The organism is Inhella proteolytica, assembly GCF_016093275.1.
Lineage (GTDB): Bacteria > Pseudomonadota > Gammaproteobacteria > Burkholderiales > Burkholderiaceae_C > Inhella > Inhella proteolytica.
Genome location: NZ_JAEDAK010000003.1, coordinates 114,467 through 171,193, shown reverse-complemented (window position 1 = coordinate 171,193; position 56,727 = coordinate 114,467). Strand labels below are relative to the sequence as shown.

Below are 56,727 nucleotides of genomic sequence, written 5' to 3'. Positions count from 1 at the left end.
AATCTGCGCACCCTGACCTGGGACCAGTTCATCGGTGATCTCGACGCCCACCGCGAGCGCTACGACCTCATCCTCAGCTACAGCAGCATCGAGCACAGCGGCCTGGGCCGCTACGGCGACCGCCTGACGCCGCTGGGCGATCTGTTCACCTTCCAGCTGATGGCCCAGTGCATGAAGCCCACCGGCCTGTGCACCGCCGCCGTGCCCACCGGCCAGGACCTGACGCACTTCAACGCCCACCGCATCTACGGCGTGCAGCGCATCCAGGCCATGGAACAGATCAGCGGCCTGAAGTACGCCGGCATCGTCTACCCCGACCCCGCCTACCTGGCCGAAGACCCCGAACCCGCGCTGCGCGCCGGCTGGACCCTGCAGGCCCTGGCCACCTTGCCGCTGGGTAAATACCGCCAGCCGATCCTGTGCTTTGCGCGGGAGGGATTCAGTCAGCAGCGCTACGTGCAGGGCTGAGGGTTCAAATGGTCAGCTCGAAAGTTTGCAGGGCCTGCGGAAAGGCAAGACCCGCTTCGCAAGAGTTCTGCCCGTACTGCACGGCACCACCGCCACCGGCGCCTCCTCCACGGAAGAGAGGCGCAGCGGCGGCGGTAGATACCTATCTGGAGACTCGTTGGGGCGGTGGTCCCACCAATCCGAGCCTCGAAGAAATGAAGGCCGCCCTTGTAGAGCTGTCGGTTCCCGATGAAGAGCATCCGGACACATGGCTCACGGATGAAAAGGACTGCACGGTCATCGTGGATGAAAAGGGCGTCGTAACGCTTTCACAGCCAGGACGGCCGAGGATTCAGCGCGTCGGCGTCAATCATGAACAAGCGCTTCGACTTTGGCTTCTGCTGCAGCAAGGCAAGGCGGATGAAGTCCATGCATGGCTGGCGGCTTGATCGGGCTCGCCCCGGAACTGCCGAAAAGAAGCGAGCTTGGTTCGCCCCGAACTTGGCCAAACTGTGAAGCTAGGCTAAAGCCATGCCCATGCACCCCGCGCTGCAATCTCAGCCTCTCGCACCGGTGTTGGACCTGCTGTTCGCGCCCGACCCCGAGCCCGCCCTGCAGGCCCTGGTGAGCGCCGGCCTGCTGCAGCCCGAGCAACTGCCCGCCTGGCGCACCGCCCGCCGGCCGGTGGGCCGGGCGGCCGACAACGGTGACTTGGCCACCCAGGCCAAGCTCTTGGTGGACGCGCAGGCCGGCCAGCGCGGCAAGCTGGCCCCCAGCGAACCCCTGGCCGTGCTCGGCCAGCTGCTGCCCCTGCTGCAGGCGGCCCACAGCCAGGGCCTGGCGCTCGATGCCGCCGCGCGCGCCCAGCAGCGCGTGCTGGACTTGGGCGCCGGCCTGTTCTACCCCCTCAGCACGGCCGCCCTGCTGCACGCCAATGGCGTGGGCGAGGCCTGGGCCTACGAGCCCTTTGCCGTGCAGCCCGAGTTCGCCGAGGCTGCGCTGCTGGAGCTGCAGCGCGCCGTGGCGCGGGAGCCCGAGCGCTTCCGCTGCTTCCCCGACAGCCCGCCCGCCCCCGAGCTGAAGGCCCGGCTGGCGCGCCTGGACCTGCACCGCCTGGCCGAGCGCATCGAGGAGTTGAACCAGGGCCGCTCCGAGCGGGTGGACCTGGGCGGCGTGAGCCTGTTCCAGCGCCCCGCGGCCCTGCCCGAACAGCAGCTGGACTGGGTGTTCAGCAATTCCGTGCTGGAGCACATCGACGACCTGGCCGGCGCCCTGGCCTGGCAGCGCCGCCTGCTCAAGCCCGGCGGCTGGGCTTTCCACACCGTGGACTTCGTCGACCACCGCCATTACTTCGACCGCAGCCTGCACCCGCTGCAATGCCTGTTCGACGGCGTGCTCGACGCCATCAACGGCCTGCGCCCTTCGCAGATGGAAGCCCTGTTCATGGGCGCCGGCTTTGCCTGCTACAAGCGCCAGAAGCTGCAGCTGCCCGCCGGCCTGCTGGACGCCGCGCCGCCCTTCGCGCCGCGCTTCGAAGCCCTGCGCGGCCGGCCCGAGCTCTACGAATGGGTCAACGGCTACCTTCTCCGATCACCAGGCTGACTGACCATGCAGATCCTCACCGAATCCAACGTCCTGGGCATCGACGAGCAGCACCCCGACGCCGCCCACTTCACCGTGCTGCGCTACCAGGATGGGCTGAGCAGCCACATCCCCAAGGGCCTGTTCCGCAACAACCACGACGAGGACATCAGCCAGGCGCCCTGGGGCCGCTTCCAGATCGGCCGCGACTCCATCCTCGGCCCCGGCTCCATCGCCAAGTACGACGGCAATCAGCAAAGCCTGTTGATCGGCCGCCATGTGCGCGGCGGCCTGCGCCTGCGCTTCCTGCTCAACGGCCAGCACGAAACCCGCTCGGCCGCGATGTCCATGTTTGGCGGCGGCGGCGTGCGCGTGCCGCGTCCGCCCCAGCATGGCGACACCGTGCTGCAGAACGACCTCTGGATCGGCGACGAGGCCATGCTGCTCGGTGGCGTCACGATCGCCAACGGCAGCGTCATCGGCGCCCGCAGCCTGGTGCCCGCCGGCCTGCAGACCGAGCCCTACGGCATCTACCAGGGCAACCCGGCGCGGCTTATGGGCTTTCGCTTCGGCGAGAAGCTGCGCGCGGCCCTGCTGGAACTGGCCTGGTGGGATCAGCCTTTTGAGTGGGTGCGCCAGCATGCGGAGTTCTTTGCGCTGGATCTGGCGGAGGACGAGGGGCGGGCGCTGGAAGGGGTGCAGGAGTTGCTGCGCGAGCGCGCCGCCGCGCCGGATGGTGTGGCGGCTGGCTGATCGGGCGGCAGGTTCATCCGCATGAGCGGCAGAGCACCGGCCAAGGGAGCGCTATCGAAGCCCGCTCTGAAGGCTCCGGAGCTCCTGCGGTCCGTGGTTGGCAACTGCAGAGCAGCGACGCCGCTGAGCGCAACGATCTCCAAACTGGCGGTCCATGACAAGGCGCCGTGAATGGATCAAACGCTGCGGCTGCGCGGCCAGATGGCACACAAAACTGCCGCACCCAAGGTGAAAAGCAGGGCCGGGACCCAGCCCCACTGCGCGGCCACCACCGGTGCCGGCGCGACGAAGGTGACCACGGCGATGCGCGAAAGCGCCGCCGCTGCGAGGGCGGAATTGAGTGCGCCTCCCGTGAAGCCTTCGCGGCCCGTTTGACCGAAGAACACGGCGGCCGAAAACCCGCTCATCAGGCTCACGCCCCATGCCGCGCCGGCCAGGCCCTGAACAGGCACCAGCGCCTCCAGCGCGGTGGCGTTCCAGGCTCCCGCGCTGCACGCTGCGGCCACCAGCATGCTGCCGGCCAACACCGGCAAGGCACCGAAGCGCTTGACGGCCAGGCTCGCCGGCATCAGCGCCAGATTGAAGCCGACCCAGAACACCGGCAACAGCAACGGCAGCATGGTTGAGGGCGCATGGCGAAGGTACAGCGGCGCGGCTACCAAATTGGTGTGCATCTGGGCGGCGGTCGCCGCCAGCAGGGCTGCCAGCAGGAAGCCCGGGAATGGCGCCACGCCAGCGCGTGCGGTGAGCAAGGCCGGTGGCGACGCCACGGTCTCCAACTCCGGCGCCCATACGGCGGCCTTCTGCTGGGACAGCATGCGCTCGGCCCACACCATGCCGGCCGTGATGGCGGCCAACGACAACCCGGCCAGAGCGAACGGCAGACGCGGGTCGATCCCTTTCAGCGTCAAGCCCAGGTAGGGGCCGATGGCCGACGCGATGCCCGTGCCCAGCAACACCAGGCTCACCAGCCAGGGGACGGCGGGCTTGGCGACATAACGGCCCAGCAGAGTCAAGGGCGGTACCCGCAGTGCCGCACTGGAGGCCGCCCAGAGCGCGGTGATTGCCACGAACAGGCCCGCTGATCCCCGCGGCGCGACCCAGGGCAGCATCAGGAAGGCGACGGTAGACAGCAGAGTGACGCCGATGATCCACCAGCCGATACGACCCAGCACGCCTGCCGCCCGGTCCGACCAGACGCCCACGGCCAGGTCGCAGACCACGAAAACCAGCTGGTCCATCAGCAGCAGCCAGGGCACGGCCGACTTGGGCAGTCCGGCCTGCTCAGCCAGCGCCGGCAGATAGATCACGTAGACGATCCAGCCGACCGCAAACAGGAACTGCACGCCAGCCAGGTACAGGCCAACGGCGGTGGGGGCCTTGGCGGATGGGCTCAACTCGTCGTTCTCCGCAACATGGGATGGCTCAGGGCTTGCGGCATTCTCATTGCTGGCCCGCACGGCCGCATGCATGCAACCGCGCCTGTTCTAGCGTCTGGATGGCGTCACGTGGTCCACCCGGCGTGCACGCCCACCTCAGCCAAACACCACCACCGTCGCCGCCGAGAAATCCTTGCCATGCGTGATCGCCACCAGGCTGCGCAGCGCGCGCGCCGCCGCCGGGCTGGCGTCGCCCAACCGCAGCAAGGGCCGGCCCGCGGGGTCGTGGCGGATCTCCAGCTCGAGCGGGTGCAGGTTCAGCAGCAGCGGGTGCGCCTTCTTGGCCGCTTCCTTGGCGCAGAACAGGCCGCAGAGGTGTCGGCGAGGCTCGGGCTTGAGCAGGGCGCCGGCAATCTCGGCGGCGGTGAACAGGCCCGCGTAGACCGGGTGGGCGCGCAGGTCGTCGGTCTCGGGCAGGCTGTCCAGGCTTTGCACGTCCATGCCCAGGCCCAGGGGCAGGGCGCCGCCTGACGGCGTTGGAGCACTTGGCTCCTCTGCCGGTGCAGCGGCAGCTGCGGGTGCAGCGCCCTCGGTGGCCAGCAGGGCGCGCAGCGCGGCCACGCTGAGATTGGGCTGCAGCACCGGCAGGCGCCGGCCCAGCTGTGCCTCCAGCTGCGCGCGCAGGGCGCCCAGGCCGAAGGAGCGGCTCAGGCCCAGGCTTGCAAGCGTGGCTTCTTCGGAAATGCTGCTGCGGCGCGTCATGCGCGCCAGCAAGTTGGTCAGGAAGTCGTTGCTCATGCAGTGCCGCTGGTGCAGCGGTGGCAGGCGGCGCCCAGGCTGCCGTCGGGGCGCACATAGGCGTGCAGGAAGGCGTAGCGGCCGAAGTCGCGGTAGTAGGCCTCGCGGGGGATGCCGCAGAGGTCACAGCCCTGCAGGCCGCGCAGCGCGGCGGCCAGGCTGGCGCCGGCGTCAGCAGCCGGAGCGGGGGCAGTTTCGGGCTCGGCGTAGGCGAGCAAGCGTTCGCGCAGGGCCTGCAGAAACAGGCCCACCTCGCGGCCGTTGCTGCAGCGGTGGTCGAAGGCCAGGGTCAGGCTCATGGGCCAGCCGGGGGCCTGACTGTCGCCGCCGATGCCCAGGATGGCCGACTGGCGGCCGTTGATCAGCGGGCGGAACTGCAGCACGTCGAGGCTGCTGAGGTCGGTGACGCTGAAGCTGCTGCCCTCCAGCTCCTCGGGGCGCAGGCGCTGGTCCAGGTAGCGTTGGGCGGCCTCCTGCACAAGGGCATGGATCTGCGCCGGCAGCTGGCGTTCCAGCCCGGGCAGTTGCACCACCTTCAGGCCCTGGCCGAGGTCCAGCGCCAGGCCGATGCGCAGCTCGGGGTGGGGGTAAACGCGCTCGCCATCACACCAGGCGTTGAGCTGCGGCCATTGGCCGAGCAGGCGCGCCAGCTCGTACAGGATCAGGGGCAGGGGCTGGCCGTCGAACAGGCCGTCGCGCTCCAGGCGGCGGCGGATGCCGCTGCTCGGGAACTGCACGGTGAGGTGGCTGACCACGCCGCCCTGGGCGCCCAGCTGCAGCGCCGCGGCTTCGGCGCGCTTGGCCAGGCTGAGCGGCTGGCCGCCGCTGGGCGCGGGGCCCGCCACGGGCTTTGCGGCCGCGGTGGGCGCCGGGCTGGCGAGCGCTTCGATGTCTCGCAGCGTCAGCAGGCCGCGCCCGGCCAGTTGCTCGGCGCCCAGGCCCAGCTCCTGCGCGCGGCGTTGGGCAGCGGGGGACAGGCGGCTGCTGCCCAGCTCGGTGGCCGGTGCCGTCGCCACAGCGGCTGGCACCTGGATCGACAGTGAAATGCCGCCCGCGGCGGGCGTGATGCTGAGTGCGGAGACCGGCGCTGGCGCCGGTTCCACTGAAGGCTCCACCGCCTCGGCCTCCGGCACGCTCCGCACCGCATCGGCGGTGTCGGCAATCCAGGCCAGGGGCGCGCCCACGGCCACGATCTCGCCCACCGCCACCAGCGGGCTCAGATAGCCGCTGCGCTCGGCCTCCACGGCCACCACGGCCTTGGTGGTTTCCACGTCGGCCATTTCTTCGCCGGCTTCCACGTAATCGCCCGGCGCCACGCGCCAGGCCACCAGCTGCACCTGGTCGTCGTTGGTGTTGATGCGCGGGGTGCGCTGCAGATAGGGCGCGCTCATGCACACAGCTCCCGCGCCGCGGCCAGCACGCCATCCACCGAAGGCAGCAGGGCCTTTTCCAGCGGCCCGCTGGCGGGGATGCAGGTGGGCGGCGCGTGCAGGCGGCGGCAGCGCCGGGGCAGGGCGCCGCCTTCCGCCAGCTGGCCGATCAGTTCGGCGCCAAAGCCGGCAAAGCCTTGGCCTTCTTCCACCACCAGCAGGGCCGGTGCGGCCGCCAGCGGCTCGTGCAACTGGGCGGGTGTGAAGGGGTAGAGCTGCATCGGCACCAGCACCTGGGCGATCAGATCGTGTTCGTTGAACAGGCGCTCGCAGGCCTGCAGCAGCAGCGGCGTCATGCCGCCGTAGCCCAGCAGGGTGATGTCCACGCGCGCGGCGCGCGGGCGCAGCCAGGCGCAGGGGAAGGCGCCGGCGCTGTGCAACAGCTCCCAACCCGCGGGCAGCGGGGCGCCCAGCAGCTCGCCGTAGAGCAGCTTGTTCTCGATGACGAGGCAGGCGTCGTCCTGCTGCAGCAGGGCGGGGTAGAGCTGATCCGGCCGCGTCAGCGGGTTCAGCGCCAGCACGCGCAGGCCCGGCATGCCCAGGAAGTGCTTCTCGATGCTCTGGCTGTGCGTGGGCCCGTAGCCGCGCCCGCCGCCCATGGGCGTGCGCACCACCAGCGGGCAGCGCACCTGCTCGTCGTACATGGCGCGGAACTTGGCGGCGTGGTTCAGCAGCTGGTCGAAGGCCAGGCCGAGGAAGTCGCCGAACATGATTTCCACCAGCGGGCGCCAGCCCTGCAGGGCCAGGCCGGAACCCAGGCCGACGATGCCGGCCTCGGAGATCGGCGTGTTGCGCACCCGGCCGGGGTGGCGGGCGCTCAGGTCCTTGGTGGCCTTGAAGGCGCCGCCGTAGGGCGATTCGATGTCCTCGCCGATTAGCAGCACGCGCGGGTCTTCGTCCAGCAGCGCACTCAAGGATTCGTTCAGCGCGGCCACCAGGCGGCGCGGAGCGCCCAGCTCGGCGGCCTGCCAGGCTTGGGCCGTGGGCGCTGCGGGCAGGCGCGGCGCGGTGGCGTGCGGGGCCTGGGCGGCGGCATCGGCCGCCTGCTGCACCTCGGCGCGCAGGCGCTCCACCAGGGCTTCCGCGCGGCCGCTGGCCAGCAGCTGGTTCAGCGGGTCGCGCTCTTCGAAGGGGCTGACGAGTTCGCGCGCCCGCGTGTCGTCGCCCTTGCTGTGCGCCTTCAGGCGGAAGGTGCGCAGGTGCAGAAAGCGCGGCCGGCGGTCTTGCCGCATGGCCTGGATGAAGGCCTCCAGCTGCGCATCCAGCTCCAGGGGGTGCCAGGTGTCGGCCTCGGCGGTTTCGATGCCGAAGGCCTGTGCGCGGGCCTGGATGCCACCGGCCAGGGTTTCCTGCTGGGCGGTGCTCTGGGCGTAGCCGTTGTCCTCCAGCACCACCAGCAGCGGCAGCTCCCACTTGCTGGCGAGGTTCAGCGCCTCGTACAGCGCGCCTTCGCCCAGGGTGCCGTCGCCGATGAAGACCACCGCCACCGCCTCGCCCCCGGCCAGCTTGTGCGCGCAGGCCTGGCCGCCGGCCACGGGCACGATGCCGCCCTGGATGCCGTTGGAATGAAAGCCCTCGCGGCAAAGGTGCTGGCTGCCGCCGATGCCGCCGCTCACCCCGGTGCTGCGCCCCATCAGTTCGGCAATCAAGGCCTCCACATCGCGGTGCACGCCCAGGAAGTGGCCGTGGCAGCGGTGGTTGGAAAACACCGTGTCGCCCGCGCGCAGATGCCGGCCCACCAGCGCCCCGCTGAGCTCCTGGCCGATGCAGGTGTGCACGGTGCCGAACAGTGCGCCTTGGCTGAACAGATCGAGCAGCTTCTCTTCGGTGAAGCGGGCCAGCAGCGCGCGTTCCAGCGCTTCCTGGGGCAGTTGCAGCAGGGCGTCGGTGGCGTTCATGGCGCGCAGTTCGGGGCGGGCGGACACGGCTTCAGGCGCCGTAGAAGCGGCGGATTTCGGCGCAGATGCGGTCCACCTGCGCATCCTCCAGCTGGATCATCGAAGGCAGCCACAGGCCCTCGCGGCCGATGGCCTCGCTGACCGGGAAACTGCCCGGCAAGTCGTAGGCCTTCTGCTGGTGGATGGGCGGGTACATGGTGCGCGTGCCGATCCCGGCCGCCTTCAGGTGCGCGGCCAGTTCCTCCCGGCGCTCGAAGCGGCCGTCGATGAACCAGGGCGTGCAGAGCTGCGTGTCGTGCGCGAACAGCTGCACGCCGGGCACGCCCTGCAGGCCGTCCCAGTAGCGCTGCCAGATCGCCTTCTTGCGCGGCAGGCGCTCGGGCAGCTGGCGCATCTGCGCCAGGCCCACGCAGGCCTGCAGCTCGGTGAACTTGAAGTTGAAGCCGATGCTGTCGTGGATGTCCGTGCCGCCGCGCGCGCGGCCGAAGTCCTTCAGGCGCTTGAGCTTGTCGGCCAAGGCGTCGTCGTCGGTGATCAGGGCGCCGCCCTGGCCTGTGCTGATGATCTTGGGCGCGCTGAAGCTGAAGGAGCCAATCGCCCCGGCGCGGCCGATGTGCCGGCCGTCCGGGTACCAGCTGCCCAGGCTCTGCGCGGCGTCCTCGATCAGCGCCACGCCGGTCTCGCGCGCCAGGGCCTCGAAGGCCTCGCTGCCGCCCGCCGCGGCAGACGGGGCGCGGCCATTGGCGCTCACCAGCATGATGGCTTTCGTGCGCGGCGTGAGGGCCTTGCGCACCGCCTCGGGGTGCAGGATCAGCGTGTCCGCCTCCACGTCCACGAACACCGGCTTCGCACCCAGCATGTGCACGCTATTGGGCGTGGCGATCATGGTGTAGTTCGGGCAGATCACCTCGTCCCCCGGGCCCACGCCCACCGCCAGCGCGGCCAAGCTCAGGCTCACGGTGCCGTTGTTGACGACGATGCAGTGCTTCGCGCCGGTGAACTCGGCAATCGCGCGCTCGAAGGCCGCGGTGCGCTCGAACTCGGTGAAGAAGCCGTCCTCGTCCAGGTAGCGCAGCAGCTCTTCTTTTTCGGGGGCGCCGAACAGCGGGCGCATCTGGGGGATGAAGGCTTGCTGGCTCATGCTTTGATCGCTTCAACATTCAAGGACACCAGGATGCCGGAGTCCTTCTGCATATGGGGAAAGTAGGCCTGGGAGTGGTCGTCCACCCCGGCGTGCTCGGTGGCCCGCCAGTCCCAGAGCCGCGGCTGGGTGAAGCCGTTGGCCTCCAGCAGCGTGCTAAGCGAGCGCTCGTCGTAGCAGGTCTTGTGATACAGGCACTCGGGGCCGCTGGCCGTCTGGATTTCCATGCGGCCGTACAGGGGCCCCAGCACCCGCTCGATCGCACCCGTCTGCCGGTAGACCTGGATCAGCGCCTCGAAATCCGGCACCGCCAAGCGCAACACGCCGCCGGGAGCCAGCACGCGCCGCCACTCGGCCAGCACGACTACGGCCTGCTGGCGGTCGAAATACTCGAAGGCGTGGCTGCAATAGATCAGTTCGGCGCTGTTGTCCGCAATGAAGGGCAGCTGGTCGATGCGGTGCTGGTGGGCTATATGCGGCATGTCGCACAGGTCCACATGCACGAAGCCGGGGATCTGGCGGTGCCAGCAGCCGAGGTGCAGCTTCATGCCAGACGCCTGCGGTCCACATCGGGTCCCAGATACGGCCCGTTCTTGATCTCCAGCACCTGGGTGCCGTCCTCCAGGATGTCGTAGCCATGGCCGCCGCGCAGCAGCACCAGCACATCGCCCTCGCCAGCCTCCAGCGTGGTCAGCAGCTGGTCGTCAGGCGTGTACACCCGGGCGCGCAGCCGGCCGCGGCGGATGTAGAGCACCTCCTGCGTCCAGGCCACGTCGCGGTGGGCCTCGTTGTGGCTGTGGGCCAGCAGCTCCTTGCCGGCGGCATAGCCCCAGCTGCCCACCTGGATGTAGTCGCTGTCAGGGCTGAAGAACTTCAGGCCTTCGCCCCAGGCCTCGCTGGCCGGGATGTGGCGGGCCAGCACCAGGCCCTCGTGGATCACTTCATGCATGGTGGTTCTTCAAATACCAAGAAATGGTGTCGCGCACGCCCTGGCGGAACTCGCGCTGCGGGCGCCAGCCCAGCAGGGCCTCGCCGCGGCTGCCGTCCACGGTCTTGTAGGGCGCGCCGTCGGGTTTTGTGGGGTCGGTGCGCAGCCGGCCGGGGTAGCCCAGCTCGTCGGCAATCAGCTGCGCCATGTCCAGGATGCTGATGCCCGACGCCACGCCGATGTTCACCGGCTCCACGCAGGGCGGGGCGTCCAGGCCGCGCACCAGGGCCTCGGCGCCGTCTTCCACGTGCAGCCACTCGCGCACCGGCGTGCCGCTGCCCCACACCACCACCTCGGGCGCGCCCTGGCGCTTGGCTTCATGGATGCGGTGAATCAGCGCCCCCAGCGCATGGCTGCGCTCGGGCTCGAAGTGGTCGCCCGGGCCGTACATGTTGGAAAGGATCAGGTTCAGCACGTCCAGCCCATGCTGCTGGTGGTAGGCGTAGGCGCCGACCCAGCTGGCCTTGCGGGCAAAGCCGTACACCAGCACGGAGTCGTGCAGCGGGCCGTCCCAGAACTCGTCTTCCTTGAATAGCGTGGCCGCGGCCGGGTAGGCGCAGTTGCTGATGGGGTTGACCATGCGCTGCACGCCGTGCGCCTTGCAGGCCTCCAGCAGGCTCAACGTCATGGCCAGGTTGTGGTGGAACAGCTCGGCCGCGTGCTTCAGCCCGAACTGGATGCCGCCCACAAAGGCCGCGCAGTGGATGACCTGGCGTTGCGCCTGGCCCGAGAACACCCGCTCAAACAGGGCCTGGGTGGCGGCGGCGTCGCGCAAATCCGTGCCCAGGCTGAGCGAGGCGCGCACAAACGGTCGGCCTTGTTGCTCCAGCAGGGCGCAGACCTGCTTGCCCAGAAAGCCAGTGGCTCCCGTCACCAGAATCATGGTTGTGGCCCCTGGCGCATCGCCCCAGCCGGCACCACGCCGTCGCCGCCGTAGTCGTCGAACTTCAGGTCGTAGGCCACCATCAGTTGCACCAGCTCGGCAAACGAGGTGCGCGGCTGCCAGCCCAGCAGTTCGCGCGCCTTGGTCGGGTTGCCCCACAGCAGCTCTACCTCGGCGGGGCGGAAGTACTTGGCGTCCACCATCACGCGGGTCTGGCCGCTGCGGCGGCAGATGCCGCGCTCGTGCACGCCCTCGCCCTGCCAATCCAGCTCGATGCCGGCGGCCTCGAAGGCCAGCGTGGCAAATTCGCGCACGGTATGCGTCTCGCCCGAGGCAATCACCAAATCGGTGGGCTGCTCCAGCTGCAGCATGCGCCACATGGCTTCCACGTAGTCCTTGGCATAGCCCCAGTCGCGCTTGGCGTCCAGGTTGCCCAGCGCCAGCACCTGCTGGCGCCCCTGCGCAATGCGCGCCGCCGCCTTGCTGATCTTCTTCGTCACGAAGGTCTCGCCGCGGCGCGGGCTCTCGTGGTTGAAGAGGATGCCGTTGCAGGCGTAGAGCCCGTAGGACTCGCGGTAGTTCACCGTGATCCAGTAGGCGTACAGCTTGGCCGCGCCATAGGGGCTCTTGGGGTAGAAGGGCGTGGTCTCGCTCTGCGGCGCCGTGCCCGGCAGGCCGCCGAACAGCTCCGAGGTGCTGGCCTGGTAGAAGCGCGGGCGCATCCCCAGGTCCTTCACCGCATTCAGCAGCCGGATGGTGCCCAGCGCGTCCACCTCGGCCGTGTACTCCGGCACCTCGAAGCTCACCGCCACATGGCTTTGCGCGCCCAGGTTGTAGATCTCGTCGGGCTCGATGCGGTTCAGCAGCGAATGCAGATTGCTCGAATCCGCCAGATCGCCGTGGTACGTGTGCAGGCGCTCGTGGTGAATGATGTGGTCGATGCGGGTGGACGTGAACACCGAGCTGCGGCGCAGGATGGCGTGCACCTCGTAGCCCTGTTCCAGCAGGAATTCGGCCAGGTAGGAGCCGTCCTGCCCGGTGATGCCGGTAAGAAAGGCGCGCTTGGGGCGGGGAGCGTTCATCCCGGCATGATGCCGCCGCTCGGCGGGGCTCAGAGGGCGGAGAAGGGTGGGTTTTCCGGGGGCTTGGGTTGGCTTGCTTGTCTTGGCTTTGCTTCTTTGCTGCTTGCGTGGGGCTGGCGCGGGATCAGGAGGGCGGGGCACCCTGCTCCGTCCATGTCCCCCTCCGCTGCGCCGCCGGCGCAGCGGATTCCGCCTTTTACTTCCCTGCGCAGGGTGCCCCGCCCTCCTGATCTGGGGCGACCGAGGACTGTTGCTGTTGTTGGGGTGGCTCGCTATCGCGTGGGCTGGTTGATCTCGTAGCTCGTGCTGCGGCCGCCGGCCGCCGTCTTGCGCAGCACGCCCCGGGCCAGCAGGTCCGAGATGTCGCGCAGCGCCGTGTCGGGCGAGCAGTGGGCGATGGCGGCCCAGCGACTGCTGGTCAGCTTGCCCTCGAAGCCGTCGAGCAGGCGGTTCAGCACCTTGGCCTGGCGCTCGTTCAATGCGGCTGCGCCGGGCGCGTTCCACCGTTGCCACAAGCGGGTCTTGGCCAGCACGGCATCCAGTCCCAGCTGCGCCTGTTCTACCGCGCGCTGCAGCGCGGCCAGGAACCAGGCCAGCCACTCGGTGACGTCGAGCGAGCCCTTCTGCGTGCGCTCCAGCATCTCGTAGTAGCCCTTGCGCTCGCGCTGGATCTGGGCCGACAGGCTGTAGAAGCGCTGCGGGCTGCCATCCGCGCGGGCCAGGAACAGATCACCCAGCGCGCGCGCGATGCGGCCGTTGCCATCGTCGAAGGGGTGCAGGGTGACGAACCAAAGATGCGCCAGCCCGGCCTTGATCAGCGCCGGCTCCGCCGTGTCGGCGTTGGCCCAGGCCAGGAAGCGGGCGGTCTCCGGCTCCAGCCGGGCGGCCGGCGGCGCCTCGTAATGCACCCGCTGGCGCTCCAGCGCTCCTGAAACCACCTGCATCGGGCCAGTGGCGTCGTCGCGCCAGCCGCCTACCGTGATGCGGGCCAGGCCGGAGTAGCCGGTTGGGAACAGCGCCGCGTGCCAGCCGAACAGGCGCTCGCGCGTCAGCAACGCGCTGCTGTTGGCGGTGGCGTCCAGCACCATCTCGACCACGCCCTCGACATGCCGGTCCACCGGCGCCAGGGCGCCGATGTCGACGCCCAGCCGGCGCGCGATCGACGAACGCACCGATTCAGCATTCAACCGCTCGCCCTCGATCTCGCTGGTCTTGAGTACGTCCTCGGTCAGCGCCGCCAGGCTGGCTTGGTCGCGCAGGGCCAGGCCCACATCGGCCAGCCGCCCGAGCATCAGGCCCTGGGCGCGGCTGACTTCGGTCAGGGGCTGGGCCAGGGCGGCCCAGTCGAACTGCCACTGCGGCCAGTCACTAGCCTGCCAGATGTAGGTGTAATCGCCGCGTTTCATGCGGAGATTGTGGGCTGCAATCTCCGCAGAGGCAAGTCAATCGCCGCAACTGGTGCGGCGAATGGGTGGTGGATTCGCTGCATTCATCCTTTGGTGGGGCAAAAAGGCAAAGCGCTGACCCCGGCACCCCCCTCACTCTTCCACTATCCGACTGAAAAAGTACTTAAGGAGATCCCAGCTTCCGTCGTACATCACCGAGTCCTTCAATGCGCTAGGGCACTCCGCTTTCGACTTAAGAAGGGATTTAAATCCTATGTATTCAGCAAGAATTTCTGATGTGGCCGCATTGGTCAATCGAATTCGACCTCGTGCAATCCAAAGGGAACGGTCCTCCATGGTTGAAATGTCCTCAACGGTGAAAATGTATGTGGATTTGTGCTGAGGTACGGGAATTGGAAATGCGAAATCCTCGTCAGGCCATTCTTCGTGGTGCCCGGAGGAGGATGGGTATTTTTTTGAGTGGGCAATGGCTAGGTCCTCAAGGCCTTCCTTTAGCCAGCGCTGTTTGGGTGCCAGTCGTTCAATGCGTCCATATTCTGCGGATTGGGGGATAAATCCCCAGTTTCTGTACTCGATAAAATCCGTCTTGGCTAGACTCGCAACAACTTTTGGTTGATTTGCGGTTTCAATCCAGGCTATTGGATCGTGATATTGATATGTTGAGCTTGGCGGAAACGAATAACCGAATCTTCTCCTTTGGTTCTTCATTTTCTCCGAATCGGGCGTCAGTGGAGTGCTATCTGCGGTGGGTGATTTTTGGCCCGGGGGAAGATCAAGGAATATTTTGGATCCGGCATCAATTTTCCGAACGAGAGTAAATTTTTCCTCATTGAGGCACCGAGTGTTGAGGGCTTCAAGGCTTCGCGTCAATGCCGCCTGTTTCTCAGCGTCCATTTCTTTCAAGTCTTCATGAAACTCGGCGCTCTGCCGCATCAGACTTTGAATAACGATTGCTGCGATGCCGACAAAGACGCCGAAACCAATGATGCCGCCCCTGATCCGCTTGTAGTCCAAAGCAGCACCAATTGCAGCAAAAATCAGTCCAATCACACCCGCCGCGATTAGAAATAGCCCGCCGATGCCAACATAGTCGGGTGCCATCGCAGCACATGTGCCGTGCAGGGAAAAAATGGCGAGTGTTGCTGATATTCGTATGATCGTGCTCTTGTGCATATGCTGATCGGTTGGTTTGGTGACGTATGTCTATTGTCCAAAGTGCCTGGCCTTGTCGCTGGCTTGCGAAGGTTTAGAATTTTGTGAAAATCGAGAATTAAGAATTCCTGATATTCGATTCAACTGTGCGCAACCGTGCAGCGCAAGTGGGCACTCAGCTCGGGAATGAAGGTCGTGAGCATGAGCGGGCAAGAGGCTTTCAAACTGCGGTCCAATTCAGCTGTCGCTTACCTCCGCTCCGAATTCCTCAAAACCCTCTCCCTCTCCCTCTGCCGCAACACATCAATCATCACGTTGAACGTCCGCCCGAGTAAGCCAATCTCATCACTGCGCGTCACCCGCACCTGCGCGGCGTCGTAATCGCCACGCTTCAGTGCTTCGGCGGCCTCAGTCAATCGGCGTATCGGGCGGACGATGCTGCGGGCGAAGGCCAGTGCCACGAGGACGGAGAGCAGGCCGACGGCGGCCAGGCCCAGCAGCACCTGGTGGAAGACGCGGCGCAGCGGGGCTTCGAAGCTGTCGTGGGTTTCGGTGACGCCGACCACCCAGTCGTGCCCCTCCACCGGGGCGAAGCCGGCCACTTCCTCGGTCTTGGACACCGTGGAGGTGTAGCTGGCGTGGCCCTCGCGGCGGGCGCCCACCAGGGCGCGAGCGAGGTCGGGCATGGCGAGGTCGGCCACGCGGTCGCGGCGGAAGCGCTGGTCGGCCTTGATGGCGGCCTGCTGTTCGGCTGAGAGCGGTGCCAGGCTGCGGAAGCGCAGGGCCAGGTCGCGGTGGTGGATGAGCACGCCGTCGCCGTCCACCAGGAAGGGTTCGCGGCTGGGGGTGCGGGCGGCGTCCACCAGGCTGCCGATGGTTTCGGCGCGCAATCTCAGCACCACCGCGCCGACCACCGGCCCGGCGCGGGAGCGCACCGGCTGGGCCAGGTAGGCGCCGGCGCGGCCGGCCACGGCGCCAATGATGATGCTGGTGGTCGCCGCCTGCCCGGCCATGGCCTGGCGGTAGTAGTCGCGGAAGCCGTAATTGCCGCCCACCACCTCGGGTGCGGTCGAGACCAGGGCCTCGCCCTTGCCGTCCATCAGGGTGATGAGGTGCAGGTCGGGGTTGGTGGCCACCAGGCTGGCCAGGCGGCGCAGCAGCAGCGCACGGGCGTCGGGTGGCTGCTCCAGCGGCGGCGCTTCGAGCAGGGCCTGGACCTCGGCGTCCTCGGCCAGGAAGGCGGCGACGCGGCGGCTGTCCTGCAGCAGCTGGGCCAGGCGGCCGGCGGTGGCGCTGGCCAGCTGCTCCAGGCTGCGCTGCTCGGCGGCGGCCAGCGCGGCCACGCTCTGGCGGTAGTTGTAGAGCCCGCTCAGACTCATGGGCAGCAGGGCGGCCAGCACCAGGGCGGCGCCCATCTTCCAGGCGAAGGGCCAGGCGGCGGGGCTCCAGCGCCGCGGGCCTTGCCAGCCGGCGCGTGCGGCCGGAGCGGCGGTGCCGGCGGCCAGGGCTTCCTGCAGGCCCAAGCTGCCGGAATGGGCGGCGAACAGGGCCTGGCGGAAGGCGGCCACGGATTGCGGGCGGTCTTCGGGCTTGAGCTGCAGGCCCCAGTCGATGGCGCGCAGGAACTCGCGGCTCCAGCGTTCGGCGCCGAGTTGCTCGGCGCTTTGGTGCGCATCCGGCTTGGCCTGGCGTAGCGGGGCTTCGAGCGGACGCTTCCCCGTCACCATCCAGTACAGGGTGGCGGCCAGGGCGTAGAGGTCGGTCCAGGGGCCCTGGCTGAGGCCGCTGTACTGCTCGATGGGGGCGTAGCCGGGGGTCAGCACCTGCGGGGCATCGGGCACTTCCATGCCGCGCGCCGGGCGGGCGGCGCCGAAGTCCAGCAGCACCAGGCTGCCGTCTTCCTCGCGCACGCAGAGGTTGTCGGGCTTGATGTCACGGTGCAGCACGCCGCTGCGATGCACCAGGTCCAGGCCGTCGAGCAGCGGGGCCAGCAGGAGCAGCAGCTCGGCCTCTTCGAGCGGGGCGCGTTCGCTATGGCCGCGGCCGGGCAGCAGGCGGCTACGCGGGGCCTTGCCAGCCTCGCGCCACCACTGGTGCAGGGTCTGGCCGCGTTCGTAGTCCAGCACCATGTAGGCGGTGCGGTTGGCCTCGAAGAAGCGCGCCACGCGCACGATGTTCGGGTGGCGGAAGGTGGCCAGGGTGCGCGCCTCCACCAGGAACTGCTCCAGGCCTTCCAGCAGCGTGGGCAGCCAGGCGGTGGCGCGCGGGCGCACGGTGCTGTCCTGCGCGCGCTGGGCGAACTGGGCCGGCAGGTATTCCTTGATCGCCACCTTGGCATTCAGGTTGACGTCGGTGGCGAGGTAGGTGATGCCGAAGCCGCCCTGGCCGAGCAGGGCGTCGATGCGGTACTCGTGCAGGCGGTAGCCGGGGGGCAGGGCCAGGGGCAGCTGCGGCTGCGCCGGCAGGGGCGGTAGTGGTTGGTTGGGCTTGGCCGGGCGAATGAGGGTGGCGTCGTCGTCGAACACCGGCCGGGAGAGCCGTTCGGTGGCCTGGGTGTCGGTCAACGGCGGGGGCGCGGCCGGGCGCAGCACGGTGGCGTCGGGGTCCAACGGGGGCGGCGCGGCGCGGGGGCTTTCAGGCATGGGGGGCTGGAAGTTGCGTCGCTACGATAGCTCGCACTCCCTGCGCAGCGCCTTGTCCAACGCCCCGCAAGAACCCTCGCCCTCGATGCCTTCCTGGCTCCGCCACGCCGCGGTGGCGGCGCTGGTGTGCGCGCTGGGCCTGGCGCTGTGCGGCTGGCTCAGCCTGTTGAAGCTGGAACGCGCGCTGGAAGCCGCGGCGCAGGCCCGCATGGGCGTGCCGGCGGCGGCGCTGCGCGAGGGCCTGCAGGCCACGCTGGCGCTGGGTCTGCCGCTGGAATCGGCCGCCGCGGTGCCGGACCTGCTGGTGCGCGAGCGCCGGGCCGATGCAGCCATCACCGCGCTGCATGTGCTGGACGCCGGCGGGCGCGTGCTGTTCAGCACCGAGGCCGCGCGGCTGGGCCAGGCCTGGCAGGCCGGCGCCGCGGCTGTGCGCGCCGAGACCCTGCGCACCGCCTTTGATCTGCCCGTGGGCCAGGTGCTGGTGGTGTACGGCCTGGCGGCGGAACGCCAGGCCCTGGCGGGCCTGCGCGCCCAGCTGCTGCAGGTGGGCCTGCTGGCCACGCTGGTGGGCACCTTGCTCAGCCTCGTCTTTAGCTGGCTGCCGCGCCTGCAAAGCTGGGCCGTGCCGGCCGGCCTGCTGGCCGCGCTGCTGCTGGCCTATGGCCTGAACCAGCGCGCCGTGCAGGCCACGCTGATGCCGGCGCTGGAGCGCAAGGCCGAGGTGGTGGGGGCTTCGGTGGCGCAGCTGGTGGGCAAGGCCTTGCAGCACGGCATGGCGCTGCCCGAGCTCGTGGGGGTGGAGGACTACCTGGCCGCGCAGCGCGAGCAGCACCCCGAGCTGGCCTGGCTGGGCCTGCGCGATGCCCAGGGCGTGCTGCGTTTCGAAAGCGGCAGCGCCGTGGCACAGCCGGCGCAGGTGGTGGGTATCGAAGCGGGCGGGCAGCGCCTGGGTCAGGTGGAAGTGCACGTGAGCCCCGAGCCGCTGCAGCGCACGCTGCGCGAGCTGTTGCTGGACCTGGCCGTGGTGGCCGTGGTGGCCGCCTTCGTGGTGCGCGAGCTGCAGCGTGCGGCGCTGGCACGCCAGGCGGTGGGCGATGGCCAGGTGCTGGCGCGCCTGCGCCTGCCGCTGCTGCTCTTCATGCTGGCCGAGGAGTTCACGCGCGCCTTTTTGCCCGGCTTTGCGCGCAGCCTGGGCGAGGGTGGCTCGCACTGGGTGGCGGGCCTGCCCATCGTCGTCTTCATGCTGATGGTGGCGCTGGGCCAGCCGGGTCTCGGCCGCTGGAGCGAGCGCCTGGGCCGGCGGCGCGCGCTGGCCAGCGGCGCGGCGCTGGGCGCGCTGGCCCTGCTGGGCGCGGCGCTGGCGCCCAGCACCGCGGCGCTGCTGCTGTGGCGCGCGCTGGGGGGCCTGGCCTTTGCGCTGGTGTTCGTGGCCGGGCAGGGCCTGGTGGTGGCGCACAGCAGCGCGCCAGAGCGAACGCGCGCCTTTGCCGGGTTTGTCAGCGCCATCATGGTGGCGGGCGTGTGCGGGCCGCCGCTGGGCGGCCTGGCGGCCGATTACCTGGGGCCGCGCGGCGCCTTTGCGCTGGCGGCGCTGTGGGCGCTGCTGGCCTGGGTGGCCTGCCTCGGCCTGCCGCGCGAACCGGGGCAGGCGCCGGCCGGCGCGCCGCTGTCGCTCGGTGATCTCGGCCGCCTGCTGCGCCAGCCGGGCTTTCGCGGCATCAGCCTGGCCGCGGCGCTGCCAGCCAAGCTGCTGCTGGCGGGCGGCTGCTTCTACCTGGTGCCGCTGCTGCTGGCGGCCCGGGGCGAAACGGCCGCCGCCGCCGGGCGGGCGCAGATGCTGTACGCGCTGTGCCTGCTGGCCACGCTGCCGCTGGGCACGCGCGCGGCCGAGCGCGGCTGGCCGCTGGGCCGGCTGGTGGGGCTGGGCCTGCTGTTGTCCACCGTGGGCGCGCTGGCCCTGCTGGCGGGCGGCGGCCTGTGGCCGGTGATGGCGGCGATGGCCGTGCTGGGCGCGGGGCAGGGGGTGTCGATCGCTGCGCAGAGCAGCTGGCTGGCGCAGCTGTGCGCGGCCGAGCTGCAGGCCCATGGGCCGGGCGCCGTGTACGGCTTCTACCGCCTGCTGGAGCGCCTGGGCAATGCGCTGGGCCCGCTGGCGGCCGCGGCCCTGGTGGGGCCCTGGGGCCTGGGTGGTGCCTATCTGGGGCTGGCGGCGCTGGTGCTGCTGGCGGGGGCCTGGGTGCTGGCGCGTGCCGGCCGTTGGGAGCGGGCATGAAGGCGCGCGCCCGTCTGCTCTGGCCCCTGCTGCCGGCGCTGGCCCAGGCGGCCAAGCCCTGGCGCATCTGGCTCGTTACCTACCGCGGCTGGACGGATGTGGAGCAGGGCTTCGTCGAGCACTTCAAATCCCGCGGCCTGGCGGCCGAGTTCACGCACCGCGACATCGCGCTCGACCCCGCGCGCCTGCCCGCGGTGGTGGCCGAGATCCGCGCCGCGCGGCCGGACCTGGTGCACTGCTGGGGCTCGCCCGTGACCCTGGGTGTGGCCGGGCCCTGGAAGGGGGCGGACCCGGCGCGCCATCTGGTGGAAGTGCCGATCGTCTTCAGCCTGGTGGCTTCGCCGGTGGGGGCGCGCATCGTGCCCAGCCTGGCCAGTTCGGGCCGCAAACTGACGGGCGTGAGCCATCTGCCACCGGTGACGGCGCAGCTCGGCCTGTTGAGCTCCTACCGGGCCGTGCGCCGCATCGGCGCGCTCTACAGCGCCAACGAACCCAATTCGCGCGCCGTGCTGGACGAGCTGGCCCTGCGGGCAGCCGCGCGCGGCATCGAGCTCATCAGCCGCCCGCTTTCCAGCGACGGCGCCGGCAAGCCCCTGGCCGCCAGCGCTCCCGGTCTGCTGGCCGAGCTGCAGCACGCCGGCGCCGAATGGCTCTACCTGCCGCCCGATTCCTTTCTGACCACCCAGCTCAAGGCCGTGGTGCTGCCGGCGGCCGAGGCCCTGCGCCTGCCCAGCCTGGCCAGCACCGAGCAGCAGGTGGCGGCCGGTGCGCTCTTGGGCCTGGTGAGCCGCTACCGCAGCGTGGGCCAGTTCGCCGCCTACAAGGCCGAGCAGATCCTGCGCGAGGGCCGCGCGCCGGCCAGCCTGCCCATCGAAACCCTGAGCCGCTTTGCGCTGCAGCTGCGCATGCCGCTGGCGCGGCGCCTGAAGCTGCTGCCGCCGCTGAGCCTGGTGCATCACGCCGAGCTGCTGGAGGAAGACCTTGACGCCTGAAGCCGCCCTGGAGCTGCCGCCCGGTTGCCAGCTGCGCGTGGCCCAGGCCGGCGATGTGCCGGCGCTACACGGGCTGCACGAGGCCGTGCTGGCCGCACTGCCCGACCCCAGCCTGTTCCGCCTGTTCGGCGGCGCCGAATCCTTCTTCCAGACCCATTGTGGGCAGCGGGGCGAGAGCTGGGTGGTGGCGCAGGGCGGCCAGCTGCTGGGCTATGCCGCGCTGACGCTGCCGCTGGCCGAGGACGCCGACAACTACGCGCTCAACCTGGGCTGGCCGGCCGAGCGCGCGCGCAGCGTGGGCCTGCTCTCGGCCGCCATGGTGCGGCCGAGTCAGCGCCAGCAGGGCCTGCACCGGGCCCTGATCCGGCAGCGGCTGCTGCGCGCGCAGGCCTTGGGCCTGCCCGAGCTGCTGGCGCGGGCGGCGCCGGGCAATGCACTGTCGCGCCAGGGCCTGATGAGCCAGGGCCTGGCCATCGTCTGGCTGGGTGAGCAGGCCGGTGGCCTGCAGCGCCATGTGTACTGGCGGCGCAGCCCGGCGCCGGTGGCGGGGCGGGTGGCGATCTGGCTGGCGGCCGACGACGCGGTGGGCCAGCAGGCCGCCCTGGCCCAGGGTTGGCTGGGGCTGCGCAGCGGCGCGGGCCGCATCGGTTACGGCCCCGCAGACATCTAACGACGCCTGACGACTCCTAACGCGCCCTCATGGCGCCATCGAGCGCCTGCGGCGGGTAAGCCAGGCTCAGGGCGCGCCAGACGGCGCCGCTGCGTTCGGCCTCCTGCAGCATCTGGCGCAGCAGGTCGCGGTCGGCCGGGCTGAGCGATTGCTTCGAAAGGTAAATGCCGGCCTCGCGCCAGGGCAGGTCGTCCAGCGGCTCCACGCGCAGGTGGGCGTCCAGGGACTTGCCACCGGGGGGCGCCACGCCGTAGATGTTGGTCGGGGCCAGAACGGCCAGGTCGGCATGGCCTTGCTGCAGTGCGCGCAGCAGGGTGCTTACATCCGCTTCCTGTTGCAAGCGACCCTGTTCACGCAGCTGCTCCACCAGGCGCTGGTAGGGCGCGCCGAAATCGAAGCCGCGCACCACCACCACGCGCAATTCCTTGCGCGCCAGCAGCTCGGCCGCGGAGCGCAGCGGCGGGCGCGGGAACTGCAGGGAGACCGCGGCTGCGCGGCTGAGGATCAGGGGCACGAACTCGCCGTAGGCGTCGCGCCGCTCGGAGTGGGTGGCGGGCACGATCAGGTCGGCCGCACCGGTCTCGAACAGCCGCTCCAGGCGGGCGCGCGGCACGGGCTGGAACACGAAGCGGCAGCCCTGGGCGGCGCCGAGCTGCTGCAGCAGCAGCGGATAGGCGCCGCTGATCTGGTCGCCCTCAACGACCACGCTCAGCCCCACCGGCCCCACCGGCACCTGGATGGGCCGCGAGCAGCCGGCCAGCACGGACTGCGGCAGTGCGGTCAGCAGGAACAGGGCGGGCCAGAGCTTCATGGAGTGAGCGGTTCGGGCAGCGGACGATAGCCGGCCTCCAGCAGGCTGCCGCGGTAGCGCTCGCGCAGGAGCTGCCACAGGCGCTGGCGGGCCGGCAGGGCGCCCAGGGCCTGTGCCAGCAGCTGCCGGTCGGCCTCGGGCAGCCGCTCCAGCGACAAGTAGAAGCCGCTGGGGTGCCAGTCCAGGTCCTGCAGGGGCTGGGCCTGCAGCTGGCTCTGCAAGCCGCGCAGCTCGGGCATCTGCATCAGCTGGCCCTGCACGATGACGGGGTTCATCAGCGCCGCATCCGCCAGGCCTTCGCGCAGCGCGCGCACCACGCCGCCGGTGTCGGCCTCCACCACCAGCCGGCCCTGGGCGCGCAGTTGCTCCAGCAGTTCCAGGTAGGCGGTGCCGTTGTCCACGCCGCGCAGCACCACCACGCGCAGATTGCTGTCCTTCAGCAGGCTGGCGCGGTTCTGCACGGCCGCGGGCAGCGGCCGCAGCGCCACCAGGGTGGGGCGCACCTGCAGCAGGGCCACATGCTGGCCGAAGGGGTCGCGGCGTTCGGTGCGCTGGGCCGGCAGCATCACGTCAGCGCGGCGCGCCAGGAACAGCATTTCCTGGCGGGCGCGCGGCACGGCCTCGAAGAGGAACTGGCAGCCCCGGGCACGGCCCACCTCCTGCAGCAGCTCGACGAAGGCACCGCCGATCTGGCCCTGATCCACCGTGACCATCAGGCCGATCGGGGCGACCGGCACCTCCAGCGGGCGCGAACAGCCGGCCTGGGCGCCGAGGCTGGCGCCAAGCATCAGGGTGGCAAGCGGGGCGAGTAAGTTCATGGGTGGATTCCGAGCCGCCCATTTGAACGTGGCGGCCGGCGGCCGGCACGTCGAAATGGCTAGGGTTTCCATCGGCATGCTGCCGCAGGCCCTGGGGCACAGTGGTGCCGGAGGGGGATGCAATGACCAGCGATGTGGTGCTCTGTGTGGATGACGACCACACCGTGCTGCGCAGCCTGCGCAGCCTGCTGGTGGCGCGGCTGGAGCCGGGCACGCGGGTCGAGATTGCCGAGAGCGGGGCCGAGGCGCTCGAAATCCTGGAGGAGCTCGACGCCGAGGGCCTGGCCTGCAGCGTACTGCTGTCGGACTTCATCATGCCCGGCATGCGCGGCGACGAGCTGCTGGTGCAGGTGCACCAGCGCTGGCCGCACACGCTGAACGTGATGCTGACCGGGCAAAGTGATCTGGAAGGCGTGAAGCGCTCGATCAACGAGGCGGCGCTGTACCGCTTCATCGAGAAGCCCTTCGACAACGAAGACCTGGTGCTGACGCTGCAGACCGCACGCCACGCCTACCGCCAGGGCCGCGAGCTGGCCCTGCGCAATGCCGAGCTCTTGCGCCTGAACCGCGAACTGGAAGCCAAGGTGGCCGAGCGCACGGCGCAGCTGGAGACGGCGAACCGGGAGCTGCAGAGGCTCTCCAGCACCGATGCGCTGACCGGCCTGGCCAACCGCCGCCGGCTGGACGAGGCGCTGGAGCAGGAATGGCGGCGCTCCGGCCGCGCCGAGCATGCGCTGGCGCTGATCCTGCTGGACATCGATCACTTCAAGCGCGTGAACGACGAGCACGGCCACCCGGTGGGCGATCAGGTGCTGACGGAGCTCGCGCACCTGCTGCGCCAGGGGGTGCGGGGCACCGATCTGGTGGGGCGCTGGGGCGGCGAGGAGTTCCTGATCCTCTGCCCTGACACCGGCCCGGCCGGCGCGCTGGCCCTGGCGGAGAAGCTGCGCGAGAGCATTGCGGCGCATGCCTTTCCGGTGGTAGGCCACAAGACCAGCAGCTTCGGCGTGGCCACCCTGCGGCCCAGCGATGAGGTGCCGGCCCTGCTGGCGCGTGCCGACGCGGCGCTGTACCGCAGCAAGCACGAGGGCCGCAACCGGGTCAGCCATGAGGCCTGAAGCGCTGACGCGCCGCACGCTGCTGGCGCTGGGCTTGGCCCCGCTGGGCGTGCAGGGCGCCGACTGCCCGCCCGCCGCCCGGCTCGGGCCCGGCCTGTGCGATGCCAACGGCGACCTGCAGGCCGACGCCCCGGCGGACCCGCGCCAATGGATCGACCCCGACCCGCTGGTGATGGCCGATGTGCCGACCTCGGACATGACCGCCCGCGCCGCCCGTGCCGAACCCTTTCGCCAGCACCTGGAGCGCCAGCTGCAGCGTCGCGTCAGCTATTTCATTGCGCGGGATTACGCCGACCTCATCACCGCCTTCCACGCCCAGCGCGTGCACCTGCTGAACGTGCACACCGGCTCGGTGGAGCAGGAGGTGGTGTGCGGCGGCTACGTGCCGATCGCGCAGCCGATTGAGCCCGATGGCGAGCTGGCCGGCTACCGCATGGAAATCGTCGTGCCGGCGGACTCGCCGCTGCGCCGCGTGGAAGACCTGAAGGCGCGCACCCTGACCCTGGTGGACGAGCGCTCGGCCAGCGGCTACAAGCTGCCGCGCGCCTTGCTGGAGCGTGAGTTCCGCATGCGCGCCGGGCGCGAGTACCAGGTCAACTTCAGCGGCCGGCATGACAACTCCATCATGGGCGTCGCCAATGGCCTGTACGAGGCCGCGGCCGTGGGCAGCGCCGTGCGCACCGACCTGCTGCGCCAGAAGCTGCTGGACCCCGACAGCCTGCGCGTGATCTACACCTCGCCCCTGCTGCCGCACTCGCCCTGGGGCGTGAGCCACCGCCTGCACCCGCAGCTGGTGGAGCAATTGCGCAAGGCCCTGGTGGCCTACGACGGCCCGGACCATGTGCTGCAGTCGGGTTCGCGCTTCCGCGCGGCGGACTACCGGCGCGACTGGGGCTTCATGCGCGAGCTCAACCGCAGCGTGGGCGAGCAGCCGAGCTGTCGCTGACCGACCCCGCCGTGCGCCCGCCCCGCTTCGATCTGCACCCCCTGGGCCTGCGCGCCCAGCTGCTCACCATCCTGCTGCTGATCGCCAGCCTGGCGGCCGTGATCGCCCTGGTGCTGCTGCATGCGCTGGGCCAGGTGGAGACGGCCCTGACGCGCATCACCGGCGTGGACCTGAACCGCTTCGAGCTTTCGCAGCGCATGGCCACGCAGGCGCAGAACGTCGTGGCCCAGGTGCCCACGCTGACCCGGGCCGGCTCGGAAGCCGCCATCGACAGCGCCGGCGTGCGGCTGGAGCAGGACCTGAACGACCTGACCAAGACCCTGCAGGCCCTGAGCGCGGCCGGCAACGCCGACCCCGAGCTGCGCACCCTGCAGGGCTTTCTGGGCAATCTGCGCAGCAACATCGCGCAGCTGCAGCAGATTGCGCGCCGCCGCCTGGTGCTGGAGCAGAGCCAGGCCGGCGCCACGCGGCGCCTGGAGAGCCTGCGCCAGCAGCTCAGCCAGGACGACGGGCCCGGGGCGCCACTGGCCGTGCTGCGCGTGCGCCAGCGCCTGTTCGAGCTGAGCGTGGCCACGGTGACGGGCGCGCAGCTCGGCGATCCCGTCGAATTGCAGGCACTGCTGACGCGGGTGAGCGCCGAAGTGCAGGCCCTGGACCGCAGCCTGCCGAACCAGGGGCTGCCGGCCGGCTTCCGGCAGCGTGCCCACGAGCTGCTGGCCCTGCTGGGCGCGGCCGAAAACCCGTTGCGTCTGCGCCTGGAGCAGGTGCGCCTCTCCTATCTGCAAGAGACCCGGCTGTCCGTCAACGGCTCGCTGTCGGACCGTTTCCTGGCCACAGCCGCCAGCTTCAACCAAAGCACCCAGGCCTCGGTGCGCGCGCTGGGGTCGGACCTCGGCAGCCTGATCCGCCGCCAGCGCGCCGTCTCGGTATTCGCGTTCGCGGCCATGGCGCTGGGCGTGGTGGGGGTGCTCATCTACGCCAACCTCTTCATCGTGCGGCGCCTGCGCCAGCTGCTCGATGCCATCGAAGCCAGCAAGGCGGCGCCGCACACGCGCCTGCCGGCGCTGGGCCGCAACGAGATCGGTGACCTGGCGCGTGCCCTGCAGGACAACCTGGACCTGCTGGCCGGCCGCGAGGCCGCCACCCTGGCCGCCAAGGAAACCGCCGAGCAGGCTTTGGAGGGCCTGCGCCGCACTCAGAGCCAGCTGCTGCAGTCCGAAAAGATGGCCCTGCTGGGCCAGCTGGTGGCCAGCGTGGCGCACGAGATCAACACCCCGATCGCCGCCGTCAAGAGCAGCGGCAATGCCATGGCCATGGCGCTGGACCAATGGCTGAGCGGCCTGCCCGACTTGCTGCGCCAGCTGGATGCGGCCACGCTGCAGGCGTACCTGGACCTGGTGGGCCAGGTGCGCCAGGCCCGGCCCCTGGAAAGCACGCGCGCCGAACGCCAGCGCGTGCGCGAGCTGGCCGCGGCGCTGCAGGCCGAGGGCGTGGCCAGCAGCCACTGGATGGCCGGGCGCCTGGTGCAGATCAACCCCGCGCTGGAGCTGGGGCCCGTGCTGCCGCTGTGCCGCCACCCGCTGGCCGCCCATGTGCTGGACAGCGCGGCCGCCCTGGCCACCCTGCTCAGTGGCGCGCAGAACATCAACACGGCGGTGGAGCAGGTGGCCAAGATCGTGTTCGCGCTGAAGAGCTATTCCCGCGTGAGCGGCGAGGCGCCGCGCGTGCTGGCCGATGTGCGCGAGGGCCTTGAGACCGTGCTGACCCTGTATCACAACCGCATCAAGCGCGGCGTGGAGCTGGTGCGCCACTTCGAGCCCGTGCCGCCGCTGCATTGCTGGCCCGATGAGCTCAACCAGGTCTGGACCAATCTGATCCACAACGCGCTGCAGGCCATGCAGGACCGCGGCCGGCTGGAGCTCGGGCTGGGCCTGCAGGGCGAGCACCTGCTGGTGCGCATCCGCGACAGCGGTCCGGGCATCCCGCCCGAGTTGCACCAGCGCATCTTCGAACCCTTCTTCACCACCAAGGCCAGTGGCGAGGGCAGCGGGCTCGGGCTGGACATCGTGCGCCGCATCGTCGACAAGCATGGCGGCCGCATCGAGGTGGACAGCCGGCCCGGCGAGGGCGCCGAGTTCCGCGTCTACCTGCCGCTGCGGCCCGCGGCCTGACACCGGCGCGCCGAAACATGTGCCTGGCCGCCTTCGCCCTGACCTGCCACCCCCGCTACCCCTGGGTGCTGGCCGCCAACCGCGACGAGTTCCATGCCCGCCCCAGCGCGCCGCTGGGCTGGTGGGTTGACACCCCGCTGCTGGGCGGGCGCGACCTGCAGGCCGGCGGCAGTTGGCTGGCCCTGCACCGCAGCGGCCGCCTGGCGCTGGTGACCAATGTGCGCGAACCCCAGGTGGCGCCGCCGCCCGCTGCACGCTCGCGTGGTGAGCTGGTGCTGGAGGCGCTGCAACGGCCCGCCCAGGCGCTGGACGAACTGCGCCAGGTGCCGCGGGCCGGCTTCAACCTGCTCTGGGCCGACCTGCCGGCCGGCCAGGCGCATTGGCTCAGCAACCGCGCCGAGGGCGGGGCGCTGGCGCCGGGGCTGCATGGGCTTTCCAACGCCGCGCTGAACACGCCCTGGCCCAAGCTGCAGCGCCTGCGCGGACAGCTGGAGCAGGCCTTGCAGACCGAGCCCGAACCGGCGCGCCTGCTGGAAGCCTTGCTCGCCGCCCTGGCCGACCGCCAGCCCGCGCCCGATGCCGAGCTGTCCGACACCGGCGTGGGCCGGCTGCGCGAGCGCCAGCTCTCCAGCGCCTTCGTGCACATCGCCGGGCCCGATGGCCAGGGGGTCTATGGCACGCGCTGCAGCACCGTGGTGCTGGCCGAACGCACGGCCGCGGGCCTGCGCCTGTGGGTGCACGAGCGCCGCTTTGGCGCCCACGCTCAGGTCGAAGGCGACACGGCGCTCGACTTTGTCCTCTGAAATTTGACGGGCCGCTCGGCCTGGATGCGCGCGCGCAGCTGGCCGCAGCCGCCCTCCACATCCTGGCCGGCGGAATCGCGCAGCTTGGTCAGGATGCCGCGCTGGTGCAGGCGGCGCAGCAGGGCGCGGCTCTTCTCGGGGTCGGGGCGGCGGAAGGGCAGGCCCTCGACCTGGTTGTAGGGGATCAGGTTCAGCACCCCGAAGCGGCCGGTCAGCAGCTCGACGATGGCGTCCTCTTCTTCGTCGTTCACGCCGTCCAGCAGCGTCCACTGGTACTGCACCGGGTAGCCGCTGGCGCGCGCGTAGGCCTCGGCCTGCTCCACCAGCCACTGCGGGCTCAGGCGCGGCGCGCGCGGCAGCAGCTGTTCGCGCAGCTCGGCCTTGGTGGTGTGCAGCGAAAGCGCCAGCGCCGGCTTCACCACGCCTTGCGCCAGGCGCTCGAAGGCGCGCTCGTCGCCCACCGTGCTGAACACCAGGTTCTTGTGGCCGATGCCGCCTTCCTGGCCCAGCACCTGGATGGCCTGCAGCACCACCTCGAGGTTGTGCGAGGGCTCGCCCATGCCCATGAAGACCACCTTGTTCACCGGCCGCAGCGTGCGCGCCAGCGCCACCTGAGCCAGGATCTCGGCGCTCCCGAGCTGGCGGATCAGGCCGCCGGTGCCCGTCATGCAAAAGCCGCAGCCCACCGCGCAGCCCACCTGGCTGGAGACACACAGGCCCCAGGCCTTGCTGCGCTCAGGCAGCAGCACGGCCTCGACCGACTGGCCGTCGCGCAGCGTCAGCAGCAGGCGCTCGGAGCCATCGCCGGCCGGCTCGCGCGTGTGCAGCTGCACCAGGCCCTGCCACTCGGCCATCAGGGCGGGCAGGGCCTCGAACAGGGGCTTGGGCAGGAATTGGTCCAGCGGCCGGCGGCCTTGCGTGAGCGGGATGGCCTGCAGCCAATGGCGCAGCACACGGGCGCGGTGGAGGGGGCGGGCGCCCAGGGCGTCGAGCGCCTGGGCGATGTCGTCGAACTGCATGGGGGGATTGTCGTAGGCCGCCATCCCCGGGCACAGGGGCCGGTTCGGCATGCCGAAAGGCTGGCGCTGCCGCCTCTGGCAAGCTGGCCGTCGCCTTCCCCAAGCTTCAGGAACCAGACCGATGCCACTCCCCTTCCGTGCCCCCCAGGTCAGCGTACTCGGCAGTGCCGAACCCGGTTCCCCGGCCTACGAGCGCGCCGCCGAGGCCGGTGCGCTGCTGGCCGCGCTGGGCATCACCGTCGTCAGCGGCTGCGGCAGCCCTGCCACCCGCGTGGCCGCCCAGCGGGCGGTGGAGGCCGGCGGCACCGTGCTCAGCATCGTGCCGCAGGGCACCATGCCCGAGCCCGACTGGCCCGCCACCGTGGTGGTGCCCTGCGGCATGGGCGATGCGCGCAACCTGCTGATGGCGCTTTCGGGCGATGCCTGCATCGTCATCGGCGGCCGGGCGGGCACGATCTCCGAGGTCTGCCTGGCCTGGCTGCACCGCCGCCCGCTGCTGCCCCTGGTGGGCTGCGGCGGCTGGTCCGAGCGCCTGCCCGACCAGCCGCCGGACGAGCGCGGCAATTCACCCATCCTGCCGTGGTCCAGCGCCGCGGAGCTGCGCGCGCAGTTGCAGACGCTGGGCCTGGTGCGGACTTAAGTGCTGACGGGCGCGGCCCCCACCTCGGTCCAGCCAAAACGCACCAGGTTCTTCGCCTTCGGCCACCCGATCGCCGCCTTGTACTGAATCAGCGCCTGGTTGCGCTTCGTGTCGCGGCTCATGCCCTGCGTCTGCAGCTCCATCTGCTCGAAGGCCATGTCGGTGAGCAGCACCTCGGGGCCGACCTGCTGGCGCCAGAGCTGGCGGAACAGCACGTCCTCGAAGCCGTAGTGGCCGGAGAAGTCTTCGTCGTAGCCGCCGGTGCGGAAGAAGCCCTGGCGGCGGATCAGGAAGCTGTTGATGTGCGGCTCCAGCTCCTGGCCCTGGAAGACGCGGCGGAACACGTACAGCGTGCGCGGGTTCAGGCGGCCCAGCACGCCCACCAGGCGAGCCAGGTCCGCCGGGGCCAGCACGTTGTCGACATCGAAGTACAGCAGCCAGGGCGAGTCGGACTGCAGGGCGGCCAGGTTGCGGCAGCCGGGCATGTTCCAGGGGATGTCGTCGTCGACCCGGAAGAGGCGCAGGTTGAGGTCGCCGCGGTCTACCGTCAGCGGCTGATCCGAAAAGTCGTCGACGACGATGAACTCCAGCTCGGCGCGCAGCTCGGCCGGCAATTGGCGCCAGCCGGCCACCTGGCGGTCCACGGCGGCCTGGGCGTTGTAGACATGGGTGATCAGGCTGAGCTGGGTCATGGCGGGGCGGTCCTCAGGCGGCTTCGAGGGCGGCGGCAAAGCGCATGTAGCCGCGCGCGCGGCAATTGGCCAGCACCTGGGGCTTGACCTCGGCGTTCTTCAGCTTGGCCAGCAGGGTGCTTTGGTACTTCAGGAGCACGGATTCGTCCAGGCGCAGCGGCATCACCCAGGGGCCGTGGAAGCCAAAGGTCTCGCGCTCGTCGCCGTATTCCAGCGCGAACTCACGTGCCACCTCAATGGGCGCAAAGCGCAGGCCGCGGCTTTCGAAATGGGCGCCGTAGAGCTTGCAGATCACCACGTCCTCGGCCCCGCCGCCGCCTTCAATTTCTGGGTGGCGGCGCACGCGCACATCGGCGCATTCCAGCAGCAGCTTCTTGCTGCGGATGCAAAAGCCGCCGTTGCCGACGCGGCGGTTTTCGTCGCCCCAGATCCACGGCGCGCCGATGTAGTCGTAGTCCAGGAAGCGGTCCTGCCAGAGCTCGGGCCGGGTGGCGAAGCCGTCCCAGTGGACGATCATGATGTAGTCGGTGCGGATGAAGGGCCACAGGCACTTGAGCACGAACTCGCTGTAGGCGTCGATCGAGGGGAAGCGCTCGATGCGCACGAAGCGCTCGCCGATGTGCAGGGGCTCGGCACCGAAGAACAGGATCTCTTGCACGTCCAGGCACTCGCGCGTGCGCTCCAGCGCGTAGCGGGTCAGGGTGCGGGAGACGGGATCGGTGTCGATGCCGATCAGGGTGATGGGCAGGGTCATGGCGCCGGGGCTTGGGTGAGGGCGGCCAGCTCGCGCAGGCCGTCCCGCAGCGGGATGCGGGCCTGCCAGCCGGGCAGGGGCGGGGCGGCGTTCAGGCTGGGTTGCATCACCTCGCGGAAGCGGTAGGGGCGCGCGCCGAGCCGGGCGTGGAGGGGGCGACCGGTGGCTGCTTGCACGACCTCGATCAGGTCGACCAGGCGAATGAGCTCGCCGCTGACGGTGAACTGCTCGCGCAGCGGCTCGCTGGCTTGCAGCTGGCGCTCGCCAGCGACTTGCAAGGCGGCAGCGACATCGCAGACATGGGTCAGGCTGAGAACCTGCTGGCCGGGCGAGAGCGCCAGTTCGCGGCCGCTGTGGGCGGCGTCGATGAGGGCGCTGACCAGCTTGCCGCGCGGGTCGGCCGGGCCGTAGCTGTCGCCGAGGATCAGCGTGGTGCTGCCGATGCCGAAGGCGTCACCGTAGTAAGCCAGCGCGTTTTCGAACATCTGCTTGCTCAGCGCATAGAAGTTCGAGGGCCGCGGCGCGGCGCCTTCAAAGTGCACCCAGTGGCTGGAGCAGTTGACGAGCCGGCGCACACCGGCCTGGCGCATGGCTTCGAGCAGCTGGCAGCCGAACAGCACATTGGCTTCCAGCACCGGCTGCAGGTCCTGCGCCTGGTGCTCGGCCACGAAGCGGGTGGCGGTGTGGAACACCAGATCGGGCTGCAGTGTGGTTAGCTGCTCGGCCAGGCGATCGGGCTCGAAGGGCAGCACCTGCTCGAAATGCTCGGGGTGGGCGAGCGGCCGGCTGCCGCTGCTCAGGCCGAAGCAGCGGTGCCCGGCGCGGCTGAGCTGCGCGGCCAGTTCGGTGGCCACGAAGCCGGAGGCGCCGGTGATCAGGGCCTTCATGCGAAGGGCGAATCGAAATCGGCCAGCGCGGGATGGCGCTGGTCGCGCTCCGAAAGCACCGGCTGCGCGATCGGCCAGTCAAAGCCGAAGCTGTCCCAGCGGATGCCGGCGTCGTGCGCCGGGCTGTGCGGGCTGGAGACCTGGTAGCTCATGCAGGCCTGTTCGGAGAGCGTGAGAAAGCCATGCGCGATGCCGGCGGGCAGGTAGAGCGCCAGGCCGGTGTCGCCACTCAATTCGATGGCCTGGTGCTGGCCGTAGTGCGGCGAGCCGCGGCGCAGGTCAATGAACACATCCAGCACCCGGCCAGCCTGGCAGTGCACCAGCTTGGCGTGCTGGGCCGGGGGTATCTGGAAGTGCATGCCGCGCAGCACGCCCTGGCGCGAGACGGTGTAGAAGCTCTCGCCCTCCAGCGGCTCCATGCCGGCGGCCTCAAAGGCGGCGCGCTGGTAGGTCTTGACGAAGCAGCCGCGCGCGTCCTCGAAGCGGTCCAGATGCACCAGCTGGCAGCCGGGCAGGGCGAGCGCCTCGGTGTGCATGCTCAGAAGCCCACCCCGAGGAACTCTTCCAGCCGCGCCGCCATGAACTCCAGTTGCTCTTCACCCAGGCCCGGGTAGACGCCCAGCCAGAAGGTCTGGTTCATCACCACATCGGTATTCGTGAGGCTGCCGCTGACGCGGAAGTTGCGGCCGATCATGTAGGGCTGGCGCGTCAGGTTGCCAGCGAATAGCAGGCGCGTGCCGATCTTGTGCTGCTCCAAGTAGTTCAGCAGATCCAGGCGCTTGATGCCGCTCTCGGGCTTCAGCACCAGCGGGAAGCCGAACCAGGAGGGCTCGCTTTGCGGCGTGGCCTCGGGCAGGTGCAGGAATTCGGCGCAGCTTTGCAGGCGTTCCTTCAGCCAGGCGAAGTTGCGGCGGCGGGTGGCGATGAACTCGGGCAGGCGCTCCAGCTGGGCCAGCGCGCAGGCGGCCTGCATGTCGGTGATCTTGAGGTTGTAGCCGAGGTGCGAGTAGGTGTACTTGTGGTCGTAGCCCTCGGGCAGCTGGCCGAGCTTCCAGCAGAAGCGCTTGTTGCAGGTGTTGTCCTTGCCGGGGGCGCAGTAGCAGTCGCGGCCCCAGTCGCGGAAGGATTCAGCGATCAGGCGCAGCTCAGGGTTGTTCGTGAACACCGCGCCGCCTTCGCCCATGGTGATGTGGTGGGCGGGGTAGAAGCTCAGCGTGCCGATGTCGCCAAAGGTGCCGACCAGCTGGCCGCGGTAGGTGGCGCCCAGGGCGTCGCAGCAGTCCTCGACCAGCCACAGGCCATGCTTCTTGCACAGGGCCGTCACCACATCCAGGTTGAAGGGGTTGCCCAGGCTGTGGGCCAGCATGATGGCCTTGGTCCGGGGTGTGATGGCCGCCTCGATCAGGCTGGCGTCGATGTTGTGCGTGGCCAGGTCCACGTCCACGAAGACCGGCACAGCGCCGAACTGCAGGATCGGGTTGACGGTGGTGGGGAAGCCCGCGGCCACGCCGATCACTTCATCGCCCGGCTGGATGGCGCGCGCGCCGAGCTTGGGCGAGGTCAGCGTGGAGAAGGCGACCAGATTGGCCGACGAGCCCGAGTTCACCGTGATCAGGTGCTGCACGCCCAAGAACTCGGCCAGCTTGCGCTCGAACAGGGCGTTGAAGCGGCCGGTGGTGAGCCAGCCGTCCAGCGAGGCCTCGACCATCAGCTCCAGCTCGCGTGCGCCGATGACCTTGCCAGAGACCGGCACCGGCGATTCCCCCGGCACAAAGGGTTTGGGGGCGTGGGCGATTTCGGCGTACTGGCGCACCAGGGTGGCGATCTGCGCGCGCAGGGCTTCAGGAGAGCTCGTCATGGGTGCGTTGGTGTTCGTCAATCTGCTGCAGGCACAGGGCGCGCACATCGGCGCCGCCCCGCCAGGCTTTATGCCATTCCACGGTGCGCTGCAAGGCCTGCTGCAAGCCCCAGCGGGGCCGCCAGTTCAGGCCTTCGCGGGCCTTGGAGATGTCGAGCTTGAGGGTATGGGCCTCATGCGGGTGGCCTTCGGTTTCCAGGGTCCAGCGGGCCTCCGGCCCCCAGAGCGCGGCCAGGTGTTCGACGATCCAGCCCACGGTGCGGGCGTCGCGGTCCTCGGGGCCGAAGTTCCAGCCCTCGGCCACGCCCTGACCATCCTGCAGCAGGCGTTCGGCCAGCCGCAGGTAGCCGCTCAGGGGTTCGATCACATGCTGCCAGGGCCGCACGGCGGCGGGGCGGCGGATCAGCGCGGGCTCGCCACGCTCGAAGGCGCGCAGCAGGTCCGGCACCAGGCGGTCGGCCGCCCAGTCGCCGCCGCCGATCACATTGCCGGCACGCGCGGTGGCCAGGGCCACGCCGTGCTCGGCCAGGAAGCTGTTCCGATAGGCCGCACTGAGCAGCTCGCTGCAGGCCTTGGAGCTGCTGTAGGGGTCATGGCCGCCCATGGCCTCGTTCTCGCGGTAGCCCCAGGGCCATTCGCGGTTCTCGTAGCACTTGTCGGTGGTGACGTTGAGCACCGCGCGCACGCTGGGCGTGTGGCGCACCGCTTCGAGCAGGTGCAAAGTGCCCATCACATTGGTGGCGTAGGTGCCCACTGGGTCGGCGTAGGAGGCGCGCACCAGCGGCTGGGCGGCTAGGTGCAGCACCAGCTCCGGTTGGCAGGCCCGCACCGTGCGCAGCACGGCAGCGGCGTCGCGCAGGTCCACGCGGTTGTCGCTGGCCAGACCCTGGGCCACCTGGGCGGCCTCGAACAGGCAGGGCTCGGTGGGCGGGTCCAGCGCCAGGCCATGCACCTCGGCGCCGAGCTGCTGCAGCCACAGCGCCAGCCAGCCGCCCTTGAAGCCGGTGTGGCCAGTCAGCAGCACGCGCCGGCCGGCCCAGAAGTTGGCGTTCATGCCCAGACCTTCCAGGGCGCGCGGCCGCTGGCCCAGAGCTCTTCGAGTTGCTGCTTGTCGCGCAGGGTGTCCATCGGCAGCCAGAAGCCCTTGTGTTCATGCGCCATCAACTCGCCTTGGGCGGCCAGGCGCTGCAGCGGTTCCTGCTCCCAGATCGTGTGGTCGGCTTCGATCAGGTCGATCACCTTGGGCGAGAGAACGAAGAAGCCGCCGTTGATGACGGCGCCATCGCCCTGCGGCTTTTCGCGGAAGCTGGCCACGCGGCCCTCGCGCAGTTCCAGCGCGCCGAAGCGGCCTGGCGGGGTGGTGGCGGTCAGGGTGGCGAGCTTGCCGTGCTGGCGGTGGTAGTCGATCGTGGCGCTGATGTCCACATCACCCACGCCGTCGCCATAGGTGAAGCAGAAGGCCTCGTCGTTCTGCAGGTAGCGCGCCACGCGGCGCAGGCGGCCGCCGGTCATCGAGTCCTCGCCGGTGTCCACCAGGGTCACCGTCCAGGGCTCGGCGCGGTGCTGGTGCACGTCCATGCGGTTGCTGCGCATGTCGAAGGTGACGTCGCTCATGTGCAGGAAGTAGTTGGCGAAGTACTCCTTGATCACATAGCCCTTGTAGCCACAGCAGATGATGAAGTCGTTCACCCCGTGGTGGGAGTAGAGCTTCATGATGTGCCAGAGCATTGGCCGGCCGCCGATCTCCACCATCGGTTTGGGGCGCAGGGTGGTTTCCTCGCTCAGGCGCGAGCCCAGGCCTCCGGCCAGGATGACGGCTTTCATGGGGTGGCACTCCTTGGCGCCGAGGGCACGAAGGCATCGGCATGGAATTGGTCCGACGGCAGGCCGGCCGCCGTGAGTTGCGCGCGCGCACCGTCCACCATGGCCGGGTTGCCGCAGGCATAGACGGTGCAGTGCGCCCAGTCCGGGGCATCGGCCAGCAGCACTTGCTGTACATGGCCGCGTGGGCCGCCCCAATCCGAGCCCGCGCGCGACAGCACCGGTACGTAACGCCAGCGCGGGTGCGTGCAGGCAGGCTCCACGTACAGATCGGCCGGCTGGCGGCCGCCCCAGTAGAGCGTGACGGAGCGCGGCTGCTGCACGGCCGGCAAGGTGTCCAGCGCCTGCAACATGGCCTGCACCGGGGCGTAGCCGGTGCCGGTGGCCAGCAGGATCAGGTCCTGCCCCTCCAGCTCGCGCAGCACGAAGGTGCCGAGCGGGCCGTTCAGGCGCAGCAGGTCGTTGGGTTTGGCCTGCTCGAACCACCAGGCGCTGAACTGCCCCTCGGGCACGCGGCGGATGTGCAGCTCCAGCAGCGAACCGTTGGCGTTGGCCAGCGAGTAGCTGCGCTGCAGGCCCTGCGGGCCGATCAGGTCGACGAACTGGCCGGCCTCATGGCGCCAGGCGGCGCTGGGTGGCAGGCGCAGCTGCACGCGCAGCACGTCCTCGGCCAGGCGCTCCAGGCTGGCGATGCGGCAAGGCCAGAGCCGCGCCGGGGGCAGGGCAGGGCCGCGCAGCAGCGGCAGCTCCACCTGCACCTCGCCGCAGGCGGTGCGCACGCAGCTCAGCACCAGGCCCTCGGCGGCCTCGGCGGCGCTCAGGCCCAGCTCGGGCTGCAGGGCGCGCGTCTCGCCCGCCACCACGCGCGCGCGGCAGCTGCTGCAGCGTCCGGTGCGGCAGCTGTAGGCCACGTTCCAGCCCTGGCGCAGGGCGGCGGCGAGCAGGCTCTCGTCGGCACCGACCTCGATGCGGCGGCCGTCACGGGGGTCGATCAGCAGCGCGCTCATCCGTGCGAGGCCACGACGAATTGCGGGTTCAGGTAGAGCCGGCGCCCGGCGGCACGCAGCGCGGCGTGGAAGGGCACGTGCTCGCAGGTCTCGCGGCCCTCAGCCCAGCCGTTGTAGCGCGCGCCGTCCAGTGCGGCGGCCTTGTAGAGCCCCATGCCGCCGAAGGCGGAATCCACCGGCAGCCACCCTTGCAGCTGGCGCCAGTCCACCTGCAGATGGCTGGCCGCGAAGTGGCGCGCCAGCGGCAGACCCAGCGCGGCGTCCATCACCGCGCCCTGCTGCATGAAGTCGTAATCGCAGAGCACCGGGTGGCGCAGCGCCCAGATGTCGTAATAGGGGCCGGCATTGACCGGGAACACCGCGTCCCAGCAGGGTTCGAACTGGAAATTGCTTAGGAAGGATTCGGTGCTGGGCTGGCCCGGGCCGGCCAGGCCGTCCATGTCCAGCCAGCAGATGTAGTCGGGCTGGAGCGCACGGGCGCGGTCGAGCAGGCGGTTGCGTGCCAGCGCCAGGCGCAGGGTGCGCTGGGGCAGGGCGGCGGCCAGGCCGGGCTGCTGCAGGAGCTCGATCGGCAGGCTGGCGGCGCGCTGCGCCACGCGCTCGGGCGTGCCGTCGGTGGAGTCGTTCTCGAACACCAGCAGCTGCCAGCGTCCGAACAGCGCGCCCAGTTCGGCCACGCGGTCGATGCTGGGGTCGACCTGCGCCACGCATTGGCGCGCGCAGCCCAGGAAGACGATGTGCTTGCCCTGCAGCTGCGGCTTCAGCAGCTCCAGCGGCGTGGGCTGCAGGGTCTGCAGCAGGGCCTCGGGCTGCACCGGGCCCTGGTGGTGCAGTTCCACGCGGAACTGGTGGAAGTTCTCCGGTCGGCTCAGGCGCGCCACCCAGCCTTCCAGGCTGCGCTCCACCCGGCAGCGCAGCGGCTCCCAGGCCTGCGGGTGCAGGGCCCGGCTGGCCCAGACGGAGAGGTCCAGCACGGCATCCAGCTGCGCCGGGGGAAAGCGCAGGTGCATGGCCTCGACAAAGCCGAGGGATTCGTTTGGGAGGGTGAAGCTGAGCGAAGGCATCAGAACAGCGCCGCCAGTTCGGCCGTGACGCGGCCCCAGTTGTAGCGCTCGGCCAGGGCCTGGCGCGCGGCCTCCTGCTCGGGGCCGCGCGGCACCCGCCCTTCGGCCACGGTGCGCAGGGCCTGCACCAGGTCCTCGACCTCCGGCGCCATGAAGCGGCCCTGGCCGGCCGGGGCATTGGCCAGGCGGCCGGGGCGGCTGGCCAGGCGGTGGCCCAGGGCGGGCGGCACGAAGTCGTCGGTGGCGCCGCCGCCGGTCACGATCACCCAGGTGCCGCAGCCCATGGCTTCGAGCACCGGCAGGTTGAAGCCCTCGGCACGGTAGGGCGAGACATAGGCATCGGCCAGGCCGTAGAGGCTGCGCAGCTGGTGCAGGTTCAGGCTGCTGGAGATGACCAGGATGCCGGCCTGGATGTCGGCGCGCTGCAGCAGGGGCTCGCGCTGCATCAGCTCGCCCATCACCCGCTCCACGCCCAGGCCATACAGGCCCTTGTGGTCCTTCAGGATCAGGCGCACCGGGAAACCCTCGCTGCGCAGTTGCACATAGCCCAGCACCGCCAGTTCGACACCTTTGTTCCAGGTGCTGACGCCGACGTTGCAGAGCACGATCTCGTGCGCGGCGATGCCGACGCGCTGTCGCGCCTCGAGCCGCTCGGCCGGGCTGAGCGGCTGGAACACATCGGTCTTGTAGCCATGCGGCACCACCCGGATGGCCTCGGCCTTGAAGCCGCGCTCCACCAGGCGTTCACGCGCCCAGTGGCTGGGGGTGACGACGAAATCGTCGCCCTGGGTCAGCAGGTCGGTGTCCAGCGGCTCGGGCTCGAAGGCGAGGTCGCCCACCTCGGTGACGACGAAGGTGCCCGTGCGGCGCGCGCTGCCGGGCCGGCCCAGGCGGATCGGTGAGGCGATGCGGTAGCAGCCATCCAGCAGCTGCCCTTCGGGCGGCGGCGGCACGGCGTCGATCAGGGCCTGCTCCTCGGCGCTGAAGCCGGCGCTCAAGCTGCTGCGGCTCCAGTGCGGCAGGAAGTAGGGCGCGTCGCGGTGGTAGAGCTGCCAGCCCGGCAGCTTCAGCCACTCCAGGATCTGGTTCTGGTTGACCATGCCGATCGAGTGGTTGATACCCCGCCACCCCTCGATGCACAAGGTCTTGCTTGCCGCGCTGCCGTTCATCGGGCGCATTGTGCAGACGCCCTGACGGCCTCAAGGCTCCGAAGCGCCCCGGGTTGACCCGGCTTTCCTGCGCGGGCGCGGAAAAAAAGAAACCCCGCCGAGGCGGGGGTTCGGGGCCGGGCCCAGGGTGTGGGCCCGGCGTCGCGCAAAGGGTGCGCTGGGGTGCGCTTAGAACAGCGGCGTGGGCGGTCGGTTCAGCTCGTCGTCGTCCAACTGCTTGTGCAGCGGCGGAACGATCGGCGGCAGGTCTTCCGCTGGCCTTGACGTGGCTGCGGCCGCGGCTCCGGTCGGATCCGGCGCAGCGCCTTCGCCCGCACCGGCCCCCGGCAGCGGGACCGCATCGGTCGCCGGTGCCAGCAGCTCGCCTGCCGGCGGCGCCTCGCGGTCCTTCGCGAACCAGACGTCGGCCATCGTGGACTGGCTGCCATCGGTCTTGGTGTAGCTTGACACCAGGCCGATCAGGTTGCCGTTGTCGACCTCCGTGCCCTTGGCGGCATTGAGATCGAAGCTGGCGATGCCCAGATCCGCCAGCGACTTCAACTCGCCCGCGTCGGTTTGGCCGTCATGGTCGGCGTCCACCCAGACCTTGAGCTGGCCGAATGCGGCGTCGTTGCCGTCGACGTCACCGTCGCGATCCGTGTCGAGCTCGCGCAGGGCGGCATAGCCATCCGCCGCCCGGCTGCCGTCTTCCAGGCGCGTGCCGGAGCCGAACAGTTCGCGGCCGTTGTTGATCAGGCCGTCCGCGTTGCGGTCCATCACCAGGAAGCCGTCACCGCCGGCCGCCCAACCCCACTGGGCCGTCTTGCCGTCACCGAACAGGTCGAAGTTCACCCCGCCCGCGGCGGCCGTGGTCTTGATCCCGTCGCCATCCAGGTCGAGCATGATCGGCGTGGCCAGGAACAGGGCGTTGGTCTGCTCCGTGGTCATCGCATCCTTCTGCTCCGTCGAGAAGGCCAGCACTTGCGACATGTTCATCGCCGCCAGGTCTGCCGTCTCGAAGCCCACGATCTGATCGGTGGTCATGCTGACGATCTGATCGGTCGTTATGCCGCGGATCTGCGCCGTCACGAAGGCCGCGATGTCTTCGCTGCCGAAGCCGGCGAAGTCCTCGGTCGTCATGCTGCTCAGCTGGCTGGTGGTGAAGGCCCGCACCTGGTCGGTCGTCAGCGCGGACACGTCACCGGAATCCAGGCCCACGATCTGTGCCGTCGTCATCACGCTGATCTGCGTGGTGCTGAAGGCCGCGAACTGGTCACTGGTCAGGCCTTCCATCTGGTCGGTCGTCAGGGCACGGAAGGCCGCGGTGCTGATGCCGACCAGGGCGTCGGTGCTGATGCCGCCGATGTCCTCGCTGCTGATGCCGATGATCTGGGCGCTGGTCAGCGTGTTCAGCTGGCTGCTGGTGAAGGCTGCCATCTGGTCGCTGTTGAAGGCGCCCCAGTCTTCGGAGCTCAGCGCACGCAGGCCGCTGGTGCTCAGGGCACGCAGGTCATCGGTGGCCAGGCCGCCGATCTGGTCGGAGCCCAGCGCGCCGATGAAGCTGCTGCTGATCGAGCGCCACTGGTCGGTGCTCAGGGCCTGCAGGGCATCGGTGCTGAAGCCCACCACCTGGGTGCTGGTCAGTGCGCCGAGCTGGCTGGTCGTGAAGCCGGCGACCTGATCGGTACCCAGCGCGCTGATCTGCTCGCTGCTCAAGCCGCGCAGGGCGGACGAGCCGATGGCACGCAGGTCATCGGTCGCGATTGCCGCCACCTGCTCGGTGCTCAGGCCCAGCATCTGCTTGCTGGTCAGCGACGCGAACTGCGTGGTGCTGAGCGCCACGATGTCCTCGGTGCTGAGCGCGCCGAGCTGCTCGGAGCTCATCGTGGTGAGCTGCGCCGTGCTCAGGCTGGCCACCTGGGCCGAGTCGAGCGCCGCCACCTGTTCGGTGCTGAGCGACTTGAAGGCCAAGGTCGAGAGGGCACGCAGGTCATCGGTCGCGATGGCAGCCACCTGCTCCGTGCTCAGTCCGGCCACTTGAGCCGAGGTGAGCGCGGCGGCCTGTTGGCTGCTCAGGGCGACGATGCCTTCGGTGCTCAGGGCTGCGATCTGCTCGCTGCTCAGCACGCGCACGCCGGCCGAACCCAGGGCACGCAGGTCGTCGGTCTCCAGACCGGCCACCTGTTCGGTGCTGAGTCCGCTGATCTGAGCGGTGCTCAGGGCGGCGAACTGCAGGGTGCTCAGGGCGTTGAGGTCTTCGGTGCTGAGGCTGGCGACTTGTTCCGTCGTCAGGTTGCGGACCTGTGCCGTGGTCAGGGCGCCGATCTGCGCGGTGTCCAGCGCCCCGATCTGCTCGGTGTCGAAATTGCGCAGGGCCGAGCTCGTCAGGGCCCGCAGGTCATCGGTGGCCAGAGCGGCGACCTGCTCGGTCGTCAGGCCTTCGATCTGGCTGGACGTGAGCGTGGCCGCCTGCATCGAGGTCAGCGCCACGATGCCCTCGGTGCTCAAGGCGCCGATCTGCTCGCTGCTGAGCACCTTCAGGCCGGCCGTGCCCAGGGCACGCAGGTCGTCGGTTTCGAGGTTGGCCACCTGCTCGGTGCTGAAGCCGCGCACCTGGGCACTGGTGAGCGCCGCGAACTGGGTGGTACTGAAGGCATTCAGGTCTTCGGTGCTCAGGCTGGCAACCTGTTCGGTCGACAGCGCCCGCACCTGCACCGTGGTCAGTGCGCCGATCTGGGCACTGTCCAGCGCCGCCACCTGCTCGGTGCTGAAGGCGCGCAGGGCCGAGCTGCTCAGGGCGCGCAGGTCATCGGTGGCCAGGGCCGCGATCTTGTCGGTGCCCAGGCCGGTGATCTGCGCGGAGGTCAGCGTGGCCGCCTGCATCGTGGTGATGGCCACGATGCTGTCGGTCGACAGGGCCGCGATCTGCTCGCTGCCGAACACCCGGATGCCGGCGGTGCCGATGGCCCGCAGGTCATCGGACTCGAGGGCGGAGACCTGATCGGTGCTCAGCGCCTTGACCTGCGTGGTGCTGAGCGCGGCGAACTGGGCCGAGGTCAGCGCATTCAGACGGTCGGTACTGAGGCTGGCCAGCTGCTCGGTGCTGAGCGCACGGACCTGCAGGGTGGTCAGGGAGCCGATCTGGGCCGTATCCAGGCCGCCCACCTGATCGGTGCTGAAGTTGCGCAGCGGCGTGGTGGTGATGGCACGCAGGTCATCCGTGGCGATTACCGACACCTGCTCGGTGCTCAGGCCGGTGGCCTGGGTCGAGCTCAGCGCGGCCGCCTGGCTGGTGCTGATGGCGACGATGTTCTCGGTCGAGAGCGCGGCGATCTGCTCGCTGCTCAGCACCCGGAAGCCGGCGGTGCCCAGGGCGCGCAGGTCTTCGGTCTGCAGGCCGGCCACCTGCTCGGTCGTCAGGCTCTTGATCTGCGCGGTGTTGAGTGCGCCGAACTGGGCCGAGTCGAGGGCATTGAGGTCTTCGGTGCTCAGGCTGGTGACCTGCTCGGTCGTCAGATTGCGCACCTGCACCGTGCTCAGGGCACCGATCTGTGCGGTGTCCAGGGCGCCGATCTGCTCGGTGTCGAAGTTGCGCAGGGCCGAGCTGTTCAGCGCGCGCAGGTCATCCGTGGCGATGGCCGCAATCTGTTCCGTGCTCAGGCCCGCCACCTGGCTGGAGGTCAGCGAAGCCGCCTGCATCGAGCTCAGGGCGACGATGCTGTCGGTGCTCAGCGCACCGATCTGCTCGCTGCTGAAGACGCGCAGACCGGCCGTGCCGAGGGCACGCAGGTCTTCGCTTTCCAGGTTGGCCACCTGCTCGGTGCTGAAGCCACGCACCTGCGTCGTCGTCATGGCGGCGAACTGCGAGGTGCTGAAGGCGTTCAGATCCTCGGTGCTCAGCGCCGCGATTTGTTCGGTACCCAGGCTGCGCACCTGGGCCGTGGTCAGCGAGCCGATCTGAGCGCTGTCCAGGGCGGCGATCTGCTCAGTGCTGAGCTCTTGAAGAGCCGCACTGCCCAGGGCACGCAGATCGTCGGTGGCGAACGCCGCCATCTGGTCGGTGCTCAGGCCGGTGACTTGCGCGGTTGTCAGGGCCGCAGCCTGCTGCGAGCTCAGGGCGACGATGCTGTCGGTGGACAGGGCGGCAATCTGATCGCTGGCAAACACGCGGATGCCCGCGGTGCCGATGGCCCGCAGGTCATCCGATTCCAGGCCGGCCACCTGCTCGGTGCTGAGCGCCTTAATCTGCGTGGTGCTGAGCGCAGCGAACTGGGCCGAGGTCAGCGCATTGAGCTCCTCGGTGCCCAGGCTGGCCAGCTGCGCCGTGGTCAGCGAGCGGACCTGCAGGGTCGTCAGGGAGCCGATCTGGGCGGTGTCCAGGCCGCCGATCTGCTCGGTGCTCAGGTTGCGCAGCGGCGTCGTGGTGATGGCCCGCAGGTCATCGGTCGCGATCACGGAGACCTGCTCGGTGCTCAGGCCGGTGGCCTGGCTCGAGCTCAGCGCGGCCGCCTGGCTGGTGCTGATGGCGACGATGTTCTCGGTCGAGAGCGCGGCAATCTGCTCACTGCTCAGCACGCGGAAGCCCGCGGTGCCCAGGGCGCGCAGGTCTTCAGTCTCCAGGCCGGCCACCTGTTCGGTGCTCAGCTTGCCGATCTGGGTGGTGCTCAGGGAGGCGAACTGGGCCGAGCTCAGGGCGTTCAGGTCCTCGGTGCTCAGGCTGACGAGCTGCTCGGTCGTCAGGTTGCGGACCTGTGTCGTGGCCAGCGCGCCGATCTGCGCGGTGTCCAGGGCGCCGATCTGCTCGGTGCTGAAGTTGCGCAGTGCCGAGCTGCTGAGGGCGCGCAGGTCATCGGTCGCGAAGGCAGCGATCTGGTCGGTGCTCAGGCCCACGACCTGGGCGGAGGTCAGCGAGCCCGCCTGCATCGAGGTCAGGGCGACGATGCTGTCGGTGCTGAGGGCGCCGATCTGTTCACTGGTGAAAACGCGCAGGCCGGCGGTGCCCAGGGCACGCAGGTCTTCGCTCTCCAGGTTGGCGACCTGCTCGGTGCTGAAGCCGCGCACCTGGCCGGTGCTCAGCGCCGCGAACTGCTGCGAGCTGAAGGCGTTCAGGTCTTCGGTGCTCAGGCTGGCAACCTGCTCGGTTGTCAGGGATCGCACCTGCGCCGTGGTGAGGGCGCCCACCTGGGCGCTGTCCAGCGCGGCCACCTGTTCGGTGCTGAGCTGGCGCAGCGCGCTGCTGTTCAGGGCCCGCAGGTCATCGGTGGCCATGGCGGCCATCTGCTCGGTGCTCAGGCCCGCCACCTGCGCCGAGGTGAGCGATGCGGCCTGCATCGAGGTCAGGGCGACGATGCTCTCGGTCGACAGAGCGCCGATCTGATCGCTGGTGAAGACGCGGATGCCGGCGGTGCCGATGGCGACCAGGTCGGCCGACTCCAGCGTGCTGAGCTGGTCGGTCGACAGGGCGCGCAACTGGGCCGAACTCAGGGCGGCGAACTGGGCCGTGCCAAAGGCGTTCAGGCTGTCGCTGGTCAGGGTGGCCAGCTGCTCGGTGGTCAGGCTGCGCACCTGGGCGCTGGTGAGCACGCTGAGCTGGGCGCTGTCGAAGCCGGTGAACTGCTCGCTCGTGAGGGAGCGCAGCGCGGCGCTGGACAGGGCGCGCAGGTCATCGGTGGCGATGACCGAGATCTGTTCGGTGCTCAGCCCCGCCGCCTGCGTCGAGGTCAGCGAAGCCGCCTGCTGGGTGCTGATGGACTGGATGCCTTCCGTGCTCAGGGCGGCGATCTGGTCGCTGGCCAGCGCCCGGATGCCAGTGGTGCCCAGCGCGGCCACATCGGCCGATTCCAGGTTGTTGATCTGCTCGGTGCTCAGCGCCTTGACCTGCACCGTGCTCAACACCGCGAATTGCTGGGTGTTGAGTGCGTTCAGCTCATCGGTGGCCAGGGTGGTCAGCTGCTCGGTGGTGAGCGTGCGCACCTGCGTGGTGGTCAGGGAGCCGACCTGGGCGCTGTCCAGCCCGCTGACCTGATCGGTGCTCAGCGTGCGGATGGTGGAGGTGGTCAGGGCGCGCAGGTCGTCCGTGGCGAGCGCGGCAACCTGGTCCGTGCGCAGGCCGGTGGCCTGCTGCGAGGTCAGCACACCGGCCTGCGAGGTGCTGATGGCGACGATGCTTTCGGTGGACAGGGCCGAGATCTGCTCGCTGCTCAGCACCCGGAAGCCCGAGGTGCCCAGCGCCCGCAGGTCATCGGTCTCGATGGCCGCGACCTGCTCGGTGCTGAAGGCGGAGACCTGGGTGGTGGACAGGGCGGCGAACTGCACCGAGGTCAGGCCGGTGAAGTCCTCGGTGGTCAGGCTGTTGACCTGCTCGGTCGTCAGCGCGCGCACCTGGGTGGTCAGCAGGGCGCCCATCTGGGCGGTATCCAGCGCGCCGATCTGGGCGGTATCGAGCCCGCGCAGCGTGCTGGTGGTGATGGCCCGCAGGTCATCGGTGGCAATGGCGGCCACTTGCTCGGTCGTCAGACCCACCGCCTGGCCCGTGGTCAGCGCCCCCATCTGCTGGGTCGTCAGGGCCACGATGCTGTCGGTGCTCAGTGCGCCGACCTGCTCGCTGCTCAGGGCCCGGAAGCCGCCCGAACCCAGCGCGCGCAGGTCGCCAGACTCCAGGGCCGAGACCTGCTCGGTGGTGAAGGACTTGATCTGGGTCGAGGTGAAGGCGCCGAACTGCGTGCTGCTGAAGGCGTTCAGCGACTCGGTGCTCAGCGAGACCAGTTGTTCGGTGGTCAGCGCACGGGTCTGGCTGGTCAGCAGCGCCGTCAGCTGGTCCGAACTCAGCGCCGCCACATCCTCGGTTTCGAGGTTGCGGATCTGCGTGGTCGTCAGCGAGCGCAGCTGCGTGGACGTGAAGGCGCCGAACTGCTCGGTGCCCAGCGCGTTCAGCATGTCCGTGCGCAGCGAGGCCACGGAGGTGGTGCTGATCTTCTGCAGATCTTCCGTCTGGAAGGCCGCGAACTGCTCGGTGTTCAGGTAGCGGAACGCGAAGCTGGTAAGCGAACCCACCTGCTCGGTGGTGAGCGCCTGGACCTGCTCGGTGTTGAAGGCCGCCCAGTCCTCGGTGGTGAGGCGCGACAGGATGGTGGTCGTCAGACCGGCGATTTGGTCTGTGGTCAGGCCGGTGATCAGAGATGCCATGGTGCGCTCACTTGCTCAAAAGTTCAGAGGCCCAGGCGGCGTCCCGCTTGGGCTGGCGGCAAAGGAAAACCAGCAGTTCAGCAATGCCAATGCACACCGCTGCTTGGGGCAGGGGTGTGCAGAAAGAAAGATGCGATGGGCGGTCGGTCATGTCCATCCCCTGGATGGCCAGCCGGCTTTCGCTTTGGATCTCGCAGTTGGCATCGTTCTTTTCTCAAGAGGCCGCAACAGCCTGATTGCAAATACAGGCCTGCGGCTACCGAATGGCAGTGGTCGTTCTCGGCTTATCGGACGCCCCGGACGGACCTTTAGTAGTTTCTAAAGGTTTCTGGTTCATCCCCGTACAAACCAGTAGGTCGGTACAGCGAACCCCTCGTTCCAGGCCGGCATCAAGGCCATCGGACCCTCATTTGAGGGGGATCCTAGTAGGGCTTTCGGCCGCCAGCACCAGGAAAAGGATGCTGGTTTGCCCAGTCTTCCACGCAGTGCGGCGCATTCACCGCCTCTTTGCGGGTTGGGGCGGGGCGACCTCGTTCTTAAGAAGGAGGCAGTGCCGGGGTGCCCGGCACCGGGCCTTCGGCGGCGCGAAGTCCGTTTCGGAAATGCGTGAGCATGGTGCTGCGTACGGCGTCCGCATTGCGCTGCCGCAGCGCCTCCATCAGCTGGCGGTGCTCCGCCAGCGATTCCGCCAAGCGGCCCTGCTGGAACAGGGAGTGGTGGCGGTTCAGTTTCATCAGCCGGCGCAGATCGGTCACGATCTGCTGGCGCCAGCGGTTGTCTTCCATCTCCAGCAGGCGCAGGTGGAAGCGCTCGTTGGCGGCGAAGAAGCCGTCGCGCTGCGGGTACTCGCGCTCCAGGTCAGCGTGCAGGGCGTCCAGCTCGGCGATCTGGTCCGCGCTGGCCTTGGCGGCCAGGCTGGCCGCGCCGTCACTCTCCAGCAGGGCGAGCAGCTGGTAGGCCTCGCGCACATCGCGTTCGCTCATCTCGGTCACGTACGCGCCGCGCCGCACCTTCATGGTGACGAGCCCTTCGGTGGCCAATACTTTGAGCGCCTCGCGCAGCGGGGTGCGGCTGATGCCGAGTTCCTGGCAGAGCTTGAGCTCGTCCACCCAGGCGCCAGGCTCGAGCTGGCGGTTGAAGATGCGCTGGCGCAGGTGCTCCGCCACCTCCTCATACAAGGCGCGGGGAGCGAGTTGCGCGGCGGGGGTGGACATGGCGGGGCGTCAGGCCGGATTCAGGTTTGAATTCATAATTATGAATGACGTCCCGGCTATGATGCCGGCCGATTTGGAGTTCGATAGGCCCGCCATGTCCGAAAACAAGACCCCGCCCGCGTTCAACCCCGCCACCCTGGCGCAATGGCAGAAGGCGGCGGCCAAGTCGGCGCCGGGTGGCGACGTGGAGCGCCTGAACTGGCTGACGCCCGAGGGCATCACGGTCAAGCCGCTCTACACGGCGGCGGATGTGCAGGGTCTGCCGCACACCGACACCTTGCCTGGCTTCGAGCCCTTCCTGCGCGGCCCCCAGGCCACCATGTATGCGGTGCGGCCCTGGACGATCCGCCAGTACGCCGGGTTTTCCACGGCGGAAGAGAGCAACGCCTTCTATCGAAAGGCACTCGCCGCCGGCGGGCAGGGCGTTTCGGTGGCGTTTGACCTGGCCACCCACCGCGGCTACGACAGCGACCACCCGCGCGTGGTGGGCGATGTGGGCAAAGCCGGCGTGGCGATCGACTCGGTCGAGGACATGAAGATCCTGTTTGACGGCATCCCGCTCGACAAGGTCTCCGTCAGCATGACCATGAATGGCGCGGTGCTGCCGGTGCTGGCCTCCTACGTGGTGGCGGCGGAAGAGCAGGGCGTCAGTCCGGTCAAGCTCAGCGGCACCATCCAGAACGACATCCTCAAGGAGTTCATGGTCCGCAACACCTACATCTATCCGCCCGAACCTTCGATGCGGATCATTGCGGACATCATGGCCCATACGGCCGCCGAGATGCCGAAGTTCAACAGCATCTCCATCAGCGGCTATCACATGCAGGAGGCCGGCGCCAACCAGGCGATCGAGCTGGCCTTCACCCTGGCCGACGGCATGGAGTACGTGCGCACGGCGGTGAAGCGTGGGCTGCAGGTGGACGCCTTTGCGCCGCGCCTGAGCTTCTTCTTCGCCATCGGCATGAACTTCTATCTGGAAGTGGCCAAGCTGCGCGCCGCGCGCCTGCTCTGGTGCCGGATCATGAAAAGCTTCGGCGCCCAGGACCCCAAGAGCCTGATGCTGCGCACCCATTGCCAGACCAGCGGCTGGAGCCTGACGGCGCAGGACCCCTACAACAACGTCGTGCGTACCGCCATCGAGGCCATGGCGGCGGTCTTCGGCGGCACGCAATCCCTGCACACCAACAGCTTTGACGAAGCCATCGCGCTGCCCACCGAATTCAGCGCTCGCATCGCTCGCAACACCCAGCTGATCCTGCAGGAAGAGACCCAGATCACCAAGGTCGTCGACCCCTGGGCCGGCAGCTACATGATGGAAAAGCTGACCCAGGACCTGGCTGACAAGGCCTGGGAGCTGATCGAGGAAGTGGAGCGCCAAGGTGGCATGACGCAGGCCGTCAACAGCGGCTGGGCCAAGCTGCAGATCGAGGCCAGCGCGGCGCAGAAGCAGGCGCGCATCGATTCGGGCGCCGACGTCATCGTCGGCGTCAACAAGTACAAGCTGGCCAAGGAGGATCCGGTCGAGATCCTGGAAATCGACAACGTGCGCGTGCGCGAGGCCCAGGTGGCCCGCTTGGCGCAGATCAAAGCCAGCCGCGATGCCGCCGCCGTGCAGGCCGCCTTGGCCGCGCTGACCGAAGCCGCGAAGAGCGGCGAAGGGAATCTGCTGGCGCTCAGCATCCAGGCCATGCGCGTGCGCTGCACCGTGGGCGAGGTGAGCGACGCACTCGAATCCGTCTGGGGCCGCCACCGCGCCGACACGCACAAGGTCAGCGGCGTCTATGCCGGCGCCTATACCGAACCCGACGAGTGGACGAAGCTGACGGCCGAGGTGGCCGGTTTCGAAACAGAGAACGGCCGCCGCCCGCGCGTGATGGTCGCCAAGCTTGGCCAGGACGGGCATGACCGTGGCGCCAAGGTCGTTGCCTCGGCTTTCGCGGACCTGGGCTTCGACGTCGACATTGGCGCCTTGTTCCAGACCCCCGAGGAATGCGCCCGCCAGGCGATTGAGAACGATGTGCACGCGGTCGGCGTCTCGACGCTCGCCGCCGGCCACAAGACCCTGGTGCCGGCCATCGTGCAGGCGCTCAAGGAGCAGGGCGGTGAAGACATCATCGTCTTCGTCGGCGGCGTGATCCCGGCGCAGGACTACGACTTCCTTTACGCCCAGGGCGTCAAGGGCATCTACGGGCCGGGCACCGCGATTCCCGATGCTGCCCGCGACGTGCTCCAGCACATCCGCAACGCCCTGACCGCATGACGCAGCTGGGCTTTGCCCCGGTGGCGGCCGAGGACTTCGAGGCCCTGCTGGCGCTGCGCATTCGCGCCATGCGGCCGGCGCTGGAGGCCCTGGGCCGCTTCGACCCCGAGCGGGCACGGGCGCGCTTCCTGGGTCAGTTTGAGCCCGAGGCGATGCGCTGGGTCATGCGGGACGGTGCGCGCGTCGGTTTACTGACGCTGCGCAAGGGCCAGCAGCCCTGGCATCTGCGCCATATGTACCTGGAGCCCGAGGCCCAGGGCCAGGCCGTCGGCGCCTGGGTGATCGGGCAGGCCCAGCAGGAGGCGGCCGCCGCCGGTGCGGGCATCGCACTGGAAGCGCTGCGCGGCAGCGCCGCCAACCGCTTCTACCAGCGCCATGGCTTCGCCGGTGTGGCCGAGGACGAGTTGGAGTGCAGCTACCGCTGGGAGCCGCGCCCGTGATCGGCGTCGCCGCCCTGCGCGAGGGCCCCGCCGCGGCGCGCCGCCGCGCATTGGCCAAGGCCATCACCCTGCTCGAATCCAGCTTGCCGGCACACCGTGCTCAGGCCGATGCGCTGCTGACCGAGGCCTTGCCGCACAGCGGCGGCGCCATCCGCGTGGGTCTCTCGGGCGTGCCCGGGGTGGGCAAGAGCAGCTTCATCGAATCCCTCGGCCTGCACCTGGTGGGGCAGGGCCTGACGGTGGCCGTGCTGGCGGTGGACCCGAGCTCCTCGGTCTCGGGCGGCTCCATCCTGGGCGACAAGACGCGCATGGAGAAGCTCGCCATCGAGCCGAACGCCTTCATCCGCCCTAGCCCCAGCCGCGGCACCCTGGGCGGCGTGGCTTCGCACACGCGCGAGGTGATGCGCCTGTGCGAGGCCGCGGGCTTCGACGTGATCCTGGTCGAGACCGTGGGTGTGGGCCAGAGCGAGGTCGCCGTGGCCGGCATGACCGATTGCTTTGCGCTGCTGCAACTGCCCAATGCCGGCGACGACCTGCAGGCCCTGAAGAAGGGCGTGATGGAGCTGGCCGACCTGATCTTCATCAACAAGGCCGACCTGGATCCGAATGCCGCCATGCGCGCCCGGGCGCAGATCGTTTCCAGCTTACGCCTGCACAACCAGGCCCATGGCGCGCAATGGCTGCCCGAGGTGCTGCAGGGCAGTGCGCTGAGTGCCGAGGGCGTGGCCGAGTTCTGGGCCGCCGTGCAGCGCCACCGCGCGCACCAGCGCGAGGCCGGCCAGTTCGAGGCGCGCCGCCATGCGCAGGACCTGGCGTGGCTGCAAGAGCGCATCGACGAGGGGCTGCGGCTGGCCTTTGCCGCACACCCTGGCGTGGCCGCGCACTGGCCCAAGCTGAAAGACGATGTACGCGCCGGCCGTTTGGCCGCTTCCACGGCGGCTCGTGCCCTGCTCAATGAATTCCTAGGAGAGAAGACCCATGGATGACATCCAGAAACTGCTGGAGTCCAAGCGCGCCGCGGCGCGCCTGGGCGGCGGCGAGAAGCGCATTGCCGCCCAGCATAAGAAGGGCAAGCTGACGGCGCGCGAGCGCCTGGAACTGCTGTTCGACGAGGGCTCGTTCGAAGAATGGGACATGTTCGTGCAGCACCGCTGCGTGGACTTCGGCATGGACGCCAACCACATTCCCGGCGACGGCGTGGTCACCGGCTACGGCACCATCAACGGCCGCCTGGCCTTCGCCTTCAGCCAGGACTTCACCGTCTTCGGCGGGGCGCTCTCCGAAGCCCATGCCGAGAAGATCTGCAAGGTCATGGACCAGGCGATGAAGGTCGGAGCCCCGGTCATCGGACTGAACGACAGCGGTGGTGCGCGCATCCAGGAAGGCGTGGCCTCGCTGGGCGGCTATGCCGCGATGTGTTCCAGAAGAACGTGCTGGCCAGCGGCGTGATTCCGCAAATCAGCCTGATCATGGGCCCCTGCGCGGGCGGCGCGGTCTACAGCCCGGCGATGACGGACTTCATCTTCATGGTGAAGGACAGCAGCTACATGTTCGTCACCGGCCCGGAGGTGGTGAAGACGGTGACGCACGAGGAGGTGACGGCCGAAGAGCTGGGCGGTGCATCCACCCACACCGGCCGCAGCGGCGTGGCCGACCTGGCCTTCGAGAACGACGTCGAGGCGCTGCTGATGCTGCGGCGCTTCTTCAACTACCTGCCGCTCTCGAACCGCGACAAGCCACCGGTACGGCCGTCCGGTGACCCGGCGACCCGGCGCGACGATTCGCTCGACACCCTGGTGCCGGCCAACCCGAACCAGCCCTATGACATCAAGGAGCTGATCACCAAGGTGGTGGACGACGGCGACTTCTTCGAACTGCAGCCCGAGTACGCCAAGAACATCGTCACCGGCTTTGCCCGCATGGAGGGTGCCACCGTCGGCATCGTGGCCAACCAGCCGCTCGTCTTGGCCGGCTGTCTGGACATCAAGAGCTCCATCAAGGCCGCGCGCTTCGTCCGCTTCTGCGACGCCTTCCACATCCCGGTCGTCACCTTCGTGGACGTGCCCGGCTTCATGCCCGGCACCAGCCAGGAGTACGGCGGCATCATCAAGCACGGTGCCAAGCTGCTCTACGCCTATGCGGAAGCCACGGTGCCGAAGATCACCGTCATCACCCGCAAGGCCTACGGCGGTGCCTACGACGTGATGGCCTCCAAGCATCTGCGCGGCGACGTCAATTTCGCCTGGCCCAACGCCGAGATCGCGGTGATGGGCGCCAAGGGCGCGGTGGAGATCATCTTCCGCGAGGACAAGAACGACCCCGAGAAGCTCGCCGCGCGCGAGGCCGAATACAAGCGCCGCTTCGCCAACCCCTTCGTGGCGGCCGAGCGCGGCTACATCGACGACGTGATCCAGCCGCACGAGACGCGCCAGCGCATCTGCCGCTCGCTCAAGATGCTGAAGGACAAGAAGTTGGAGAACCCGTGGCGCAAGCACGGGAACATCCCGCTCTGAAGAGGACGACCACCATGTTCAACAAGATCCTCATTGCCAACCGCGGTGGTCGCGCCGCAGGCGCGGTCGCGTCAGCGACAAATTGCTTGCCGGCCGGCGCAGCCGGGCGAGCAGGCGATCTCTCCGCGGGAGAACCGAATGTTTAAGAAGATCCTGATTGCGAACCGCGGAGAGATCGCCTGCCGCGTCATCAAGACCGCCCAACGCCTTGGCGTCAAGACGGTGGCCGTCTATTCCGAAGCCGACGCCCGTGCCCGCCATGTCGAATTGGCCGACGAGGCCGTCTGCATCGGCCCGCCGCCCAGCCGCGCCTCCTACCTGCAGGCCGACGCCATCATTGCCGCCGCCAAGCAGACCGGCGCCCAGGCCATCCACCCCGGCTATGGCTTCCTGAGCGAGAACGAGGACTTCGCCCGCCGGGTCGAGGAAGAAGGCCTGGTCTTCATCGGCCCCAAGCACGGCGCCATCGCGGCCATGGGCGACAAGATCGCCTCCAAGCGCCTGGCCATGCAGGCCGGGGTGAGCACCATCCCGGGCCACAACGAGCCGATCCTCACCGCCGAGGAGGCGGTGGGCATTGCCCAGCGCATTGGCTACCCGGTGATGATCAAGGCCAGCGCCGGCGGCGGTGGCAAGGGCCTGCGGGTGGCGCAGAACGACAAGGAATGCGCCGAGGGCTTCGTCAGCTGCCGCAACGAGGCCAAGAACAGCTTTGGTGACGACCGCGTGTTCATGGAGAAATTCATCGAACAGCCGCGCCACATCGAGATCCAGGTGCTGGCCGATGCCCACGGCCACACGCTCTACCTGTGGGAGCGCGAGTGCTCGATCCAGCGTCGCCACCAGAAGGTCATCGAAGAAGCGCCGTCGCCCTTCATCAGCGAGGCCACCCGCAAGGCGATGGGCGAGCAGGCCGTGGCCCTGGCCAAGGCCGTGGGCTACCAGAGCGCCGGCACGGTGGAGTTCGTGGTCGGCAAGGACCAGGGCTTCTACTTCCTGGAGATGAACACCCGCCTGCAGGTCGAGCATCCGGTGACCGAGTGCATCACCGGCCTGGACCTGGTGGAGTGGATGTTGCGCATCGCCGCCGGCGAGCCGCTGACGCTCAAGCAGGACGAGTTGAAGCGTGACGGCTGGGCGATCGAGTGCCGCATCAATGCCGAGGATCCGTTCCGCAACTTCCTGCCCAGCACCGGGCGCCTGGTGCGCTACCAGCCCCCGGCTGCCGACCTGGTGCAGGGCGAGCCCACCCTGGACTTCGGCGTGCGCGTCGACACCGGCGTGTTCGAGGGCGGCGAGATCCCGATGCACTACGACTCGATGATCGCCAAGCTCATCGTGCACGGCACCGACCGCAACGACGCCATCGAGCGCATGCGCGAGGCCCTGAACGGCTTCGTCATCCGCGGCATCGCCAGCAACATCCCCTTCCAGGCCGCGCTGCTGGCGCACCCGGACTTCCGCAGCGGCAACTTCGACACCGGCTTCATCGCCCGCCACTGGCCCAAGGGCTTCTCGGCCGATTCGGTGCAGCACGAGGATGCCGACTTCCTCGTCGCGCTGGCCGCCTTTGTGCGCCGCAAGACGCGCGAGCGGGCGGTGGGCATCAGCGGCCAGATGCTCGGCCATGAGGTCGGGCTGGACAACAAGGTCGTGGCCATCACCCACCTGGGCGAGGGCAACCAGCTGCGCCAGAAGGTGCGCGTCACCGAGATCGCCGGCCGCCCGGGCTGCGCGCGCTGCGAGGTGGACGGCCGGGTGTACGACATCGAGTGCCACTCGCGCCTGATCGACGTGCGCCTGACCGGCAGCTGCAACGGCCAGCCCTTCACCGCCCAGGTGGAGCGCGGCACGGCCAAGAACCCACTGGCCTACCGCATCCAGCACGACGGTCGCCAGGTCGAGATCACCGTGCTGCGCGAGCGCCATGCCGAGCTGCAGGCCCTGATGCCCTACAAGGCGCCGCCCGATACCTCGGCCTTCCTGCTTTCGCCCATGCCCGGCCTGCTGGTGCAACTGGCGGCCGGCGTGGGTCAGAAGGTGCAGGCCGGCGAGCGCCTGGCGGTCATCGAGGCCATGAAGATGGAGAACATTCTTTTCGCCGCCCAGGACGTGACGATTGCCGAGGTGCTGGCCAAGCCGGGGGAGAGCCTGAGCGTGGATCAGCCCATCTTGCGCTTCGAAAGGTGAGTGGCTGGACGCGCCGCCGTGCCGCCGCGGCCTTGTTGGCGGCGGCAGGTTCGCCCCTGCAGGCGGCGGCGCGGCCGGACTTCCGGCTCAGTTTCGGCTCCTGTGCCAACCAGGACGCGCCGCAGCCCATCTGGGACGCGGTGCTGCGGGAGCAGGCCGACGTCCATCTCTTTGGCGGTGACAACGTCTACGCCAGCGGGCCGGGCTGGAGCGTGGAGCGCCTGCGTGCGGCCTATGCCAAGGCGCTGGGCCTGCCGGCGGTGCGTGCCCTGCTGGCGCGCCCGCACCTGGCCATCTGGGACGATCACGACTACGGCCGCAACGACGGTGGCGCCGAGTTCGAGCACAAGCACGAGGCCAAGGCCGCCTTCCTGGAGGCCTTCCAGGTGCCGGCGCAGGATCCGCGGCGCCAGCGCGAGGGCCTCTACACCCAGGCCGTATTCGGCCCACCGGGCCGGCGCGTGCAGGTGCTGATGCTGGACACGCGTTGGTTCCGCAGCCCCTGGCGCCCCAGCCGTGAACGGGGTGCCAAGGGGCGCGAGCGCTACGAACCCAACCCCGAGCCGGACCTGACCCTGCTGGGTGAGGGCCAGTGGGCCTGGCTGGCCGCGCAGCTGGCGCAGCCGGTCGAGGTGCGCTTCCTCTACTCGAGCATCCAGGTGCTGGCCCAGGGCCATGGCTACGAACGCTGGGGCCTGTTCCCGCACGAGTTGCAGCGCCTGCTGCGCCTGCTGGAAGCGCACCCCGCGCGCGCCACGCTGATGATGAGCGGCGACCGCCACTTCGGTGCGCTCTATCGGGTGGAGGCAGACAGCGGCGCACCCCACTGGGAGCTGACCAGCAGCGGCATCACGCATGCCTGGGCGGGAGTCCAGGAGGACGACCCCGTCCGGCTGGGCGAACCGGTGCGCGTCAACCACTACGGGGTGGTCGATGTGGACTGGGACGCAGCCGAACTGCGCCTGCGCCTGAATGACACCCTGGGCCAGCCCTTGCTTCAACACACTGTTGCTTTTTCAAACCCATGAACGCCTCCCGCCCCTTCAAGATCCTCGGCCTGCAGCAGATCGCCATCGGTGGTCTGGACAAGGGCCGGCTCAAGCAACTCTGGGTCGACCTGCTCGGGGTGCCGGTGACCGGCACCTTCCGCAGCGAGCGCGAGAACGTCGACGAGGACATCTGCACCCTGGGCCAGGGTGCCCATGCCGTGGAGGTGGACCTGATGCAGCCGCTGGACCCCGAGAAGAAGCCCGCCGTGCACGCCACGCCGCTGAATCACATCGGCCTGTGGGTGGACGACCTGCCCGTGGCGGTGCAATGGCTGGAGGCCCAGGGCCTGCGCTTTGCGCCGGGCGGCATCCGCAAGGGCGCGGCGGGGCATGACATCTGCTTCGTGCACCCCAAGGGCAATGAGCAGTTCCCGGTCAGCGGCGAGGGCGTGCTGATCGAGCTGGTGCAGGCGCCGCCCGAGGTCATCGCCGCCCTGGGCTGATTGCCATGAGCCGCGTCGCCATCGTCGGCGCCGGCGTGGCCGGCAGCGCCACCGCCATCGGCCTGGCGCAGCTGGGCGTGCAGGTCACGCTGTTCGAGACCTTGCCGGACCCGAGCCCGCAAGACCCACGCGTGGGGGCCGGCCTGCTGCTGCAACCCAGCGGCCAGCGCGTGCTGGAGTACCTGGGCCTGCTGGAGCCCGCGCTGGAGCATGGCGCGCGTCTGGATGGCCTGCTGGGCGACACCGCCGAGGGCGAGGTGGTGCTGGACATGAGCTACCACCGCTTCCACCCCGAGGCCTTCGGCCTGGGCCTGCAGCGCGGCGTGCTGATGGGCCTGCTGTGGCAGCGCCTGCGTGAACGC

At 69.5% G+C, this 56,727-nt stretch carries 46 protein-coding genes and 1 pseudogene (2 of these 47 only partly in view); 20 read left to right on the top strand and 27 right to left on the bottom strand.

The window, feature by feature from the left end:
* From I7X39_RS05880 to I7X39_RS05865, 4 genes are all read left to right on the top strand, one after another.
* Positions 1 to 468, top strand: partial view of a DUF268 domain-containing protein gene (locus tag I7X39_RS05880; protein ID WP_198110052.1) — the final stretch only. It extends 2,895 nt beyond the left edge of the window; the window shows 468 of its 3,363 coding nt (coding positions 2,896-3,363); the start codon falls outside the window, past its left edge; it ends in the stop codon at positions 466 to 468.
* A gap of 194 nt (positions 469 to 662) precedes the next feature.
* On the top strand, positions 663 to 896 hold the full coding sequence (locus tag I7X39_RS05875; RefSeq protein ID WP_198110051.1) for a hypothetical protein: 234 nt from the start codon (positions 663 to 665) through the stop codon (positions 894 to 896).
* An 82-nt stretch (positions 897 to 978) separates the two neighbouring features.
* Complete coding sequence (locus I7X39_RS05870) at positions 979 to 2,049, top strand: methyltransferase domain-containing protein (protein ID WP_198110050.1); 1,071 nt, start codon at positions 979 to 981, stop codon at positions 2,047 to 2,049.
* A gap of 6 nt (positions 2,050 to 2,055) precedes the next feature.
* Positions 2,056 to 2,781, top strand: a complete 726-nt coding sequence (locus I7X39_RS05865) for an LbetaH domain-containing protein (RefSeq protein ID WP_198110049.1) — start codon at positions 2,056 to 2,058, stop codon at positions 2,779 to 2,781.
* Positions 2,782 to 2,957: 176 nt separating this feature from the next.
* On the opposite strand, the gene I7X39_RS05860 is transcribed toward I7X39_RS05865, so the two are convergent.
* The 12 genes from I7X39_RS05860 to I7X39_RS05805 all read right to left on the bottom strand — a co-directional run bounded on the left by I7X39_RS05860 (position 2,958) and on the right by I7X39_RS05805 (position 17,580).
* Complete coding sequence (locus I7X39_RS05860; protein WP_198110048.1) at positions 2,958 to 4,253, bottom strand: MFS transporter; 1,296 nt, start codon at positions 4,251 to 4,253, stop codon at positions 2,958 to 2,960.
* 63 nt (positions 4,254 to 4,316) lie between these two features.
* Positions 4,317 to 4,958, bottom strand: coding sequence for a 4'-phosphopantetheinyl transferase superfamily protein (locus tag I7X39_RS05855; RefSeq protein WP_198110047.1), 642 nt, complete (start codon positions 4,956 to 4,958; stop codon positions 4,317 to 4,319).
* Positions 4,955 to 6,349 (bottom strand): 2-oxo acid dehydrogenase subunit E2, encoded by a 1,395-nt coding sequence (locus tag I7X39_RS05850; protein WP_198110046.1) that lies wholly within the window; start codon positions 6,347 to 6,349, stop codon positions 4,955 to 4,957. The genes I7X39_RS05855 and I7X39_RS05850 overlap by 4 nt, the downstream gene beginning before the upstream one ends.
* Positions 6,346 to 8,313 carry a dehydrogenase E1 component subunit alpha/beta gene (locus I7X39_RS05845; protein ID WP_198110045.1) on the bottom strand — a complete coding sequence of 656 codons (1,968 nt, stop codon included), beginning with the start codon at positions 8,311 to 8,313 and terminating at the stop codon, positions 6,346 to 6,348. The genes I7X39_RS05850 and I7X39_RS05845 overlap by 4 nt, the downstream gene beginning before the upstream one ends.
* Positions 8,314 to 8,317: 4 nt before the next feature.
* A complete protein-coding gene (locus I7X39_RS05840) occupies positions 8,318 to 9,427 on the bottom strand; it encodes a DegT/DnrJ/EryC1/StrS family aminotransferase (protein ID WP_198110044.1) in 1,110 nt (369 codons plus the stop codon).
* Complete coding sequence (locus tag I7X39_RS05835) at positions 9,424 to 9,975, bottom strand: class I SAM-dependent methyltransferase (RefSeq protein WP_198110043.1); 552 nt, start codon at positions 9,973 to 9,975, stop codon at positions 9,424 to 9,426. Before I7X39_RS05835 ends, I7X39_RS05840 begins: the two co-directional genes overlap by 4 nt.
* Positions 9,972 to 10,376 carry a cupin domain-containing protein gene (locus I7X39_RS05830; protein WP_198110042.1) on the bottom strand — a complete coding sequence of 135 codons (405 nt, stop codon included), beginning with the start codon at positions 10,374 to 10,376 and terminating at the stop codon, positions 9,972 to 9,974. Before I7X39_RS05830 ends, I7X39_RS05835 begins: the two co-directional genes overlap by 4 nt.
* Positions 10,369 to 11,289, bottom strand: coding sequence for an NAD-dependent epimerase/dehydratase family protein (locus tag I7X39_RS05825; RefSeq protein WP_198110041.1), 921 nt, complete (start codon positions 11,287 to 11,289; stop codon positions 10,369 to 10,371). Before I7X39_RS05825 ends, I7X39_RS05830 begins: the two co-directional genes overlap by 8 nt.
* A gap of 5 nt (positions 11,290 to 11,294) precedes the next feature.
* Complete coding sequence (gene gmd / locus I7X39_RS05820) at positions 11,295 to 12,380, bottom strand: GDP-mannose 4,6-dehydratase (RefSeq protein WP_198110040.1); 1,086 nt, start codon at positions 12,378 to 12,380, stop codon at positions 11,295 to 11,297.
* 272 nt (positions 12,381 to 12,652) lie between these two features.
* A complete protein-coding gene (locus tag I7X39_RS05815; RefSeq protein WP_198110039.1) occupies positions 12,653 to 13,786 on the bottom strand; it encodes a Fic family protein in 1,134 nt (377 codons plus the stop codon).
* A gap of 132 nt (positions 13,787 to 13,918) precedes the next feature.
* Positions 13,919 to 14,959, bottom strand: a complete 1,041-nt coding sequence (locus tag I7X39_RS05810; protein WP_198110038.1) for a Na(+)/H(+) antiporter subunit B — start codon at positions 14,957 to 14,959, stop codon at positions 13,919 to 13,921.
* Between the two features lie 227 nt (positions 14,960 to 15,186).
* Positions 15,187 to 17,580 (bottom strand): protein kinase domain-containing protein, encoded by a 2,394-nt coding sequence (locus tag I7X39_RS05805; RefSeq protein WP_198110037.1) that lies wholly within the window; start codon positions 17,578 to 17,580, stop codon positions 15,187 to 15,189.
* 85 nt (positions 17,581 to 17,665) lie between these two features.
* On the opposite strand from I7X39_RS05805, the gene I7X39_RS23650 reads away from it, so the two are divergent.
* Genes I7X39_RS23650 through I7X39_RS05790 form a run of 3 tightly spaced genes read left to right on the top strand, consistent with a single transcriptional unit; the run spans position 17,666 to position 21,514 of the window.
* A complete protein-coding gene (locus I7X39_RS23650; protein ID WP_198110036.1) occupies positions 17,666 to 19,852 on the top strand; it encodes an MFS transporter in 2,187 nt (728 codons plus the stop codon).
* The gene (locus tag I7X39_RS05795; RefSeq protein ID WP_198110035.1) at positions 19,849 to 20,844 is read left to right on the top strand and encodes an ABC transporter substrate-binding protein; all 996 of its coding nucleotides are present in this window, start codon (positions 19,849 to 19,851) and stop codon (positions 20,842 to 20,844) included. The genes I7X39_RS23650 and I7X39_RS05795 overlap by 4 nt, the downstream gene beginning before the upstream one ends.
* A complete protein-coding gene (locus I7X39_RS05790; protein WP_198110034.1) occupies positions 20,834 to 21,514 on the top strand; it encodes a GNAT family N-acetyltransferase in 681 nt (226 codons plus the stop codon). The genes I7X39_RS05795 and I7X39_RS05790 overlap by 11 nt, the downstream gene beginning before the upstream one ends.
* A gap of 16 nt (positions 21,515 to 21,530) precedes the next feature.
* Here the strand turns inward: I7X39_RS05790 and I7X39_RS05785 are convergent, their stop codons facing one another.
* Positions 21,531 to 22,325 carry a substrate-binding periplasmic protein gene (locus I7X39_RS05785; protein ID WP_198110033.1) on the bottom strand — a complete coding sequence of 265 codons (795 nt, stop codon included), beginning with the start codon at positions 22,323 to 22,325 and terminating at the stop codon, positions 21,531 to 21,533.
* Positions 22,322 to 23,143, bottom strand: coding sequence for a substrate-binding periplasmic protein (locus tag I7X39_RS05780; protein ID WP_198110032.1), 822 nt, complete (start codon positions 23,141 to 23,143; stop codon positions 22,322 to 22,324). The genes I7X39_RS05785 and I7X39_RS05780 overlap by 4 nt, the downstream gene beginning before the upstream one ends.
* A gap of 122 nt (positions 23,144 to 23,265) precedes the next feature.
* Here I7X39_RS05780 and I7X39_RS05775 point away from each other — a divergent pair, with 122 nt between their 5' ends.
* Genes I7X39_RS05775 through I7X39_RS05760 form a run of 4 tightly spaced genes read left to right on the top strand, consistent with a single transcriptional unit; the run spans position 23,266 to position 28,181 of the window.
* Positions 23,266 to 24,261: a GGDEF domain-containing response regulator gene (locus I7X39_RS05775; protein ID WP_198110031.1), complete on the top strand. Its 996-nt coding sequence runs from the start codon at positions 23,266 to 23,268 to the stop codon at positions 24,259 to 24,261.
* A complete protein-coding gene (gene phnD, locus I7X39_RS05770) occupies positions 24,251 to 25,207 on the top strand; it encodes a phosphate/phosphite/phosphonate ABC transporter substrate-binding protein (protein WP_198110030.1) in 957 nt (318 codons plus the stop codon). Before I7X39_RS05775 ends, phnD begins: the two co-directional genes overlap by 11 nt.
* Before the next feature lie 11 nt (positions 25,208 to 25,218).
* Positions 25,219 to 27,378, top strand: a complete 2,160-nt coding sequence (locus I7X39_RS23800; protein WP_198110029.1) for an ATP-binding protein — start codon at positions 25,219 to 25,221, stop codon at positions 27,376 to 27,378.
* A gap of 17 nt (positions 27,379 to 27,395) precedes the next feature.
* Complete coding sequence (locus I7X39_RS05760) at positions 27,396 to 28,181, top strand: NRDE family protein (RefSeq protein WP_198110028.1); 786 nt, start codon at positions 27,396 to 27,398, stop codon at positions 28,179 to 28,181.
* On the opposite strand, the gene I7X39_RS05755 is transcribed toward I7X39_RS05760, so the two are convergent.
* Positions 28,142 to 29,200 (bottom strand): RNA methyltransferase, encoded by a 1,059-nt coding sequence (locus I7X39_RS05755; protein ID WP_198110027.1) that lies wholly within the window; start codon positions 29,198 to 29,200, stop codon positions 28,142 to 28,144. The two genes, I7X39_RS05760 and I7X39_RS05755, sit on opposite strands and share 40 nt — an antisense overlap.
* 121 nt (positions 29,201 to 29,321) lie before the next feature.
* On the opposite strand from I7X39_RS05755, the gene I7X39_RS05750 reads away from it, so the two are divergent.
* On the top strand, positions 29,322 to 29,840 hold the full coding sequence (locus I7X39_RS05750) for an SLOG cluster 4 domain-containing protein (RefSeq protein ID WP_198110026.1): 519 nt from the start codon (positions 29,322 to 29,324) through the stop codon (positions 29,838 to 29,840).
* Here the strand turns inward: I7X39_RS05750 and I7X39_RS05745 are convergent.
* From I7X39_RS05745 to I7X39_RS05690, 12 genes are all read right to left on the bottom strand, one after another.
* Complete coding sequence (locus I7X39_RS05745) at positions 29,837 to 30,532, bottom strand: glycosyltransferase family 2 protein (protein WP_198110025.1); 696 nt, start codon at positions 30,530 to 30,532, stop codon at positions 29,837 to 29,839. The two genes, I7X39_RS05750 and I7X39_RS05745, sit on opposite strands and share 4 nt — an antisense overlap.
* 13 nt (positions 30,533 to 30,545) lie before the next feature.
* Positions 30,546 to 31,286, bottom strand: a complete 741-nt coding sequence (locus I7X39_RS05740; RefSeq protein ID WP_198110024.1) for a DUF5672 family protein — start codon at positions 31,284 to 31,286, stop codon at positions 30,546 to 30,548.
* Entirely contained in the window at positions 31,283 to 32,173 is an 891-nt protein-coding gene (locus I7X39_RS05735) for an NAD-dependent epimerase/dehydratase family protein (RefSeq protein WP_198110023.1), read from the bottom strand. Before I7X39_RS05735 ends, I7X39_RS05740 begins: the two co-directional genes overlap by 4 nt.
* Entirely contained in the window at positions 32,170 to 32,709 is a 540-nt protein-coding gene (rfbC, locus tag I7X39_RS05730; RefSeq protein ID WP_198110022.1) for a dTDP-4-dehydrorhamnose 3,5-epimerase, read from the bottom strand. The genes I7X39_RS05735 and rfbC overlap by 4 nt, the downstream gene beginning before the upstream one ends.
* 2 nt (positions 32,710 to 32,711) lie before the next feature.
* Positions 32,712 to 34,031 (bottom strand): lipopolysaccharide biosynthesis protein RfbH, encoded by a 1,320-nt coding sequence (gene rfbH, locus I7X39_RS05725; protein ID WP_198110021.1) that lies wholly within the window; start codon positions 34,029 to 34,031, stop codon positions 32,712 to 32,714.
* On the bottom strand, positions 34,015 to 35,085 hold the full coding sequence (gene rfbG, locus I7X39_RS05720) for a CDP-glucose 4,6-dehydratase (protein WP_198110020.1): 1,071 nt from the start codon (positions 35,083 to 35,085) through the stop codon (positions 34,015 to 34,017). The genes rfbH and rfbG overlap by 17 nt, the downstream gene beginning before the upstream one ends.
* Positions 35,082 to 35,855, bottom strand: coding sequence for a glucose-1-phosphate cytidylyltransferase (gene rfbF, locus I7X39_RS05715; protein WP_198110019.1), 774 nt, complete (start codon positions 35,853 to 35,855; stop codon positions 35,082 to 35,084). The genes rfbG and rfbF overlap by 4 nt, the downstream gene beginning before the upstream one ends.
* The gene (locus tag I7X39_RS05710; protein ID WP_198110018.1) at positions 35,852 to 36,859 is read right to left on the bottom strand and encodes a 2Fe-2S iron-sulfur cluster-binding protein; all 1,008 of its coding nucleotides are present in this window, start codon (positions 36,857 to 36,859) and stop codon (positions 35,852 to 35,854) included. Before I7X39_RS05710 ends, rfbF begins: the two co-directional genes overlap by 4 nt.
* The gene (locus tag I7X39_RS05705) at positions 36,856 to 37,923 is read right to left on the bottom strand and encodes a glycosyltransferase family protein (RefSeq protein WP_198110017.1); all 1,068 of its coding nucleotides are present in this window, start codon (positions 37,921 to 37,923) and stop codon (positions 36,856 to 36,858) included. The genes I7X39_RS05710 and I7X39_RS05705 overlap by 4 nt, the downstream gene beginning before the upstream one ends.
* The gene (locus I7X39_RS05700) at positions 37,923 to 39,092 is read right to left on the bottom strand and encodes a glycosyltransferase family 4 protein (protein WP_198110016.1); all 1,170 of its coding nucleotides are present in this window, start codon (positions 39,090 to 39,092) and stop codon (positions 37,923 to 37,925) included. Before I7X39_RS05700 ends, I7X39_RS05705 begins: the two co-directional genes overlap by 1 nt.
* A gap of 168 nt (positions 39,093 to 39,260) precedes the next feature.
* On the bottom strand, positions 39,261 to 46,256 hold the full coding sequence (locus I7X39_RS05695) for an SPM autocatalytic domain-containing protein (RefSeq protein ID WP_198110015.1): 6,996 nt from the start codon (positions 46,254 to 46,256) through the stop codon (positions 39,261 to 39,263).
* Between the two features lie 536 nt (positions 46,257 to 46,792).
* Complete coding sequence (locus I7X39_RS05690) at positions 46,793 to 47,470, bottom strand: GntR family transcriptional regulator (protein WP_198110014.1); 678 nt, start codon at positions 47,468 to 47,470, stop codon at positions 46,793 to 46,795.
* 94 nt (positions 47,471 to 47,564) lie between these two features.
* Here I7X39_RS05690 and scpA point away from each other — a divergent pair, with 94 nt between their 5' ends.
* The 8 genes and pseudogenes from scpA to I7X39_RS05650 all read left to right on the top strand — a co-directional run.
* Entirely contained in the window at positions 47,565 to 49,730 is a 2,166-nt protein-coding gene (gene scpA / locus I7X39_RS05685; RefSeq protein ID WP_198110013.1) for a methylmalonyl-CoA mutase, read from the top strand.
* Positions 49,727 to 50,170, top strand: a complete 444-nt coding sequence (locus tag I7X39_RS05680; protein ID WP_198110012.1) for a GNAT family N-acetyltransferase — start codon at positions 49,727 to 49,729, stop codon at positions 50,168 to 50,170. The genes scpA and I7X39_RS05680 overlap by 4 nt, the downstream gene beginning before the upstream one ends.
* Positions 50,167 to 51,156 carry a methylmalonyl Co-A mutase-associated GTPase MeaB gene (gene meaB / locus I7X39_RS05675; protein ID WP_198110011.1) on the top strand — a complete coding sequence of 330 codons (990 nt, stop codon included), beginning with the start codon at positions 50,167 to 50,169 and terminating at the stop codon, positions 51,154 to 51,156. The genes I7X39_RS05680 and meaB overlap by 4 nt, the downstream gene beginning before the upstream one ends.
* Positions 51,149 to 52,683 (top strand): annotated as a pseudogene (locus I7X39_RS05670) (acyl-CoA carboxylase subunit beta). The gene meaB and the pseudogene I7X39_RS05670 overlap by 8 nt, the downstream one beginning before the upstream one ends.
* Before the next feature lie 138 nt (positions 52,684 to 52,821).
* Positions 52,822 to 54,873, top strand: a complete 2,052-nt coding sequence (locus I7X39_RS05665) for an acetyl-CoA carboxylase biotin carboxylase subunit (protein ID WP_198110010.1) — start codon at positions 52,822 to 52,824, stop codon at positions 54,871 to 54,873.
* A complete protein-coding gene (locus tag I7X39_RS05660; protein ID WP_198110009.1) occupies positions 54,870 to 55,901 on the top strand; it encodes an alkaline phosphatase D family protein in 1,032 nt (343 codons plus the stop codon). Before I7X39_RS05665 ends, I7X39_RS05660 begins: the two co-directional genes overlap by 4 nt.
* The gene (locus I7X39_RS05655; RefSeq protein ID WP_198110008.1) at positions 55,898 to 56,365 is read left to right on the top strand and encodes a VOC family protein; all 468 of its coding nucleotides are present in this window, start codon (positions 55,898 to 55,900) and stop codon (positions 56,363 to 56,365) included. Before I7X39_RS05660 ends, I7X39_RS05655 begins: the two co-directional genes overlap by 4 nt.
* 5 nt (positions 56,366 to 56,370) lie before the next feature.
* A protein-coding gene (locus tag I7X39_RS05650) for an FAD-dependent oxidoreductase (protein ID WP_198110007.1) crosses the window boundary here: on the top strand, positions 56,371 to 56,727 show its 5' portion. Its footprint extends 888 nt past the window's final position; 357 of the gene's 1,245 nt are visible here — the first part of the coding sequence; its start codon is at positions 56,371 to 56,373; its stop codon lies off the right edge, out of view.

Coding starts and splice junctions, on each gene's coding strand:
- I7X39_RS05875 (WP_198110051.1), top strand. CDS start 663: ATGAAGGCCGCCCTTGTAGAGCTGTCGGTTCCCGATGAAGAGCATCCG.
- I7X39_RS05870 (WP_198110050.1), top strand. CDS start 979: ATGCCCATGCACCCCGCGCTGCAATCTCAGCCTCTCGCACCGGTGTTG.
- I7X39_RS05865 (WP_198110049.1), top strand. CDS start 2,056: ATGCAGATCCTCACCGAATCCAACGTCCTGGGCATCGACGAGCAGCAC.
- I7X39_RS05860 (WP_198110048.1), bottom strand. CDS start 4,253: ATGCATGCGGCCGTGCGGGCCAGCAATGAGAATGCCGCAAGCCCTGAG.
- I7X39_RS05855 (WP_198110047.1), bottom strand. CDS start 4,958: ATGAGCAACGACTTCCTGACCAACTTGCTGGCGCGCATGACGCGCCGC.
- I7X39_RS05850 (WP_198110046.1), bottom strand. CDS start 6,349: ATGAGCGCGCCCTATCTGCAGCGCACCCCGCGCATCAACACCAACGAC.
- I7X39_RS05840 (WP_198110044.1), bottom strand. CDS start 9,427: ATGAGCCAGCAAGCCTTCATCCCCCAGATGCGCCCGCTGTTCGGCGCC.
- I7X39_RS05835 (WP_198110043.1), bottom strand. CDS start 9,975: ATGAAGCTGCACCTCGGCTGCTGGCACCGCCAGATCCCCGGCTTCGTG.
- I7X39_RS05830 (WP_198110042.1), bottom strand. CDS start 10,376: ATGCATGAAGTGATCCACGAGGGCCTGGTGCTGGCCCGCCACATCCCG.
- gmd (WP_198110040.1), bottom strand. CDS start 12,380: ATGAACGCTCCCCGCCCCAAGCGCGCCTTTCTTACCGGCATCACCGGG.
- I7X39_RS05815 (WP_198110039.1), bottom strand. CDS start 13,786: ATGAAACGCGGCGATTACACCTACATCTGGCAGGCTAGTGACTGGCCG.
- I7X39_RS05810 (WP_198110038.1), bottom strand. CDS start 14,959: ATGCACAAGAGCACGATCATACGAATATCAGCAACACTCGCCATTTTT.
- I7X39_RS05805 (WP_198110037.1), bottom strand. CDS start 17,580: ATGCCTGAAAGCCCCCGCGCCGCGCCGCCCCCGTTGGACCCCGACGCC.
- I7X39_RS23650 (WP_198110036.1), top strand. CDS start 17,666: ATGCCTTCCTGGCTCCGCCACGCCGCGGTGGCGGCGCTGGTGTGCGCG.
- I7X39_RS05795 (WP_198110035.1), top strand. CDS start 19,849: ATGAAGGCGCGCGCCCGTCTGCTCTGGCCCCTGCTGCCGGCGCTGGCC.
- I7X39_RS05785 (WP_198110033.1), bottom strand. CDS start 22,325: ATGAAGCTCTGGCCCGCCCTGTTCCTGCTGACCGCACTGCCGCAGTCC.
- I7X39_RS05780 (WP_198110032.1), bottom strand. CDS start 23,143: ATGAACTTACTCGCCCCGCTTGCCACCCTGATGCTTGGCGCCAGCCTC.
- I7X39_RS05775 (WP_198110031.1), top strand. CDS start 23,266: ATGACCAGCGATGTGGTGCTCTGTGTGGATGACGACCACACCGTGCTG.
- phnD (WP_198110030.1), top strand. CDS start 24,251: ATGAGGCCTGAAGCGCTGACGCGCCGCACGCTGCTGGCGCTGGGCTTG.
- I7X39_RS05760 (WP_198110028.1), top strand. CDS start 27,396: ATGTGCCTGGCCGCCTTCGCCCTGACCTGCCACCCCCGCTACCCCTGG.
- I7X39_RS05755 (WP_198110027.1), bottom strand. CDS start 29,200: ATGCAGTTCGACGACATCGCCCAGGCGCTCGACGCCCTGGGCGCCCGC.
- I7X39_RS05750 (WP_198110026.1), top strand. CDS start 29,322: ATGCCACTCCCCTTCCGTGCCCCCCAGGTCAGCGTACTCGGCAGTGCC.
- I7X39_RS05745 (WP_198110025.1), bottom strand. CDS start 30,532: ATGACCCAGCTCAGCCTGATCACCCATGTCTACAACGCCCAGGCCGCC.
- I7X39_RS05740 (WP_198110024.1), bottom strand. CDS start 31,286: ATGACCCTGCCCATCACCCTGATCGGCATCGACACCGATCCCGTCTCC.
- I7X39_RS05735 (WP_198110023.1), bottom strand. CDS start 32,173: ATGAAGGCCCTGATCACCGGCGCCTCCGGCTTCGTGGCCACCGAACTG.
- rfbC (WP_198110022.1), bottom strand. CDS start 32,709: ATGCACACCGAGGCGCTCGCCCTGCCCGGCTGCCAGCTGGTGCATCTG.
- rfbH (WP_198110021.1), bottom strand. CDS start 34,031: ATGACGAGCTCTCCTGAAGCCCTGCGCGCGCAGATCGCCACCCTGGTG.
- rfbG (WP_198110020.1), bottom strand. CDS start 35,085: ATGAACGCCAACTTCTGGGCCGGCCGGCGCGTGCTGCTGACTGGCCAC.
- rfbF (WP_198110019.1), bottom strand. CDS start 35,855: ATGAAAGCCGTCATCCTGGCCGGAGGCCTGGGCTCGCGCCTGAGCGAG.
- I7X39_RS05710 (WP_198110018.1), bottom strand. CDS start 36,859: ATGAGCGCGCTGCTGATCGACCCCCGTGACGGCCGCCGCATCGAGGTC.
- I7X39_RS05705 (WP_198110017.1), bottom strand. CDS start 37,923: ATGCCTTCGCTCAGCTTCACCCTCCCAAACGAATCCCTCGGCTTTGTC.
- I7X39_RS05700 (WP_198110016.1), bottom strand. CDS start 39,092: ATGAACGGCAGCGCGGCAAGCAAGACCTTGTGCATCGAGGGGTGGCGG.
- I7X39_RS05695 (WP_198110015.1), bottom strand. CDS start 46,256: ATGGCATCTCTGATCACCGGCCTGACCACAGACCAAATCGCCGGTCTG.
- I7X39_RS05690 (WP_198110014.1), bottom strand. CDS start 47,470: ATGTCCACCCCCGCCGCGCAACTCGCTCCCCGCGCCTTGTATGAGGAG.
- scpA (WP_198110013.1), top strand. CDS start 47,565: ATGTCCGAAAACAAGACCCCGCCCGCGTTCAACCCCGCCACCCTGGCG.
- I7X39_RS05680 (WP_198110012.1), top strand. CDS start 49,727: ATGACGCAGCTGGGCTTTGCCCCGGTGGCGGCCGAGGACTTCGAGGCC.
- I7X39_RS05665 (WP_198110010.1), top strand. CDS start 52,822: ATGTTTAAGAAGATCCTGATTGCGAACCGCGGAGAGATCGCCTGCCGC.
- I7X39_RS05655 (WP_198110008.1), top strand. CDS start 55,898: ATGAACGCCTCCCGCCCCTTCAAGATCCTCGGCCTGCAGCAGATCGCC.